Source organism: Corynebacterium occultum (assembly GCF_009734425.1).
GTDB classification, from domain to species: Bacteria; Actinomycetota; Actinomycetes; order Mycobacteriales; family Mycobacteriaceae; genus Corynebacterium; species Corynebacterium occultum.
This window is the reverse complement of record NZ_CP046455.1, coordinates 1083312-1140369: the sequence shown is the minus strand read 5'-3', so window position 1 is coordinate 1140369 and position 57058 is coordinate 1083312. Positions and strand designations below refer to the sequence as shown.

Annotated in this window: 57 protein-coding genes (2 of these 57 only partly in view); 20 read left to right on the top strand and 37 right to left on the bottom strand. The window is 63.6% G+C overall.

Going from position 1 to position 57058, the window contains the following annotated elements:
• The 4 genes from COCCU_RS05395 to COCCU_RS05380 form a co-directional block, all read right to left on the bottom strand.
• Positions 1-9, bottom strand: the start of a protein-coding gene (locus COCCU_RS05395; RefSeq protein ID WP_156230572.1) for a hypothetical protein. 798 nt of this gene lie to the left of the window's left edge; the window shows 9 of its 807 coding nt (coding positions 1-9); its start codon is at positions 7-9; its stop codon lies off the left edge, out of view.
• Between the two features lie 79 nt (positions 10-88).
• A complete protein-coding gene (locus tag COCCU_RS05390) occupies positions 89-820 on the bottom strand; it encodes a hypothetical protein (RefSeq protein WP_156230571.1) in 732 nt (243 codons plus the stop codon).
• 173 nt (positions 821-993) lie between these two features.
• On the bottom strand, positions 994-2376 hold the full coding sequence (locus COCCU_RS05385; RefSeq protein ID WP_231598880.1) for a DHA2 family efflux MFS transporter permease subunit: 1383 nt from the start codon (positions 2374-2376) through the stop codon (positions 994-996).
• A complete protein-coding gene (locus COCCU_RS05380) occupies positions 2377-3627 on the bottom strand; it encodes an MFS transporter (protein ID WP_156232614.1) in 1251 nt (416 codons plus the stop codon).
• 162 nt (positions 3628-3789) lie between these two features.
• Here COCCU_RS05380 and COCCU_RS05375 point away from each other — a divergent pair, with 162 nt between their 5' ends.
• On the top strand, positions 3790-4317 hold the full coding sequence (locus tag COCCU_RS05375) for a hypothetical protein (protein WP_231598879.1): 528 nt from the start codon (positions 3790-3792) through the stop codon (positions 4315-4317).
• A 24-nt stretch (positions 4318-4341) separates the two neighbouring features.
• Here COCCU_RS05375 and COCCU_RS05370 read toward each other — a convergent pair whose 3' ends face one another.
• From COCCU_RS05370 to COCCU_RS05360, 3 genes are all read right to left on the bottom strand, one after another.
• Positions 4342-5238, bottom strand: coding sequence for an NmrA family NAD(P)-binding protein (locus COCCU_RS05370; RefSeq protein WP_156230570.1), 897 nt, complete (start codon positions 5236-5238; stop codon positions 4342-4344).
• Positions 5239-5374: 136 nt separating this feature from the next.
• Complete coding sequence (locus COCCU_RS05365; RefSeq protein WP_156230569.1) at positions 5375-6223, bottom strand: hypothetical protein; 849 nt, start codon at positions 6221-6223, stop codon at positions 5375-5377.
• A 148-nt stretch (positions 6224-6371) separates the two neighbouring features.
• Entirely contained in the window at positions 6372-7949 is a 1578-nt protein-coding gene (locus COCCU_RS05360) for a carboxylesterase/lipase family protein (RefSeq protein ID WP_156230568.1), read from the bottom strand.
• Between the two features lie 33 nt (positions 7950-7982).
• On the opposite strand from COCCU_RS05360, the gene COCCU_RS05355 reads away from it, so the two are divergent.
• The 4 genes from COCCU_RS05355 to COCCU_RS05340 all read left to right on the top strand — a co-directional run bounded on the left by COCCU_RS05355 (position 7983) and on the right by COCCU_RS05340 (position 17078).
• Complete coding sequence (locus COCCU_RS05355) at positions 7983-8804, top strand: shikimate 5-dehydrogenase (RefSeq protein ID WP_156230567.1); 822 nt, start codon at positions 7983-7985, stop codon at positions 8802-8804.
• Positions 8805-8838: 34 nt separating this feature from the next.
• Complete coding sequence (locus COCCU_RS05350; RefSeq protein WP_231598878.1) at positions 8839-9636, top strand: hypothetical protein; 798 nt, start codon at positions 8839-8841, stop codon at positions 9634-9636.
• Between the two features lie 10 nt (positions 9637-9646).
• On the top strand, positions 9647-13261 hold the full coding sequence (locus COCCU_RS05345; RefSeq protein ID WP_156230566.1) for an ABC transporter ATP-binding protein: 3615 nt from the start codon (positions 9647-9649) through the stop codon (positions 13259-13261).
• A 142-nt stretch (positions 13262-13403) separates the two neighbouring features.
• Positions 13404-17078: a multifunctional oxoglutarate decarboxylase/oxoglutarate dehydrogenase thiamine pyrophosphate-binding subunit/dihydrolipoyllysine-residue succinyltransferase subunit gene (locus COCCU_RS05340; RefSeq protein WP_156230565.1), complete on the top strand. Its 3675-nt coding sequence runs from the start codon at positions 13404-13406 to the stop codon at positions 17076-17078.
• 116 nt (positions 17079-17194) lie between these two features.
• On the opposite strand, the gene COCCU_RS05335 is transcribed toward COCCU_RS05340, so the two are convergent.
• A complete protein-coding gene (locus tag COCCU_RS05335) occupies positions 17195-17893 on the bottom strand; it encodes a hypothetical protein (RefSeq protein ID WP_156230564.1) in 699 nt (232 codons plus the stop codon).
• A 44-nt stretch (positions 17894-17937) separates the two neighbouring features.
• Positions 17938-18438 carry a general stress protein gene (locus COCCU_RS05330; RefSeq protein ID WP_156230563.1) on the bottom strand — a complete coding sequence of 167 codons (501 nt, stop codon included), beginning with the start codon at positions 18436-18438 and terminating at the stop codon, positions 17938-17940.
• A 141-nt stretch (positions 18439-18579) separates the two neighbouring features.
• Here COCCU_RS05330 and COCCU_RS05325 point away from each other — a divergent pair, with 141 nt between their 5' ends.
• The 3 genes from COCCU_RS05325 to COCCU_RS05315 are packed head-to-tail and all read left to right on the top strand — an operon-like array spanning position 18580 to position 21576.
• Positions 18580-19863: a magnesium transporter MgtE N-terminal domain-containing protein gene (locus COCCU_RS05325; protein ID WP_156230562.1), complete on the top strand. Its 1284-nt coding sequence runs from the start codon at positions 18580-18582 to the stop codon at positions 19861-19863.
• On the top strand, positions 19856-20425 hold the full coding sequence (locus COCCU_RS05320) for a DUF1003 domain-containing protein (RefSeq protein WP_156230561.1): 570 nt from the start codon (positions 19856-19858) through the stop codon (positions 20423-20425). The genes COCCU_RS05325 and COCCU_RS05320 overlap by 8 nt, the downstream gene beginning before the upstream one ends.
• Positions 20426-20445: 20 nt before the next feature.
• The gene (locus tag COCCU_RS05315) at positions 20446-21576 is read left to right on the top strand and encodes an Mrp/NBP35 family ATP-binding protein (protein WP_156230560.1); all 1131 of its coding nucleotides are present in this window, start codon (positions 20446-20448) and stop codon (positions 21574-21576) included.
• Positions 21577-21656: 80 nt separating this feature from the next.
• Here the strand turns inward: COCCU_RS05315 and tatB are convergent, their stop codons facing one another.
• From tatB to sigE, 3 genes are all read right to left on the bottom strand, one after another.
• The gene (tatB, locus tag COCCU_RS05310; RefSeq protein ID WP_156230559.1) at positions 21657-22133 is read right to left on the bottom strand and encodes a Sec-independent protein translocase subunit TatB; all 477 of its coding nucleotides are present in this window, start codon (positions 22131-22133) and stop codon (positions 21657-21659) included.
• A 64-nt stretch (positions 22134-22197) separates the two neighbouring features.
• Positions 22198-22584 carry an anti-sigma factor family protein gene (locus COCCU_RS05305; RefSeq protein ID WP_231598877.1) on the bottom strand — a complete coding sequence of 129 codons (387 nt, stop codon included), beginning with the start codon at positions 22582-22584 and terminating at the stop codon, positions 22198-22200.
• 42 nt (positions 22585-22626) lie between these two features.
• On the bottom strand, positions 22627-23277 hold the full coding sequence (sigE, locus tag COCCU_RS05300) for an RNA polymerase sigma factor SigE (RefSeq protein ID WP_156230558.1): 651 nt from the start codon (positions 23275-23277) through the stop codon (positions 22627-22629).
• A gap of 199 nt (positions 23278-23476) precedes the next feature.
• Between sigE and COCCU_RS05295 the strand changes: the two genes are divergently transcribed.
• Entirely contained in the window at positions 23477-24124 is a 648-nt protein-coding gene (locus COCCU_RS05295) for an O-methyltransferase (RefSeq protein ID WP_156230557.1), read from the top strand.
• A 58-nt stretch (positions 24125-24182) separates the two neighbouring features.
• On the opposite strand, the gene glgC is transcribed toward COCCU_RS05295, so the two are convergent.
• Positions 24183-25406: a glucose-1-phosphate adenylyltransferase gene (gene glgC / locus COCCU_RS05290; protein WP_407924155.1), complete on the bottom strand. Its 1224-nt coding sequence runs from the start codon at positions 25404-25406 to the stop codon at positions 24183-24185.
• Between the two features lie 125 nt (positions 25407-25531).
• Here glgC and glgA point away from each other — a divergent pair, with 125 nt between their 5' ends.
• Together glgA and COCCU_RS05280 are read left to right on the top strand one after the other, a co-directional pair.
• Positions 25532-26704 (top strand): glycogen synthase, encoded by a 1173-nt coding sequence (glgA, locus tag COCCU_RS05285; RefSeq protein WP_156230555.1) that lies wholly within the window; start codon positions 25532-25534, stop codon positions 26702-26704.
• Positions 26705-26816: 112 nt separating this feature from the next.
• Positions 26817-28298, top strand: coding sequence for a GH32 C-terminal domain-containing protein (locus COCCU_RS05280; RefSeq protein ID WP_197088483.1), 1482 nt, complete (start codon positions 26817-26819; stop codon positions 28296-28298).
• On the opposite strand, the gene COCCU_RS05275 is transcribed toward COCCU_RS05280, so the two are convergent.
• The 7 genes from COCCU_RS05275 to dapE form a co-directional block, all read right to left on the bottom strand.
• The gene (locus tag COCCU_RS05275) at positions 28295-29161 is read right to left on the bottom strand and encodes a methyltransferase domain-containing protein (protein ID WP_156230553.1); all 867 of its coding nucleotides are present in this window, start codon (positions 29159-29161) and stop codon (positions 28295-28297) included. The genes COCCU_RS05280 and COCCU_RS05275 overlap by 4 nt on opposite strands.
• A 122-nt stretch (positions 29162-29283) precedes the next feature.
• Positions 29284-29451 (bottom strand): DUF3117 domain-containing protein, encoded by a 168-nt coding sequence (locus tag COCCU_RS05270; RefSeq protein WP_156230552.1) that lies wholly within the window; start codon positions 29449-29451, stop codon positions 29284-29286.
• Positions 29452-29515: 64 nt separating this feature from the next.
• Complete coding sequence (locus COCCU_RS05265; RefSeq protein WP_156230551.1) at positions 29516-29818, bottom strand: cell division protein DivIVA; 303 nt, start codon at positions 29816-29818, stop codon at positions 29516-29518.
• 19 nt (positions 29819-29837) lie between these two features.
• Positions 29838-30578 (bottom strand): glucosyl-3-phosphoglycerate synthase, encoded by a 741-nt coding sequence (locus COCCU_RS05260; RefSeq protein ID WP_156230550.1) that lies wholly within the window; start codon positions 30576-30578, stop codon positions 29838-29840.
• Entirely contained in the window at positions 30575-31387 is an 813-nt protein-coding gene (folP, locus tag COCCU_RS05255) for a dihydropteroate synthase (RefSeq protein ID WP_156232608.1), read from the bottom strand. Before folP ends, COCCU_RS05260 begins: the two co-directional genes overlap by 4 nt.
• 30 nt (positions 31388-31417) lie before the next feature.
• The gene (locus tag COCCU_RS05250; protein ID WP_156230549.1) at positions 31418-32197 is read right to left on the bottom strand and encodes an LOG family protein; all 780 of its coding nucleotides are present in this window, start codon (positions 32195-32197) and stop codon (positions 31418-31420) included.
• 62 nt (positions 32198-32259) lie between these two features.
• Positions 32260-33324, bottom strand: coding sequence for a succinyl-diaminopimelate desuccinylase (gene dapE, locus COCCU_RS05245; protein WP_156232606.1), 1065 nt, complete (start codon positions 33322-33324; stop codon positions 32260-32262).
• 67 nt (positions 33325-33391) lie between these two features.
• Between dapE and COCCU_RS05240 the strand changes: the two genes are divergently transcribed.
• The 5 genes from COCCU_RS05240 (at position 33392) to COCCU_RS05220 (ending at position 37673) form a co-directional block, all read left to right on the top strand.
• Positions 33392-34315 (top strand): DapH/DapD/GlmU-related protein, encoded by a 924-nt coding sequence (locus COCCU_RS05240; protein ID WP_156230548.1) that lies wholly within the window; start codon positions 33392-33394, stop codon positions 34313-34315.
• 56 nt (positions 34316-34371) lie between these two features.
• Positions 34372-35754: an amino acid permease gene (locus COCCU_RS05235; RefSeq protein ID WP_156230547.1), complete on the top strand. Its 1383-nt coding sequence runs from the start codon at positions 34372-34374 to the stop codon at positions 35752-35754.
• A gap of 10 nt (positions 35755-35764) precedes the next feature.
• Positions 35765-36730: a 2,3,4,5-tetrahydropyridine-2,6-dicarboxylate N-succinyltransferase gene (gene dapD, locus COCCU_RS05230; protein ID WP_156230546.1), complete on the top strand. Its 966-nt coding sequence runs from the start codon at positions 35765-35767 to the stop codon at positions 36728-36730.
• 273 nt (positions 36731-37003) lie between these two features.
• Positions 37004-37195 (top strand): helix-turn-helix transcriptional regulator, encoded by a 192-nt coding sequence (locus COCCU_RS05225; RefSeq protein WP_156232604.1) that lies wholly within the window; start codon positions 37004-37006, stop codon positions 37193-37195.
• 1 nt (position 37196) lies between these two features.
• A complete protein-coding gene (locus COCCU_RS05220) occupies positions 37197-37673 on the top strand; it encodes a DNA translocase FtsK 4TM domain-containing protein (protein WP_156230545.1) in 477 nt (158 codons plus the stop codon).
• Here the strand turns inward: COCCU_RS05220 and COCCU_RS05215 are convergent.
• A complete protein-coding gene (locus COCCU_RS05215) occupies positions 37670-38212 on the bottom strand; it encodes a GtrA family protein (protein ID WP_331457799.1) in 543 nt (180 codons plus the stop codon). The two genes, COCCU_RS05220 and COCCU_RS05215, sit on opposite strands and share 4 nt — an antisense overlap.
• 368 nt (positions 38213-38580) lie before the next feature.
• Here COCCU_RS05215 and COCCU_RS05210 point away from each other — a divergent pair, with 368 nt between their 5' ends.
• On the top strand, positions 38581-39924 hold the full coding sequence (locus COCCU_RS05210) for an HNH endonuclease signature motif containing protein (RefSeq protein WP_156230544.1): 1344 nt from the start codon (positions 38581-38583) through the stop codon (positions 39922-39924).
• A gap of 15 nt (positions 39925-39939) precedes the next feature.
• Here COCCU_RS05210 and dapC read toward each other — a convergent pair whose 3' ends face one another.
• From dapC to typA, 6 genes are all read right to left on the bottom strand, one after another.
• Entirely contained in the window at positions 39940-41043 is a 1104-nt protein-coding gene (gene dapC, locus COCCU_RS05205; RefSeq protein ID WP_156230543.1) for a succinyldiaminopimelate transaminase, read from the bottom strand.
• 30 nt (positions 41044-41073) lie between these two features.
• On the bottom strand, positions 41074-41397 hold the full coding sequence (gene fdxA, locus COCCU_RS05200; protein WP_156230542.1) for a ferredoxin: 324 nt from the start codon (positions 41395-41397) through the stop codon (positions 41074-41076).
• A gap of 59 nt (positions 41398-41456) precedes the next feature.
• The gene (locus tag COCCU_RS05195) at positions 41457-41852 is read right to left on the bottom strand and encodes a hypothetical protein (RefSeq protein WP_231598876.1); all 396 of its coding nucleotides are present in this window, start codon (positions 41850-41852) and stop codon (positions 41457-41459) included.
• Positions 41853-41857: 5 nt separating this feature from the next.
• Positions 41858-42742 carry an N-acetyl-1-D-myo-inositol-2-amino-2-deoxy-alpha-D-glucopyranoside deacetylase gene (gene mshB, locus COCCU_RS05190; RefSeq protein WP_231598875.1) on the bottom strand — a complete coding sequence of 295 codons (885 nt, stop codon included), beginning with the start codon at positions 42740-42742 and terminating at the stop codon, positions 41858-41860.
• Complete coding sequence (locus tag COCCU_RS05185; protein WP_231598874.1) at positions 42735-44309, bottom strand: ABC transporter family substrate-binding protein; 1575 nt, start codon at positions 44307-44309, stop codon at positions 42735-42737. The genes mshB and COCCU_RS05185 overlap by 8 nt, the downstream gene beginning before the upstream one ends.
• An 87-nt stretch (positions 44310-44396) precedes the next feature.
• On the bottom strand, positions 44397-46310 hold the full coding sequence (gene typA / locus COCCU_RS05180; RefSeq protein WP_156230540.1) for a translational GTPase TypA: 1914 nt from the start codon (positions 46308-46310) through the stop codon (positions 44397-44399).
• Positions 46311-46681: 371 nt separating this feature from the next.
• Between typA and COCCU_RS05175 the strand changes: the two genes are divergently transcribed.
• From COCCU_RS05175 to arsC, 3 genes are read left to right on the top strand one after another with little or no spacing between them, the layout of a single operon-like run.
• Complete coding sequence (locus COCCU_RS05175) at positions 46682-47332, top strand: Rv1157c family protein (protein ID WP_407924163.1); 651 nt, start codon at positions 46682-46684, stop codon at positions 47330-47332.
• Between the two features lie 7 nt (positions 47333-47339).
• Complete coding sequence (locus COCCU_RS05170) at positions 47340-47876, top strand: DUF402 domain-containing protein (protein ID WP_156230538.1); 537 nt, start codon at positions 47340-47342, stop codon at positions 47874-47876.
• A 37-nt stretch (positions 47877-47913) separates the two neighbouring features.
• Positions 47914-48261 carry an arsenate reductase (glutaredoxin) gene (arsC, locus tag COCCU_RS05165; RefSeq protein ID WP_156230537.1) on the top strand — a complete coding sequence of 116 codons (348 nt, stop codon included), beginning with the start codon at positions 47914-47916 and terminating at the stop codon, positions 48259-48261.
• Here the strand turns inward: arsC and COCCU_RS14530 are convergent.
• The 10 genes from COCCU_RS14530 to COCCU_RS05120 form a co-directional block, all read right to left on the bottom strand.
• Positions 48258-48422, bottom strand: coding sequence for a hypothetical protein (locus tag COCCU_RS14530; protein WP_197088443.1), 165 nt, complete (start codon positions 48420-48422; stop codon positions 48258-48260). The two genes, arsC and COCCU_RS14530, sit on opposite strands and share 4 nt — an antisense overlap.
• A 184-nt stretch (positions 48423-48606) precedes the next feature.
• A complete protein-coding gene (locus COCCU_RS05160) occupies positions 48607-49521 on the bottom strand; it encodes an AEC family transporter (protein WP_156230536.1) in 915 nt (304 codons plus the stop codon).
• Between the two features lie 19 nt (positions 49522-49540).
• Entirely contained in the window at positions 49541-51202 is a 1662-nt protein-coding gene (locus COCCU_RS05155; protein WP_156230535.1) for a dipeptide ABC transporter ATP-binding protein, read from the bottom strand.
• Positions 51199-52203 carry an ABC transporter permease gene (locus tag COCCU_RS05150; RefSeq protein ID WP_156230534.1) on the bottom strand — a complete coding sequence of 335 codons (1005 nt, stop codon included), beginning with the start codon at positions 52201-52203 and terminating at the stop codon, positions 51199-51201. Before COCCU_RS05150 ends, COCCU_RS05155 begins: the two co-directional genes overlap by 4 nt.
• Entirely contained in the window at positions 52196-53122 is a 927-nt protein-coding gene (locus COCCU_RS05145) for an ABC transporter permease (protein ID WP_156230533.1), read from the bottom strand. The genes COCCU_RS05150 and COCCU_RS05145 overlap by 8 nt, the downstream gene beginning before the upstream one ends.
• An 83-nt stretch (positions 53123-53205) precedes the next feature.
• Positions 53206-54795 carry a peptide ABC transporter substrate-binding protein gene (locus COCCU_RS05140; protein ID WP_156230532.1) on the bottom strand — a complete coding sequence of 530 codons (1590 nt, stop codon included), beginning with the start codon at positions 54793-54795 and terminating at the stop codon, positions 53206-53208.
• 230 nt (positions 54796-55025) lie between these two features.
• Positions 55026-55385: an NUDIX hydrolase gene (locus tag COCCU_RS05135; protein ID WP_231598921.1), complete on the bottom strand. Its 360-nt coding sequence runs from the start codon at positions 55383-55385 to the stop codon at positions 55026-55028.
• Between the two features lie 8 nt (positions 55386-55393).
• The gene (locus COCCU_RS05130; protein WP_156230531.1) at positions 55394-55870 is read right to left on the bottom strand and encodes a nucleoside/nucleotide kinase family protein; all 477 of its coding nucleotides are present in this window, start codon (positions 55868-55870) and stop codon (positions 55394-55396) included.
• The gene (locus COCCU_RS05125) at positions 55870-56622 is read right to left on the bottom strand and encodes an energy-coupling factor transporter transmembrane component T family protein (RefSeq protein WP_156230530.1); all 753 of its coding nucleotides are present in this window, start codon (positions 56620-56622) and stop codon (positions 55870-55872) included. The genes COCCU_RS05130 and COCCU_RS05125 overlap by 1 nt, the downstream gene beginning before the upstream one ends.
• Positions 56619-57058: the 3' end of an ABC transporter ATP-binding protein gene (locus tag COCCU_RS05120; protein WP_231598872.1), read on the bottom strand. Its footprint extends 925 nt past the window's final position; the window shows 440 of its 1365 coding nt (coding positions 926-1365); its start codon lies off the right edge, out of view; the stop codon is at positions 56619-56621. The genes COCCU_RS05125 and COCCU_RS05120 overlap by 4 nt, the downstream gene beginning before the upstream one ends.

Sequence of the window (57058 nt, the reverse complement as noted above, 5' to 3'; positions counted from 1 at the left end):
TGTGGGCATCCGGGGAGCTCCTCAGGGCCAGGGGATCAGGGGCGCAACGGGGCGCCTCATCACCAGTGAGCTTAGTCCCTGGCCTGAGTCATTTAGCCCAGGCGGCGTAGTAGATGGCGGCCAGGCCCATGGCGCTCGGGGGCGGGAACTGTTCCCCGACGGCCCCCAGTTCCCCGAGGGAGACGGTCCACTTCCCATTGGGATCCACGGTGAAGAGAACATCATGCTGACCGCCGGTGGAGAGCACAAATTCTTCCCCCGTATCGCAGCTGTAGGTACCGAAGTAACCGTCATCCCGGGTTCCCCAGGCCCCTCCCTGGCGGATGGTGCATTCGCGACCATCGTCAAGCTCCAGGCCCCAGGGATAGGGCTGGGTGAATTGGGTGCCATCGCTTTCGCCCATGATCTTCAGCAGACGGTACTGCCTGCCGAAAGGGCTGAGGGGGCAGAAGTAGGCCTCGGTGGGGTGATTGTAGAAGCAGGCCATTGCCGCCAGGGCGCTGGGGCCGCACTGGTAAATGCCGTCCTCCACCGCTACTGGGGAGCGGTTGCAATTATCCTCCAGGGAATGTGTCTCTCCGGCTTGCCGCCAGCCCGGCTGAATCTCTCCGTCGCGGCTGATGGGTGAAACATAGCGGATCACGGTGGTGTCAGAGCTGGGTTGCCCGGAGCCCTGGGCGGGCATGCTGAGGGTGGGACTGCTCTGCCCGAACTTCTCAGTCTCTCCCGGTTGGGCGCAACCGGCCATCAGGAACATGAGCACGGAGATGAGTGTCGCAATAGCGGTCCGCCGCGGCCCTGGGGCGGTAGGAGTGGGCATCCGGTACTCCTCAAAGGTGGATCAACGCAGCTCATAGCAACTTCCTGAGGGTTGATCCTAGACCTGGTCCGGGGTAGCGCAATAGACATCATCTCCCCTGCCCCGAGCCCCTGGGGCAGCACCTTTTGAGCGGATCGGTCCATCTGCCCGGTCGGGAGGGCGTCGGATAAGCGTTATTTGAAGCGGGAAACCGCGAGCAGGCCGGCGAGCAGGAAGACCACCGGCAGCAGCAGGGCGTTGCCCATGGCCGCACCGAAACTAAAGCTATCCACGCCCATCTGCATCACCGCGCCCAAGGCTGCCGCGCCCACCACCGCACCGACCTGGCGGGCGGTGTTGTAGACACCGGAACCTGCACCCACCAGCTCCGGGGGGAGGTCACGCATGGAGATCGTCGAGTTCGGGGACCAGCACATGGCGTTGGCCAGGCCGAGCAACACGATGGCGATCAGCAACCAGGCGGGGGTCACCTGGAGGTGCATGAGGATGCCGAAGAGTGTCATGGCGGCGATCATCGCGGAAAACCCGATTTTGGAGATCAGGCCCGGGGCGATCTTGTCGGTGAGCCGCCCCAGGACGGGGGCCATGATCACGGAGATCACCCCCATCGGCACCAGCATCAGGCCGGCGGTTTCCGCGCGCATCCCCTGCCCCACCTGGAGGTAGAGCATGATCGGCAGGTTCACGGAGTAGACGGTGAAACCCAGCATCCCCACGGCGAAGGCACCGAGGGAGAAGTTGCGGTATTTGAAGAGCCCGAGGGGAACTAGTGCCCTGGGGTTGTTGCGCTGCATCCTGATGAAGAGCAGGAGTGCCGCGACACCCAGGGCCAGCACCACCCAGACCCACCAGGTCCAGCCGAGTTCGGGGCCCTGCTGGAGGGAGAAGACCACGGCGAGCACCGCGATGAGTGAGACCAGCCCAGAAAGCAGGTCGATGCGGCTGGTGCCGGTGGGCAGTTTGGGCACATAGCGGGCGACCATGACCAGCGAGATCAGGCCCAGCGGAACATAGACGAAGAACACCCACCGCCAGCCGACTGTCCCCACCAGCACGCCGCCGATGACGGGGCCGAAAAGACCTGCTGAACTGGCGACCGCGCTCCACACCCCGGTGGCGGCACCCCGACGGTTGTGGGCGAAGATGCGGTGGATGATGCTCAAGGGCTGGGGGTTGATCAGGGAACCACCGAAACCCTGGACCGCCCGCAGCAGGATCAGCCATTCAATGGTGGGAGCCTGGGAACAGGCGAAGGCGGCCAGGGTGAAGATGGCCATGCCGATGAGGTAGATATTGCGCTGCCCATAACGGTCCCCCAACCGGCCGGTGATCAGCAGCGGCACCGCGAAGGTCAGCAGGTAGATGGCGGACACCCAGACCACCTGGTTGATGCTGGCGCCCAGCTCCTCGCGGATCCGGGGCAGAGAAACCGCCACCAGGGACTGGTCGAGCAGGGTGACGAAGAGTCCGATGCACAGTGCCGCCAGTGCCTTCCAGGCCTGCTTCTCGGGGATCGCGCCCCGTTGTCCGGCCTGGGGCAGGGTCTTCTCCCCCACCTACTTCACCTCTTCGGGAATGTGGATCTCTTCCTTCTCCAGGGTCTCCCGGCCGAAGCTCCAGGCGAGTGCCGCCAGCAGGCCGATCACCCCACAGAGCAGGAAGCCCCAGCGGAAGCCCAGGGCCTCCGCGATGACACCGACGATGATGGGGCCGGTGATGGCACCGAGGTCCTGGGCCATCTGGAAATTGGCCAGCACCTTACCGCCGGCACGCTTGGAGCCGATGACATCCGCCAGGGAGGCCTGCTGCGCCGGGTTGAGGAGTCCGGCGCCGGCACCCGCCACGGCGGAGATCAGCAGCAGCGGCCAGAAGGCGTCAGCGAAACCCATCATGCCGGTGAATACCGCGTTGACCAGCAGCCCGGAGATGATCAGCGGTTTGCGGCCGATCTGATCCGAGAGCCGTCCGGAGAACTGCAGGGCGATGGCGTTACCGGCGGCGAAGGTGGCCATGGCGAAACCCGCGGTGGCACCGCCATGCTCGAAGATGGCGGCGGCGAAAAGTGGCAGGGTGGCCACCCGCACACCGAAGTTGGACCAGCCATTGGCGAAGGCCCCGACCAGGGCGCTGCGGTAGGCGGAGTCCCGGAAAGCCTCGGCGAAGCGCAACGGTGGCTCGGTGTCCCTGCCCCGTTCCTCGGCCGCATCCATCTTGGGCATCTTCCACCAGACCACGAAGGCAGCCAGCGCCACTGAAGCACCGTAGATGGCGAAGGGGATGCGCATTCCCAGCATGGAGAGGGCGGCACCGATGACGGGACCGAAGATATTGCCGATGAGGAAGGCGGAGGCGTAGGCGCTGGAGGCCTTGCCACGGATAGCCGGTGGGGACATCCGCACGATCAGTCCCATCGCGGAGACGGTGAACATGGTCGAACCGATGCCGCCGATGCCACGGAGCAGGAGGATATGCCAGTACTCCTGGGCCAGTGCGACCAGGCCGGTGGTCACGGCCACCATCATCAGGCCGCTCAAATAGACCTTGCGGGAACCGAGTTTATCGATCAGCCGTCCGGAGACCGGGGCGAAGAGCAGGCGGCTCATCGCGAAGATGGAGACCACCGCACCGGCGGCGGCCATGCCCACATCGAAGGACTGGGCGAACTGCGGGATGATTGGGGCGATGAGGCCGTAGCCCACCGCAATAATGAAAGCAGCGGACACCAGTACCCAGATCTCGGTGGGGATGCGGGGCACGGCTTTGGCAGGGTTGTTGATTGCCTGCTGCGGAGTTTGTTGATCTTTCATCATGTCCTCTTCAGGCTAGCCTTTCCCCTGAAAAGTGGCCATTAAGGTGCGTTGGAGTCCCATAACCGCGGCGTGGGGGAAGATGCCGAACTTTCCATATTCGAATCTATGTTCTATCATTTTCTCGCATACATGTTCGCACCGAGTTCTAGGATTCAGGTCATGTTGAAAGTACCGAACTCCCGCAAGCGTCCCTTCTCCCTCTTCTCCGCCGGCAGCACCGCAGTCCCGGATCCGCTCACCGCAGCTGAGCAGATCCGCAGCCGGGAACCGGACACCCTCCACGCACTCACCTCGATCCTGCATCATCCCCGTTCCCTGGCCCGACCCCTGCCAACCTGGCGGCCGCCATCTAAACAACTACCCGCCGTACTCGGTGGCCGGGAACTCAACGCCACTCTGACACGGCACCGCGTGGGGCCGAAGGCCAAGGCCAGGGTGCGGGGATTCGGGGAGACCCGGGAACCGGCCTATGTCATCTCGGTCCGGCTGACCGACCCGCAGGGACGTACCCCCACCCCGGGTCTCGCGGAAGCCTGGATCCGGGCGCTGGTACCTGCAGAACTCATCGACGCTGTGCATGAGATCGGCAGCGGACGTGCCCCCACCTACTGCTGGCTGGTGGATGGGCACCACCTTCCGGTGCGCTCCCCGTCCTCACTCTTCAGCGGGATGGAGAACGCAGCCTAGTTCTCCATTTCCCCTGGGGAGGATTCAGAGCAGAGGGCGGAGCACCTCATGGGCCCATGCCCGGAGTGTGGTGGGAGTGGTGCTGAGGTAGCTCCGGGGGTTCTCCGGAACATAGGCGGGATCAAGCTGTCCCCGGGACATACCCAGAATCGCCTGGATCTGTTTCTCCCCCAACCCCACCGTGTGGAGGTTTGCGGCGACGATTTCCTCCGGGATCTGCTGCGCCTCAATCTTGCGGCCGAGGGTACTGCTCAGGATCTGGGCCACCTCCCGGAAGGAGAGGTCCTCAGGCCCCTGCACCCCCTGGGTGTGCCGACCGTGCCATTCGGTGGACAGCAGCCGGGTGGCCGCCACCTCAGCGATATCGCGGGGAGCCACCCAGGGCATCCGATGGTCGACGGGCAGGGTCGATCCGACCTTCCCCTCCCGTATCGAGTCCAGGTCCATCAGGAGGTTGGTGAAGAAATAACCGCAGCGGAGGTGGGTGATGTTGGTGCCGGTGGCATCGAGAAGTTCTTCCGTGTAGCCGAGCCCGTCGATGTCCCCGAACCCGGCGCGGGCCTCTGCTCCCCCGCTGCTCTGGAAAACCACCCGTGGGATCTGGTTCTCGCGTACTGCGGCAGCTGCGGAACGTCCCATCCGGATATGTCCGGCCACCGGATCATCGTCGAGGGTGGGTGGGTTGACCCAGTGCAGGGCGGTGGCTCCGGCGGTGGCGCGCACCACCGCATTGGTGTCACCCTGGTCTAGTTCGTGGATATCGCAGCGTTCCCGCAACGCAGGGTCGAGTTTGGCGGCATTCCGCAGCAGGAGGGTGGGGCGGATTCCGGCCTGCACCAGCAACTGCGCTACCCGGGAGCCGACATTTCCGGTTGGGGTACTCAGGACGATCTTGGAGGTTGGCTCCTTAATATCCTTCATGCCCGCCCAGGGTACCCCCTGAACCCCGCTCCGGAAGTCCTGGCAGATCCGCACTTCCCCGGCACGGAAAGGCGGACAGCGAAAAAGAGCTGCCGCACAAAGGTGCGGCAGCTCTTTGAGGCAGGCTCAGCGGCGACTACTTGCTGGCCTCCACAGACTCAGGCAGGACATCCTCCGGGTCCTCGGACTCATCATCGAAGTCCTCATCATCGTCTTCGTCTTCATCGTCTTCCTCGTCGAAGTCATCTTCGCCGAAGATGTCGTAGACCTCGGGCTCGTCGAACTCCTCATCATCGAAGGGGACGAGCTGCTCCTCCCAGTCTTCGGCGTGGTCCGCGGCCAGGGAGAGGACGTCGAAGAGGCGGTCGAAGTCGGTGAAGGTGCCCAGGTCGAGCATTTCATCGGTCTCAAGTTCGATGTCGCTGGAAAGCTCAGCGAACATCTTCTGGCGGTCCTCATCGGAGAGCATGTCCTCGCCATCGGCTTCCCAGAGTTCGGAGATGGCCTGGTCGACCAAGTCCTCGAAGCTCTCACCGATGGCGACGAAGGTGACCTCGGCGGTGGGCACACCGTCCAGGACCTCGACCAGGACCTGGAGTTCAGAGTTGGACCCGACTTCGGCCCGGACCAGGTTGGCATTGAGGGCGTCCTGGTAGAACTCCAGCTCCCCGATGCGCTCGTCAGTACCTTCCAGCAGGTCACGCAGGACGGTGATCACCTGGTCGGTGGCCACGTGGCGGGCGACGGTCTCCACTGCTCCCTCGACGCTGAAGACCACCGAGACCAGAACCGCCTCGAAGTCCTCATCATCCTCATCCACATCCGCTGCGGCGATGTAGACATTTGCAGCCGGAAGAAGCGCATCGATTTCAACGAACTGGATTTCCAGGTCGGAGGTGATCGGAACAAACATGGTGTCGTCATTGACGCGGGACTCGATGCCTTCGGCATCCAGGGCCGCCGCGATGTCCTCGAAAAAGCTCATGTCCGGCAAACCTTCCAACGAAACGTGATGAGTGACCGCCACCGGTCGTGACGATCCGTCCCAAGCCTAGCCGGGTCCCTGAGCAAACGCCCACCTATTCCCCGGGTTTGTCTCCCCGAAGTCACCACACCGCCCCGGGCCGGGAAGATCACTCCCAGGGGGACTGATCCACCAGGCCAAGTTCCTCCAGCAGTTCGGGCCGACCATTGCCCCATTCGAGCATGTCGTAGTCCCGCCAGGCGCGGCGCTGAGTGGCCTTCGGGTCGTATTCCACCTGGGATTCCATGTCGAAGACCTTGGTGGCCCGCCCCGGATCCTCCTCCGGGTCGGTGTGGTAGCCCGGCCACCCTTCCCCGGGGTTGCCGTGGTGGATGAAGTTGGCCCAGTGATCCTGCATCTCCTCGGTCAGCTCCTCCAGGCCATCCAGCCCACCCCAGCGGGAAAGACCACGGATGCGGGAGGAGTCAGGATCGCCGAAGATGGCACCGAGCTCCAGGGAGTGCATGGCCCCCAGCCCCAGCCAGCGCAGGGCGGGTGGGGCGTAGTCGAAGCGGTACATCCAGGTCTGGTTGGCCTGGGAGTGGTCCCCGGCGACCCGGACGGTGGGGGCCCAGAAGATGGCGTCGGCAAGCAGTTCCGCGAAGTCGGCGCGGGCCACGGCACCGCCATAGGAGTCCAGCACGGTGGCGGCGTTCTCGGGGTCGAAGGCGGAGAGCAGTCTCCGGGCGGCCCGACCGCGGGCGGAACCCCGGAGGTAGAAGAATTTGCCGAAGCTGGTTTCATCATGGTTGGTGCCGATCAACAGCGGCACCTGCGCCTGCCTGCCCTCCGCGAAGGTGGTCAGGGGATGTTCCGGGAGGGTCCGGCCGTCGACAGTCGGGCCGAAGCAGGGGTTGAGGTGGATCAGTTCCCCGGCACCCCACATCATGGACTGCCCGGCGCGCACCAGGTCCGCCGCTGAGTCCTGCCGGAGGGTGTCGAGGGTGGTTTGTCGGGGATGGGCCATGGTGAAGACGAGTTCGCGGGCCCAGAGGGTGGATTGGGCGCTGGAGTGGAGCATGGCGATCGGTGGGGACTGGGAGATCGCCTGGCGGTAGAGACCGTGGGAGGAGGGGACGCACATCATGGTCAGGACGGAGGCGCCGCCGGCGGATTCCCCCATGATGGTGACATTGTCGGGGTCACCGCCGAAGCTGTCGATATTGTCGTGCACCCATTTCAGGGCGAGCAGCTGGTCCTCGAGGGCGGGGTTGGCCACGCAGTCCTCCCCGAGGCTGCGGAGATCGAGGAATCCGAGGGTGCCCAGCCGGAAGTTCACCGACACATAGACCACGTTCATTCTGGTGGCGAGGTGGTGGCCGCGCAGCATCTGTTCATGGGAGGCCCCCATGATGAAGGATCCGCCGTGGTAGTAGACCACCACGGGTAGTTCCTCATCGGTGTCGGGGCGGACAATGTCGAGGTGGAGGCAGTCTTCGCTGCCGATGATCCGGTCGGTCCAGGAGTAGACGGGTTGGGGGGCATGTGGGCCGTATTCATAGCAGTCCCGGACGCCGTACCAGCCGGGGGCGGGTCGGGGTGCGCGGAAGCGGTTGGGGCCGGAGGTGTCTGCCCCGAAGGGCACGCCTTTCCAGGTGCGGATTCCCAGGTCCGGGTCAACAGCCCCGCGTACATATCCGGAGGTCGTTGCGGCGACCGGGCCGGGGGAAAAGGAACTGTCGTTCATACCTCCACGGTAGTTGCGTTTAGGGTGGGAGTCATGGTCAATCAAGTCGATCGCGAAACCACCCTCTGTATTTCCCTGGCGGCACGCCCCGGAAACCACGGTGTGCGCTTCCACAACTGGCTCTATGACAGGTACCAGCTGAATTTCCTCTACAAGGCCTTCGCCCCGGAGGACATCACCGCCGCAGTCGCCGGCATCCGGGGCCTGGGCATCCGTGGGGCGGGGGTGTCCATGCCCTACAAGGAGCAGGTGATCCCCCTGCTCGATGCCCTGGATCCCTCCGCGGAGCGGATCCGCTCGGTCAACACCATCCTCAACGAGGGGGGTGACCTCATCGGCTACAACACCGACTATCTGGCGGTGGCGCAGTTGATCCGCGAGGTGGACCCGACCCTGCCGGTCACGGTCCGGGGTTCGGGTGGGATGGCTAATGCGGTGGTCGCCGCCCTGAGCGATCACGGCATGTCCGGCACCGTGGTGGCCCGCAACCATGTCACCGGGGCTTCCCTGGCCCGTCGTTTCGGCTGGGAGTTCTCCACCGAGACCCCCGCGGAGGCGAAGATGCTGGTCAATGTCACCCCACTGGGCATGGCCGGCGGCAATGAGGGCGGCACTGCTTTCAGCGAGGCGGAAATTTCCCGGGCCACCCTGGTGTTTGATGTGGTGGCGGATCCGGTACGCACTCCCCTGATCACCACCGCCGAGGAGTGGAACATCCCGTACATCACCGGCGGGGAGGTACTCGCACTGCAGGCCGCGGAGCAGTTCACCCTCTACACCGGGGTGCGCCCCTCCGCCGAGGACATCGCCACCGCAGAGGCCTATGCCACCGAGGCACTCCCGATCAGCAACTGAAACAGTTCCCCACCACAGCGAAGAGAGGTCGATCATGCCACCCAAAGCAGATTCGTACATCACCGATGGGATGGGTTCTGATCCCCAGTCCCTGGAACGCAGCGCCGGCCCCGCCGGACGCATGCTGATCAAGGCCATGGACCGCGCGGTGAGCATGCAGACCTCAACGATCTCCCGCTACGTGGATTTCCTGCGTTCCCAGCACCCGGATCATTCCCCCGCCCAGATCCAGGAGCTGCTGAACAAGCACTTCCGCACCCTGGCCACCGGCAGCGGTGCCGGGGTGGGCGCCTCCGCCATGATCCCCGGCATCGGTTTCCTCACCGGCGCCGCGGCGATCAGCGCGGAGTCGGTGCTCTTCCTCGACGCCGCCGCCTTCTACACCGTCGCCTCCGCCTACCTGCGCGGGGTGGACATCTCCGAACCGGAACGCCGCCGCGCCCTGATCCTGGTGGTGCTGCTGGGCTCCAAGGGTAATGCCCTGACCGACATCCTCGCCGGCGACCTGAAGGAGGGATCCCGGACCCTGCCCCCGGTCAGCACCATCTCCCGCTTCTCCGTGGCCCGCCTGGGTGAGGTGAACAACCGGATGATGCGGATGGCACTGAAACAGGTCACCAAAAAGATGGGTGCCTCCTGGGTGGGCAAAATCATGCCCTTCGGCATCGGCGCGGTCATCGGCAGCGTGGCCAACCGGCGGCTCGCCACCAAGGTCATCGCCAATGCGGCGGAGTCCCTGGGCCCCCTACCTGCACAATTCACCACCCCGGCACCGGCCAAAGGTTCAGTGAAGGAACCGAAGGCAGGTTTCCTCAAACGTTTCCGACGCTAAAGTCGGATATGTGAACAAGGGACTGAAGCAGCTGGGACAGGCGTTGCAACGCAAACGGGCCATCACTCTGCTGGCACTGCTGACCACCCTCGGGGTGGTGGCCTTCGAACTGGCTATCCCACTGCTCACCCGCGATGCCGTGGACGTGGCCGTCGGTGATTCCGACGGCGGTCTCGCCGCCACCCTGCTGCCGGAACTCGCCCCGCTGAGTGCAATCATCACCGTCCTGGCCATCGTCGCCCTGGCCCGCTTCGTGGCCCAGTTCGGACGCCGTTTCACCGCCGGAAAACTCTCCATCGACATCCAGCACCTGCTGCGCATGGATGTCCTCGACTCCCTGCAGAGCCTCGACGGCCCCGCCCAGGACCGGCTCAGCACCGGCCAGGTGGTTTCCCGCTCCATCAGCGACCTCGGCCAGGTCCAACGCCTGCTCGCCATGCTGCCCCTGGCGGTCGGCAGCCTCGCCAAACTGGTGTTCATCGTCATCATCATGGCCACCATCAGCCCCTGGCTGACCCTGATGGCCCTCGCCTTCCTCCCGGTCATCGGGGTGGTTGCCGCCCGCGCCCGCGGCCAGCTCTACGCCGCCTCCTGGGACGCCCAACAATCCGCCAGCGACCTGGCCACCCACGTCGAACAAAACGTCGCCGGTGTCCGCGTGGTCAAGGCTTTCGCCCAGGAGGAACGCGAAACCGACACCCTGGAAGAACACTCCCGCAGCCTCTACGCCCGCCGGATGCGTTCCGCCCGACTCAACGCCCGCTTCCAACCCCTGCTCGAGGAACTGCCCCAGATCGCCATGGTGGTCAACGTCATCCTGGGCGGCTGGCTGGCCATCCAGGGACAGATCACGGTGGGCACCTTCTTCGCCTTCTCCATCTACCTCACCCAGCTCACCGCCATCACCCGCATGCTCTCCGGCATGGTGGTCCGCTTCCAGATCGGCCTGGCCTCCGTCGACCGCATCGCCGAACTCATCGAGGCCGAACCCTCCCACCACGAACCGGACCACCCCACGGCCATACCCGAAGGACCCCTCGGCCTCCGCCTGGAAAAGGTCGAGTTCACCACCCCGGAACGACGGGTGATCCAGGGCCTGGACCTTGAGGTCGCGCCGGGTGAAACCCTGGGTGTGGTGGGTCCGGCCGGTTCCGGTAAATCCCTGGCGGTGCAGCTGATCGGTGGTTTCCATGAGCCGGATGCCGGCCGGATCCTGCTCACCTCGGCGGTGGGCAGCGTGGACTATGAGGAGATCACCCGGGATGAGCTACGCCGCGCGTTGATCTGTGTCTTTGATGAACCCTTCCTCTACTCGACGAGCATCCGGGACAATATCGCGATGGGTGCCCAGGTCAGTGATGAGGAGGTCGTGGCGGCCGCCCGCCTGGCCTGCGCCGCAGAATTCATCGATGAGCTGGAGGAGGGCTATGACACCGTCATCGGTGAGCGGGGGTTGACCCTGTCCGGTGGGCAGCGTCAGCGCATCGCCCTGGCCCGCGCCCTGCTGGTCCGACCCCGGATCCTCATTCTCGATGACGCCACCTCCGCCATCGACGCCCGGACCGAGGCCCTGATCAACGCCAACCTGCGGCGCACCCTGGCCGATGTCACCGTCATCGCCATCGCCCACCGCAGTTCCACCCTCCGGCTGGCGGACCGGGTCATGGTTCTGGAGGAGGGCCGCGCCGTGGCGGCGGGCACCCTGGCCGAGGTGGAGGACAATCCCCGTTTCGCCCGTCTCTTTGACCCCGCCACCCGTACCACTTCGCAGGCCCCGGAACGGGATCTCTTCCCCGAGGTGGAGTGGGTGGATCCGGATGCCCCCACCGGGCAGCTGGCCAAGCGTATCGACGCCCTGCCCGGCGCCACCGAGCAGCCCCATCTCGATGCCGCCCGCGTCCGTTCCGACACCAGCCCCTTCCGCGTCGGGGTCCTCTTCAAACGGGTGAAGTGGCTGCTGGCCGGGGTGGTCGTCCTGCTGGCCCTGGGAGTGGCCACCGGCCTGGCCTTCCCCACCCTGATGCGCCTGGCGGTGGACCGCGGCGTGAATGAACAGGACGCCGGCGCACTGTGGGTGGTGGCCGGGGTCGGCCTGATGGTGGTTGCGGTGGGATGGGTGTCAGCCTGGCTGCGTACCCTGCTGACCGCACGCACCGGTGAGCGTCTCCTCTTCGGGTTGCGGCTGCGCAGCTTCGCACACCTGCAACGCCTGTCCATGAGCTATTACGAGTCGACCATGTCGGGACGCATCCTCACCCGGATGACCACCGACATCGACAACCTGAGTTCCTTCCTGCAGACCGGCCTGGCGGAGGCCATCGTGGCGCTGGCCACCTTGGCCGGCATCATCGCCATGCTGCTCTACACCGACGCTCCCCTGGCCCTGGTGGCCTTCGCGGCGATCCCGGTGATCCTGGTGGCCACCCTGATTTTCCGGCGGATCTCCTCCCGCCTCTACCGCCGGGCCCGGGAACAGGTCAGCCAGGTCAACTCCTCCTTCGCAGAGGCCATAAACGGGTTGCGCACCTCCCAGATGCACAACATGACCGCGGTGACCCGGGATCGCCTGGAGACGGAGTCCGGGGAGTACCGGCGCCTGCGGGTGCGTTCCCAGACCGCCGTGTCGATCTACTTCCCCGGCATCGGCGCGGTCTCTGAACTGGCACAGGCTGCGGTACTGGGGGTCGGTGCCCTGCACGTTGCCCGGGGTGAGATCAGCACCGGTGTGCTCATCGCCTTCGTGATGTACCTCAGCCAGCTCTTCGGTCCGCTGCAGCAGCTGGGCCAGATCTTCGACAGTTACCAGCAGGCCAGCGTCGGTCTGCAACGCATCCAGGAGCTGCTCGCCGAGGAGCCCGCCGTCGCCGATGACGGCACCACCCCGGGGGCGGATCGGGCCGCCGGGAAGGAGATCGGTTTCGAGAATGTCTCCTTCGCCTACACCGAGGGCGGCACCGAAGTGGCCCGGGAGCTGAACACCCGTCTCGCCCCCGGCAGCACCGTCGCGCTGGTGGGGCCCACCGGGGCCGGTAAATCGACCGTCGTCAAGCTGCTGTCCCGCTTCTATGACCCACAGGAGGGCTCCGTGACGGCCGGGGGCACCGACCTGCGTGGCTTCCCCCTGCAGCAGTGGCGGGCCGCGATCGGCTCCGTGCCGCAGGAGTCCCACCTCTTCCCCGGCACCGTCGCCGAGAACATCGCCTACGGCAGACCCGGGGCCAGCCGGGAGGAGATCATCGCTGCGGTCCGCCGGGTCGGTGCGCTGGAGGCGCTCTCCCTGCTTCCCGATGCCCTGAACCACCGCGTCGGGGAAAGAGGGCAGGGACTGTCCTCCGGCCAACGCCAGCTGATCGCCCTGGCCCGGGCCGAACTGATCGAACCCAGACTGCTGCTGCTCGATGAGGCCACCGCCACCCTTGACCCGGCGACCGAGGCCACCGTGTTGGATGCCTCCGCCGCGGTTACCCGGGGGCGAACCTCGGTGATCGTGGCGCACCGCCTGGCGACCGCAGCGCGGGCCGATCGAATCCTGGTTATCGACCATGGGCGTATCATCGAAGACGGTTCTCACCTGACATTGCTCAGCTACGGTGGAATGTACGCCGCAATGTGGAATTCCCAATAAGTAGGATTCGCTACAGTCGGGGGTGGGAAATACACCCCTAGCTGTGTTCGCTGTCAGGTGCAGACGGGTTACCCTGTATGGGAACACGATAAAAAATAGATCTATCAGAAGATTCACCAAGGAAATGAGGCGAGATCCTGCCGTGAGCAGCGCTAGTACTTTCGGCCAGAACCAATGGCTGGTAGACGAGATGTTCCAGCGGTTCCAGAAGGACCCGAATTCGGTAGACCAGGAATGGCGGGAGCTCTTTGAAACCAAGGGCGCGCCGGCAACGGCCACCCCGGAGAGTGCACCTCAGAAGGCCGCAGCCCCCGCTGCGGTGAAGGAGCCGGTCAAGACTGCTCCGAAGAAGACCACTGAGAAGCCGGCCTCGGCTAAGAAGGCCACCAAACCGAAGTCTCCCCTGGACAATGTCAAGGAGGCTCCGGAGGCAGGTGCCACCCCTCTGAAGGGCATGTTCAAGGCCATCGCCAAGAACATGGACATCTCCCTTGAGGTCCCCACCGCAACCTCGGTGCGCGACATGCCTGTCCGCCTGATGTTCGAGAACCGCGCCATGGTCAATGACCAGCTGAAGCGGACCCGTGGCGGCAAGATCTCCTTCACCCACATCATCGGTTACGCCCTGGTCAAGGCCGTCATGGCCCATCCGGACATGAACAACTCCTATGACATCATCGACGGCAAGCCGTCCATGGTCGTCCCGGAGAACATTAACCTGGGCCTGGCCATCGACCTCCCGCAGAAGGACGGTTCCCGCGCCCTGGTCGTGGCAGCCATCAAGGAAACCGAGAAGATGAGCTTCTCGCAGTTCCTGGATGCCTACGAGGACATCGTCGCCCGCTCCCGCGTCGGCAAGCTGACCATGGATGACTACTCCGGTGTCACCGTCTCGCTGACCAACCCGGGCGGCATCGGCACCCGTCACTCCGTCCCGCGTCTGACCAAGGGCCAGGGCACCATCATCGGTGTCGGTTCCATGGATTACCCGGCCGAGTTCGCCGGTGCTTCCGCGGACCGCCTGGCAGACCTGGGCGTGGGCAAGCTCGTCACCATCACCTCCACCTACGATCACCGCGTGATCCAGGGTGCCGAGTCCGGCGAGTTCCTGCGCACCATGTCCCAGCTGCTGATCGACGACGCCTTCTGGGACCACATCTTCGATGAGATGGGTGTCCCCTACACCCCGATGCGTTGGGGCCAGGATGTCCCGAACACCGGTGTGGACAAGAGCACCCGGGTCATGCAGCTGATCGAGGCCTACCGCTCCCGCGGTCACCTCATCGCCGACACCAACCCGCTGAAGTGGCAGCAGCCCGGCATGCCGATCCCGGATCACCGCGACCTGGACATCGAGACCCACGGCCTGACCCTCTGGGACCTCGACCGCACCTTCCACGTCGGTGGTTTCGGCGGCAAGGAGACCATGACCCTGCGCGAGGTGCTTTCCCGCCTGCGCTCGGCATACACCCTCAAGGTCGGTTCCGAGTACACCCACATCCTCGACCGCGATGAGCGTCTCTGGCTGCAGGACCGCATCGAGGCCGGCATCCCCAAGCCGACCGGTGCCGAGCAGAAGTACATCCTGCAGAAGCTGAACGCCGCCGAGGCATTCGAGAACTTCCTGCAGACCAAGTACGTCGGCCAGAAGCGCTTCTCCCTCGAGGGTGCTGAGGCACTGATCCCGATGATGGACGCCGTCATCGACACCGCCGCCGGCCAGGGTCTGGACGAGGTCGTCATCGGCATGCCGCACCGCGGCCGCCTGAACGTGCTCTTCAACATCGTCGGTAAGCCGCTCGCGAATATCTTCAACGAGTTCGAGGGCAACATGGAGCAGGGCCAGATCGGTGGCTCCGGTGACGTGAAGTACCACCTCGGTTCCGAGGGCACCCACATCCAGATGTTCGGCGACGGCGAGATCAAGGTCTCCCTGACCGCCAACCCCTCCCACCTCGAGGCCGTCAACCCGGTCATGGAGGGCATCGCCCGCGCCAAGCAGGACCTGCTGGACAAGGGCGAGGACGGCTACACCGTCGTCCCGCTGCTGCTCCACGGTGATGCCGCCTTCGCTGGCCTGGGCATCGTCCCGGAGACCATCAACCTGGCGAAGCTGCGTGGCTATGACGTGGGTGGCACCATCCACATCGTCGTCAACAACCAGATCGGTTTCACCACCACCCCGGACTCCAGCCGGTCCATGCACTACTCGACCGACTACGCCAAGGCTTTCGGCTGCCCGGTCTTCCACGTCAACGGTGATGACCCGGAGGCCGTGGTCTGGGTTGCCCAGCTGGCCACCGACTACCGTCGTCGCTTCGGCAAGGACGTCTTCCTCGACCTCATCTGCTACCGCCGTCGCGGTCACAACGAGGCCGATGACCCCTCGATGACCCAGCCGAAGATGTACGAGATCATCGATGAGCGCGAGACCGTCCGCGCCCACTACACCGAGGATCTCATCGGCCGTGGCGACCTCTCCGTCGAGGACGCCGAGAAGGTCGCACTCGACTTCCACGACCAGATGGAGTCCGTCTTCAACGAGGTCAAGGACGCCGAGAAGAAGGACATCCAGGAGCAGACCGGTATCACCGGCTCCCAGGAACTGCCCTACGGCCTGGAGACCAACATCACCCGCGCAGAGCTGGTGGAGATCGGTCAGGCCTACGCCAACGTCCCTGAGGGCTTCGAGCTGCACTCCCGTGTCGCCCCGGTGGCCAAGAAGCGTGTCGACGCCGTCTCCCAGGGTGGCATCGACTGGGGTTGGGGCGAGCTCATCGCCTTCTCCTCCCTGGCCAACGCCGGCCAGCTGGTCCGTCTCGCCGGTGAGGATTCCCGCCGCGGCACCTTCACCCAGCGTCACGCCGTGGTCTTCGACCCGAAGACCGGTGATGAGTACAACGGCCTGAACGAGCTCGCCGCCCAGAAGGGCAACGGCGGCAAGTTCCTGGTCTACAACTCCGCACTGACCGAGTACGCCGGCATGGGCTTCGAGTACGGCTACTCCGTGGGCAACCAGGATGCCCTGGTCGCCTGGGAGGCACAGTTCGGTGACTTCGCCAACGGTGCGCAGACCATCATCGACGAGTACGTCTCCTCCGGTGAGGCCAAGTGGGGCCAGACCTCCAAGCTCGTGCTGCTGTTGCCGCACGGCTACGAGGGACAGGGCCCGGACCACTCCTCCGCCCGCATCGAGCGTTTCCTGCAGCTCTGTGCCGAGGGTTCCATGACCGTGGCCCAGCCCTCCACCCCGGCCAATTACTTCCACCTGCTGCGTCGTCACGCACTCTCGGACCTGAAGCGACCCCTGATCGTCTTCACCCCGAAGTCGATGCTGCGCATGAAGGCCGCCGCCTCCCCGGTGGAGGACTTCACCGAGGTCAAGAAGTTCCAGTCCGTGATCAACGATCCGCGTCTGGTTGACAATGACGGCAAGGTCATCGGAGATGCCGACAAGGTCAAGACCATCATGCTGGTCTCCGGCAAGCTCTACTACGAGCTGGAGAAGCGTCGCGAGAAGGACGGCCGTGACGATGTCGCCATCGTCCGCATCGAGATGCTGCACCCGATCCCCTTCAACCGTCTGCGTGAGGCCTTCGAGTCCTTCCCGAACGCCACCCAGATCCGGTTTGTCCAGGATGAGCCCGCCAACCAGGGCCCGTGGCCGTTCTACAACGAGCACCTGCGTACCCTCGTCCCGAACATGCCCGAGATGGTCCGCATCTCCCGCCGTGCCCAGTCCTCCACCGCCACCGGTGTGTCGAAGGTTCACCAGGCCGAGCAGAAGAAGTTGATCGACGAAGCCTTCCACGTCTAGTCGTTGAAGCTTCATGTGAAGTGAGGACGGCCCCCGTAATTTGCGGGGGCCGTCCTTTGCCTTCTATAGAAAAAACCCGCAGCAGTGGTTCTCTGCTGCGGGGGTGTCGATGAAGGTTAGGCGTCCTGGGTGCCCTGGCGCTGGTCTCCCCCGCCCTCGAAGACACCGGAGCCGGAGTAGTAGTCTTCCACGGCACCAGCCACGGAACCACGCTTGCGGGCCTCCTGCACGATCTCCTGGATGCTTTCCGTGCTCAGCGAACGACCCAGCCCGTGCAGGGCCTCCAGGGCATCCCGGGAGACGGAGGACTTCTGGTAGATCGGCACAATATTCTGCGGCAACCCGTCATTGCGCTCCGGACCACCACAGCCTTCCGCCGGGGAGGGATCCGGGGCATCCAGGTAGGTGGGCAGGGCGCCGATCATGGCCTCATAAGTGACCTGGTGGAGATCAGCCTCCGGGTCCTCGGCAATCTCGTTCACCAGTTCCGCGGCCCGATCCGGGTAGATGGCCTTGAGCACATCGCCGGTGCAGCCGATTGTCAGATCCAGGTAACTGTCCGACATCCGGTGGAGGGCCGATTCGTCCTCCTCAACCCCCATGATCTCGATGGTGCTGTCCTGGCCCGCCTCAACCAGGGCACGTTCATAAAGCTCGCCGAGCACCATCTGTTCCGTGGAGTCCGGGGTATCGCTGATGACCGCAATGACCAGGGTTTCCTTGGTGGTCATGCTATTGCTTTTTGGTTCAGCGGTGCTGCAACCCCCCAGCAGTACTGCGGTGGCGACAACGCCCAGCATCCGGCGTTTCGACATGATGGCCCTCCTGGCAGGCAGCGGTGAGTTCTTCAGCGCTTAGACTACCCACCCTGAGGGGTGGAGCGCTGGACCGGCCCGGCGATACCGGACTGGGCGATCGCATCGCGGGCTTCCGGCGCGTTGGCCGGGGCACAGAGCACATCATAACGGCCGGCGACGATCTGGGTGCGGGAGGTGAAGTCACGACGCCCACCGCTGGCGGCATAGGGCACCACCGCCAGGACGATGCCGAAGACGGCACCGAGCACCACACCTGCAACCATGGGGACCAGGAAACCACCCCCCAGAATGCCGAAGAGCAGGCCGAAGAAAAGTCCCATCCAGGCACCGCTGGCAGCCCCGTTGAAGAGCACCCGCCCCCAGGTCAGCCTTCCGGTGACACGTTCCACCTCCATCAGATTCACACCGACGATGGTCAGGTCACCTACGGGGAAGTTCCGGTCGCTGAGCAGATCCACCGCCTGTTGTGCCTGCTCGTAGGTCTCGAAACTTCCCACCGGCCAGCCTTCCGGTTTCAGCCTCATCGACTGCTGGTTCGCCATTTCTCTTGGTTTCCCTTTCCCCACGTTCTGGAACCGGTGTTCTCACACCGGTGCGTTACAATCCCGGTTTTTGAAATTTCTGATTCATGATGACAACGTGCCAGGTGGTCGGATAGTTCCGGCGGGGTAGAATACGACTTCATGAGTACCGTCACACGTGTCTACGCTGGCCGACTCCGCGGCATGCAGGTCCGCGGCCCCGACACCGATGTGATCGGCCGGGTCCGCGACATCGTGGTCAGCATCCGTCCCGACGGCCGTTCCTCCCGCGCCCTGGGCCTGGTGGTGGAGCTGGTCAACAACCGGCGGATCTTCCTGCCCATGCTGCGCGTCGCCGCCATTGAGCCGGGTGACATCACCCTGGTGTCCGGTTCGGTCTCGCTGCGCGCCTTCCAGTCCCGGGCCGGTGAACTCACCATCATGGGAGACATGGTCGGATCCAGGGTCCACACCGATGATCCGGAGTTCCCCCAGCTGCATGAACGTTCCCTGGAGATCGCCGATGTGGAGCTGGAACGCACCCGCACCCGGGACTGGGTGATCAGCCGGGTGGCGGTTTTCGGGGAGCGCCCCAAATTCGGCCGCAGCCCCCAGTTGTTCATCATCCCCTGGGCCAATATCCACGGGGTGACCGCCGGTGGTGTCGGTGTCTCCGACAGCACTGCCGAGATCATCGCCGAGTTCGCTGATATGCGCCCCGCCGATGTGGCCAATGCTCTGGCTGACCTGCCCCGCCGCCAGCGGGAGCAGGTGGCCGCGGAACTCAATGATGAACGCCTGGCCGATATTCTCCAGGAACTGCCCGATGATGATCAGGCGGAGCTGATTGAGGCACTCGGCATTGAGCGGGCCGCCGATGTGCTGGAGGAGATGGATCCGGATGATGCCGCCGACCTGCTGGGTGAACTACCGGACACCAAGGCTGAGGTGCTGCTGGATCTGATGGACCCTGAGGAGTCCGCCCCGGTGCGCCGCCTGATGAGCTTCTCCCCCGACACGGTGGGTGCCCTGATGACCCCGGAGCCGCTGATCCTCTCCCCCCAGACCACGGTGGCGGAAGCCCTGGCGCATGCCCGCAACCCGGATCTGCCGACTTCCCTGGCCTCCCTGATCTTCGTGGTCCGCCCGCCCACCTCCACACCGACGGGCCGATACCTGGGTTGTGTGCACCTCCAAAAACTCCTGCGGGAACCCCCCTCCACCCTGATCGCCGGCATCCTGGACCCGGATCTGCCCCCGCTCTACGCCGATGATGACCAGGAGACCGCGGCCCGCTACTTCGCCACCTATAACCTGGTGTGCGGCCCCGTGCTCGATGAGGACAAGCACCTCATCGGCGCGGTCGCCGTGGATGACCTACTCGACCACATGTTGCCGGAGGACTGGCGTGAGACGGGTTTCCGTCAGGAAGGGAACAATGGCTGATTACAACCGCTCGGACCTGGACACCCCGGTCGCCGCGAAACGTAAGCGACTCTTTTCCTTTGACGACGACGCGGTGGGCGCGGCCGCCGAGAAGGTCGCCCGTTTCTTCGGTACCGGTCAGTACCTGATGTGGCAGAGCCTGCTGGTGATCGTCTGGATCTGCCTGAACATCGGTGGCTTCTGGTGGAATTGGGACCCCTACCCCTTCATCCTGCTCAACCTGGCCTTCTCCACCCAGGCGGCCTACGCCGCCCCCCTGATCCTGCTGGCCCAGAACCGGCAGGAGGACCGCGACAAGGTCACCATCTCCGCGGACCGTCGCCGCGCCGAGGAAACCAAGGCCGACACCGAGTTCCTCGCCCGGGAGCTGGCGGGGGTGCGCCTGGCCATCGGTGACACCGTCTCCCGCGATTATCTCCGCCGCGAGCTGGATGACCTGCGCAGCCTGATGGAACGGATCGAGGCGAAGCTGGATGATGAGTCTGCGGACCGCATCGACAGCCACGCTGAGCTACGTGAACCCACCCAGGGTGATGTAGCTGACGATGACTTCAGAAAATGAAGTACTAGTATGAATTGGTGATGTCTCAAGTAACTGAATCCGCTGTCCGCAGCGCGCTGTCCCGCGTAGAGGATCCAGAGATCGGTAAGCCCATCACTGAACTCGGCATGGTCAAGTCCATTGCCGTGGACGGCGATGATGTCGCGGTGGAGATTTACCTCACCATCGCCGCTTGTCCGATGAAGAACACCCTGACCACCAATACCCAGGCCGCGGTCGAGGAACTCGAGGGCGTCGGCAAGGTCAGCGTGACCACCGACGTGATGAGTGATCAGCAGCGTCGTGAGCTGCGCACCTCCCTGCGCGGTGATGCCGCCCAGCCGGAGATCCCCTTCGCGCAGCCCGGCTCCACCACCCGGGTCTATGCCGTGGCCTCCGGTAAGGGCGGCGTCGGCAAGTCCTCCATGACCGTCAACCTGGCCACCGCCCTGGCTGCCCGCGGCCTGCGGGTCGGCATTCTCGACGCCGACATCTACGGCCACAGTGTGCCGGGCATGCTCGGCAATGAGGATAACCCCCACCAGGTCGACGACATGATCATGCCGCCGATCGCCCACAATGTGAAGGTCATCTCCATCGCCCACTTCGTGGAGGGCAACGCCCCCGTCGTGTGGCGTGGCCCGATGCTGCACCGCGCCATCCAGCAGTTCCTCTCCGATGTCTTCTGGGGCGACCTGGACTTCCTCTTCCTGGACCTGCCCCCGGGCACCGGTGATGTCGCCATCTCCGTGGCCCAGCTGGTTCCCAATGCCGAGCTGTTGATCGTGACCACTCCGCAGGCTGCGGCCGCCCAGGTGGCGGAGCGTGCCGGCACCATCAGCCAGCAGACCCGCCAGCGGGTGGCCGGCGTGATCGAGAACATGGGTGCCATGGTCATGCCCGATGGCTCCACCATGGAGATCTTCGGCAGCGGTGGCGGCGAGATCGTCGCGGAGCGGCTGTCCACCCTGACCGGCAGCGAGGTACCGCTGCTGGGCCAGGTCCCGCTGGATCCGAAGCTGCGGGAGCACGGCGACGATGGCTCCCCGATCGTCATCTCCGAGCCGGGCTCCCCCACTGCCCAGGCCATCAACACCATCGTCGACAAGCTGATGGTGCGCCGCAGCTCCATCGCCGGCAAACCCCTGGGGCTGGGCGTCACCCGCCACTGATACAACAGCCAGGAAAAAGAACGGGCTCCCCTGAGGGAGTCCGTTCTTTTTATCGCGGTGTCAGCTAGGTGATGTCTGTCTTAGGTGATGTCCGCCCAGGAGAAGCCGCCGCGGGGTTCTTCCCTACCCTCCTTCTTGGAGGTGTTCTCGGCGATGGTCTGGGCGCTGCGATCCTGACTGGGTGGGCGGGGTACCTGCTCCACCTGGGGCTGCTGGGCGGCACGCGCGGCTTTGCCTGCGGTGTCACCCTCCATGATCTTCTTCGGGTCGAAGGAGTCCATGAACTCCTGGTCATCATCGAAGAGCGCCTTGGTGATGGCTGCCTTGGGGCCCATGCGCCCATAGTGGGCGACCTTGTTGATCGGCTCCCGGAATTGGTTGAATTCCTCACCGAACTCGCCGTCGAGTTCGGCACGGGCATTGGAGATGGCACGGCGGGCCGCGAAAATGGCCGCGCGGACATCCTTGATCACGTCGGGAAGCTTCTCCGGGCCGATGATGATCAAACCAATGACCACAATGGTGAAGATCTCGACCCAACCAATATTGTCAAACACACATTCACCTTAGTATCAGGCGGGCCGGAACGCCCGCCCAGCGACTGGAACTGTGAGCAAAGCGTCAGCCCTGACGGCGACGCACCAGCCGAACCATGATGTCGATCTTATCCAGGAGACTCTCCGGTTCGCAGACGCCACCCTCTGCCCCCGGCCCCTCCGGGCAGGACTTCTCGATTCCGGCGAGCTTGGCCATCAAATCACTGGGAGCGCGTAGCTGGTGGAAACCGTTGGATTCCCGGATGGCCTCAGCAGCCCCCTGCTGGCGCCTGACCTCGGCACGGCATTCAGGACAGTGCACCAGGTGGACCCTGGCACGGTGGGTGGCTCCCGCCGACAGCTCTTCATCCACATACGCGGCGAGAGCTTCCGGGCCCAGATGATCCACCGAAGCGAACCTCTTGCCCTTCGCTTTAACCCGTTGCTTCGACTCCATCACTTTGGAAGCCAACCTCCTTCTTTCTCTCTCCCCGCTAGGATACGCCCACTTTCTTTAACGGGTCGGGAGCAGGATCTGGACATCCTCATTGGTTTCGGCGGCAGCTTCCAGGGCGGAACGCAGCTGGCTGCGGCCGCGGTGGATGCGACTGCGCACCGTTCCCATCTTCACGCCCACGGTGTCGGCGATCTCGTCATAACTCATACCGACCACATCACAGAGCACGACTGCGACGCGGAAGTCCGGGCTGAGCTGGTCCAGCGCGGACTGCAGCACCGGGTCCAGGTTCGCGATGGTGAAGGCCTGCTCCGGGGTGGCCTCATTGCCCGGGACCCGTTCATAATCCTCCGGGAGGGCCTCCATGCGGATCTTGTTGCGGTGTCGGACCATGTCAAGGAAGAGGTTCGTGGTGATGCGGTGCAGCCAACCCTCGAAAGTGCCGGCCTGGTAGCTCTTGAGGGAGCGGAAGACCCGCATGAAGGTTTCCTGGGTGAGATCCTCGGCATCATGCTGGTTTCCGGAGAGTCGGAAGGCGAGACGGTAGACGCTGTCGGCGTGCTCCTGCACCAGCGCTGACCAGGAGGGCATGTCACCTTGTCCGGCGTCGAAGGCGGCGGTTCCGCTCAGCTGTTCCTCACCATCCCCGTGGGGAACGGCGGGGGGCTGGACTTCGGCGGCCTCAGCGGTGCGTGCCTTCTTCTTCATGAACTCCATTCAACACGGCCATGCTGGAGAACTCCATATTATGGTCTGAAAATTCGCTGTGAGCTTGGGGGTTCAGCTCGATTCGGGGAGCTTTTATGAAGTCTTTATCCCAAACCTCAGTTTTCACACCAGTCACAACCGGGACTTTTGGGGCGAGCCCCTGCTCACAGCCCTGCCGACCCTGGCTAGACTCTTAATTGTGACTGACACGGCATTTGACGCACTGCTTACCTACATCGAATCGACCATCCCCGGTGATGAGGTCCTCGACGCCGCCCGCCGCGACGCCGAGGAATTCGGGCTGACGACTCCTGATGAGGTCACCGGGCAACTCCTGAGCACCCTCACCGCGGCCGCTGCCTCCGAGAAGTCGGCCGGGGCCATTGCGGTGACCCCGGCGGCCAGCGTGGTCGGCCTTTACCTGCTCAAGGGGCTCGGCAGCAATGGCATGCTGACCTGCATCGACCCTGAGGTGGAACATCAGCGCCAGGCGAAGCAGATCTTCCGGGCGGCTGGCTTCTCCCCCTCCCGGGTCCGTTTCCTGCCTTCCCGCCCCCTGGATGTGATGGGCCGGCTGGCGCATGGGTCCTACCAGCTGGTCTACGGCGAGGTTTCCCCGCTGGATCTGAACGCCCTGGTCAAGACCGCCTGGCCGCTGCTCTCCCCCGGGGGCGTGCTGGTGCTTCCCGATGTCCTGCTCGACGGCACCCTGGCCGATGAGTCCCGCAAGGACCGGGCCACCGTAGCGGTCCGTGAGGCCCTGGAATACGTTGACACCCTCGAGGATGCCCTGATCACCCGGCTCCCCCTCGGTGCCGGCATGATGCTGATCAGCCGCCGCCCATAAAAAATTCCCCCTGGATAACCCAGGGGGAATTTTTCTGATCCATCGTAGGGCGGGGTTACTACTCCCCGACCACGCTGTTCTTGGCTACGACAACGACGCCGCCGGCACTGATCTTGAAACGGGACTCATCGCGGACGCGATCGACACCGATGATCTCGCCTTCCCGGACCACTACGTTCTTGTCGAGGATGGCGTGGCGGACCACCGCGCCACGGCCGACGCGCACGCCCGGCAGCAGGACCGAACCCTCAACAGTGGCGCCCTCTTCGATGTAGACGTCCGAGGAGAGCACCGAGTTGCGGACGGTGCCACCGGAGATGATCGAACCAGCCGACACCATGGAGGATTGTGCGATGCCACCCTGGACGAACTTCGCCGGGGGCAGGTTATTCGTGTCGGTGGAGTGGATCGGCCACTTCGCGTTGTAGAGGTTGAAGATCGGGTGGACGCTGATCAGGTCCATGTGAGCTTCGTAGTAGGAGTCGATGGTGCCCACGTCACGCCAGTAACCGCGGTCCCGGTCGGTATCGCCCGGGACGGTGTTGGCGGAGAAGTCATAGACGTTGGCCTCCCCACGGTCGACGAACCAGGGGATGATGTCACCGCCCATGTCATGGTCAGAATCCGGATTCTCCTCATCGGCCTTCAACGCCTCGATCAGCGCTTCGGTGGTGAAGATGTAGTTGCCCATGGAGGCGAAGGTGACCTCCGGGTCATCCGGGGTGCTCGGCGGGTCGGCCGGCTTCTCCAGGAACTCGGTGATGGTGCCGTCCGCCTCGGACTGGATGCAACCGAAGGCGGTCGCCTCTGCGCGGGGGACACGGATACCGGCCACGGTGGCGGTCTTGCCGGAGGCGATGTGATCATCGAGCATCTGGCCCGGATCCATGCGGTACACATGGTCGGCGCCGAAGACGATCACATACTCGGGCTTTTCATCATAGATGAGGTTGAGGGACTGCAGCAGGGCGTCAGCGGAACCCATGTACCAGCGCTTGCCCAGGCGCTGCTGCGCCGGAACCGAGGCAATGTACTGACTGGTGGGACCGGAGAGCTGCCACGACTGCGAAATGTGCCGGTCAAGAGAGTGTGACTTGTACTGCGTCAACACCGCAATCTTGAGGAATCCGGCATTCGCCAGATTCGACAGCACGAAATCGATGAGCCGGTAGGCACCGCCGAAGGGAACGGCCGGTTTGGCACGATCCGCAGTCAACGGGAAGAGTCGTTTACCTTCTCCACCGGCAAGAACAATGGCTAAAACATTCGCATGGCTTCTCACACCCCACAACCTATTAGGTTTGAGCGAGTTCTGCCGTGGAAAGTCACAGATTCGACCCCTGAAGAGACCCCCCTCACCCCCGAAAACCTCGGCGACACCCCTCACCAAGGGTTAATCTCGTTCACATGAGAGTCGCGATGATGAGCAGAGAATACCCGCCGGAGGTTTACGGTGGCGCCGGCGTCCATGTCACCGAACTGACCCGCTTCATGCGGGAGATCACCCAGGTTGACGTCCACTGCATGGGTGCCCCCCGGGATGCTGAGGGGGTGTACGTCCACGGTGTCGATCCGGCCCTGGAGAACGCAAACCCCGCGATCAAGACCCTTTCCACCGGCCTGCGCATGGCGGAGGCCGCTGCTGAGGCAGAGGTCGTCCACTCCCATACCTGGTACGCCGGGCTGGGTGGCCACCTGGCGGGCAAGCTGCACGGCATCCCCCATATCGCCACTGCCCACTCCCTGGAGCCGCACCGCCCCTGGAAGCGCGAGCAGCTCGGTGGCGGCTATGAGGTCTCCTCCTGGTCGGAGCGCAATGCCATGGAGTATGCGGACGCGGTCATCGCGGTTTCTGCCCGGATGAAGGACTCCATTCTCGAGGCCTACCCCCGGATCGACGCGGATCGCGTGCATGTGGTCCTCAACGGCATCGACACCGAGCTCTGGGCCCCTCGCCCCACTTTCGAGGCTGCCGAGGACTCCGTCCTCAGCAAGTTGGGTGTGGATCCGAACCGCCCGATCGTCGCCTTCGTCGGCCGCATCACCCGCCAGAAGGGTGTGGAGCACCTGATCAAGGCCGCCGCACACTTCGATGAGGGTGTGCAGCTGGTGCTCTGCGCCGGCGCCCCGGACACCCCGGAGATCGCCGCCCACACCAAGGCCCTGGTGGAAGAGCTGCAGGCTCAGCGTGAGGGTATCTTCTGGGTGCAGGAGATGCTGGACAAACAGGGCATCCAGGAGATCCTCACCGCGGCCGACACCTTCGTCTGCCCCTCCATCTATGAACCGCTGGGCATCGTGAACCTTGAGGCCATGGCCTGCGGCACCGCTGTCGTCGCCTCTGATGTGGGTGGCATCCCAGAGGTCGTCCTGGACGGCAAGACCGGCACCCTGGTCCACTATGAGGAGTCGGACCCGGAGGGCTTCGAACGTGATATCGCCGCCGGGGTCAACGCCATGGTCGCCGATAAGGAGCGTGCCAGGACTTTCGGTGAGGCTGGTCGGCAACGTGCGGTGAATGATTTCTCCTGGGCCACCATCGCCCAGCAGACGGTGGACATCTACCGTTCTCTGCTCTAGATCCAGACCTTCCACCCCGGGGTTCGCAGCTTTCTGCAGCCCCGGGGTTTTCTCATTACGCTCGGAGTTAAATGTCGAAAACGCAAAGGATGCAGAAGTAACAATGGCAATAATCTCTCACCGGCCGGAACTTCATGTCACCCCCGAGAACGGGATTCTGGATGCCCCCGCCGGGGCGCTGCTCGACGGAGACACCTGGCACCTCTTCCACCAGTACCGACCAACCCCGGATGCCCCGGCCCGCTGGGCCCACCAAATGTCCGAGGGTTCCCCTTTCGAGTGGGAGGTCTGTGAGGATGTCATCGCCCCGGAAGGTGAGGAGACTCTGGTGCGGGCCGGTGCGGTGCTGGCGGTTGATGGCGGGGTCAACCTCTACTTCACCTCCGTCACCGAGGACGGCACCGCGGTGCATCTGGCGCGGATCGACGACTTGGAGGCCACCATGGAGGAGGTCTCTGATGATCTGCGCGTGGACCCCCATGTCCGCCGGATCGGTGAGGTCCTCGGTGACCGCGATGGTTTCACCAGCTTCCGTTCTCCCTGTGTGGTGCCGGACTGGGTCGCTGAACATGACCGCACGGACGGACACCGTGGCTGGCTGATGCTGGCGGTCAGTGGTTCCCAGACTGCCCCGCAGCTGGTCATGCTGACCTCCACCGATGCTCAGGAATGGGAGATCCTGGGCCCGTTGACCTTCCAGGGAGACACCGGCCTGGCCGCGGATCTACCGCTGGTCAGCCCCCGCCTGATCCGCCTGCAGGATGAGGTCGACGGTGAGATCTACGACATCCTCATGGTCACCATCGAACATGAGGGCATCGACATCTCCGGTTATCTGGTGGGTCGTCTGCAGGGCGCGGAGTTCGAGGTACACACCCCCTTCAGCCGCATTGACTTCGGCCATGACTTCACCAGGCCGCGCATCACCAACTACACCCCGGGCACCGTCCCCGAAGATCAGCTCTACCTCAGCGGTTCCCTCTTCGGCCTGATGAATGGGGTGGGCCGTTTCGATGATGAGTCCGGGCATCTGAGCCTGCGGGAGGAAGGCTGGGTGAACTGTCTTTCCTTCCCCCGTATCCTGACCTTGCAGAATGGCCTGATCTACCAGACTCCGCCCCAGGGGCTGCCCGATCAGATCCCGCAGTCCATTTCCGCGGCCTCCTGGACCGGGCTCTGCGAGATTCCCACCGGGAGCTCGCTGCGGGTGGAGCTTATCGACGCCGCGGGCAAGGTCGCTGCAGTAGTCACCCACCAGGGTGATCTGCTTACCCTGGACCGCTCCATGAACCCCCACCACGAGGGTGATCACCTGGCCCAGGCCCCACTGGCCGAGGGGGACACCGACTCGCTCTCAATCTTCGTGGACGGCTCCACGGTGGAGGTCTTCGCGGATGGTGGGGCGATCGCCATGTCCAGCCGAGTCTATATTCCGGGTGGCTGCCGGGAGTTCAACGCCCTCGCCGAAGACGGAAGCGAGATCATCCGCTGCTATGAGCGTTTCCCCCGCTCCTATGACTCCTCCGAGCTTCCCGACTATGAGACGGAGAACAACTTCGGTGAGGATGACACCTATGAGGGTGTGGTCCGTTAGACCTTTGCCAGGCGGGTGATCATCGCGCGCGCCGTGACCTTCATACTCGGCGGCAGCGCGAGGATCCGCTCCTTCAGGTCCGCCGGATCAATATGGCGGGCCGAGGGGCTCATGCCGATCTGGGTGGTGATGGAATCCTGGTCCAGATTCATCTCGAACTCCACCGGCCAGGACTCCCCCACCGGCACCAAGTGGCCTTCCGCCTGCGCGATCATCCGCTTCACCTTGCCCTCCTCGACATCGATGATGCCGAGGGGTTCGCGTAGTTCAGCCAGGTGACCGGCATCGGCGGTCAGCACGATCACCTCACCGCCGGGCTTGAGCACCCTGGCGAACTCGGCGGGGTTGCGGGGGGCGAAGATGACGGTGATGGCATCTACGGACTCATCCCGCAGGGGCAGGCGGGCCCAGGCGTCAGCCACCACGGCACCGACCTTGGGGTGGCACTTGGCGAGGTGCTTGGCAGCTGCCACGGAGACGTCGATGCCCACCCCGCGGGCACCATGCACATCATCGAGGGTGTGGGCGAGGTAGTAGCCGGTGCCGGCTCCGATCTCACAGATCACCGGATGGGCGTTATCCGGGACACCGGCATCTTCGAGCACATCATTGACCGCCATGGAGACCGCTTCCACAAAGGGAGCGAAATGACCCCGGGAAAGAAAGACCTCACGGGAGTTGACCATCGCGGTATCATCCCCGGTGTAGCGCAGTCCGGCACCCCCGGCGAGCGTGATATAGCCCTGTTTGGCCACGTCATAGCTGTGTCCGGATTCGGAGACCAGGCGGGAGAAGTCATCGGCGCCGGACAGCGGGGTGCCGTCGATCGGGTCGGCGAGGACGTCAATGATGTCGGAGAGCATTCAAGCACCACTTCCTTAACGGGTGGGGGCAATAACCTCCCCATGGTAGCGCAGATGGCGCCGAACCCGGATTCGGGTTCGGCGCCATCTGATTCTTATTAATTTGCCTGATTATGCCTTGATTATGCGGAAACCTCGCTGAGCAGGGAACCCAGTTCAGCGGCCTCTTCCTTGGTCAGTTCGACGACGAGTCGTCCACCACCGTCGGAAGGGATCCGCATGACAATCTTGCGGCTTTCCACTACCGCTTCCATCGGGCCACTACCGGTCCGGGGCTTCATCGCTGCCATAAGATCCTAGCTCCTTACCTAAAACTGAATGACTACTCTATCCAGTTTAGTCTTTTTTCTGAAACTAAAGGTCGTTTCTTTCTTCGACAAGGATTTCGGGGTGATTTCCACCCTGGTTGGCGAGCTGCTTTTTCAGGTCCCTGATCAGCGCCTCCACCTGATCCGGGCGGTAACCACGCGGCACCACATCAAAACTCAGACCATCGAGATCCCGCACCGCCAAGCACTCCCGGTTGCGCTGGATCACGTCCTCGCCTTCATCTGCCGGCGGCAGAATCTCCCCGCGCCCGAAGAGGGTGCCGAAGATCCAAGTGAAGAGCACTGTCAGCACGATCAGCGCCAGAATAAGAAAAATCCAGGTGAGCACTAGGAAGCCTTTCAGGACTTTAGATCAATGGATCGAGAATAGCGGAGAGGGCGGGACGCTCCCTGATCTCCCCCTGACCGGCACGGGCCAGGATGGTGGCGGCCACGACCTCGGCCATGGGTCCCAGTTCCGCCAAGGGGCGGTTGCGGTGGTGCCGCAACCCCAGGTCCACCTGGGCGATGGCGGCGGGGCCGTGGCGCTGCATGACGTCGATAAGCAGCCCTGCCTCCACCCCGTAACCGTGGACGAAAGGCAGGTCGAGGGCGGTGGAACGTCGTAGGGCGTACTCCCCCGCCAGGGGTTGATTGACGCCACCCAACGCCGGGAAGAGCAGTCGCAGCAGAGGTTTGGCGGTCAGCTCAGTGACCCGCCCCCCGCCATTGGGTTGCCCCTGGTAGCTACGTCGATAATCAGCCTTGACCAGGTGGATAGCCGGGTCCTGAAAGGGTGCTGCCAGGGCATTGACCATCCCGGGCACCGGGCGGGTCAGGTCCGCATCGATGAAGACCACCACCTCCCCACGTGCGGCGGCCACCCCCCGCCAGAGGGATTCCCCCTTACCCGGCCAGGGTTCCAACGGGAGGATCTCACGCCAATTGAGAACCCGGGCCCCGGCTGCTTCAGCTTCCGCTGCGGTCCCGTCGACGGAGTCAGCGTCAATCACCAGAACCTCGGCGGGGGCATCGGCCAACATCGCCTCCACCACCGCGGCGACGGTGGCTTCCTCGTTGAGGGCGGGGATGATGACGGAAATACTCATGCCATGCCCCGGACGGTGTGCAGCGGGGCGGCCTTACCCTGAATCGCAGCGGTCATCCGCAGCACATCGATGGTGTCGGCGACATTGTGCACCCGGAAGGCGGCAACCCCCCGGGCGGCGGCCCAGGCGGTGGCCGCCAGGGTTCCGGCGACCCGCTCCCGGACGGGGCGCCCCACGGTCTCCCCCACGAAATCCTTATTCGACAGGGCCATCAGCACCGGCCAACCGGTGGCCACCAGCTCATCAATGCGGCGCAGCAACTCCAGACCATGAAAGGTATTCTTCCCGAAATCATGGGTGGGGTCAATGAAGATCAATTCCTCGGGGACCCCACAGTCCACCGCTCTTTCAGCCAGCGCGGTGGTTTCCCGGATGACATCGGCGACAACATCATCGAAATGGGCGCGATGGGGACGGGAACGGGGGGTGATACCCCCGGTGTGTGAACAGACATAGCCCACGTGGTACTGACCGGCGACCTCCATGAGCTCCGGATCATATCCGGCCCAGGTGTCATTGATCAGCCCGGCACCGGCCTTGATCGCCTCCGCCGCAACATCGGCCCGCCAGGTGTCCACCGAGATCCGCACCCCGGGGTGACGCTCATGGACGGCGGCGATGATCGGCACCACCCGGTCAATCTCCTCCGCGGCATCAACCTCAGAGCCGGGGCCGGCCTTGACACCCCCGATATCAATGATGCTGGCACCCTCGGCAATGATCTCATCGACACGCTGGAGTGCAGCGGTGTCGGCGAAGGTGGCACCCTGGTCGTAGAAGGAATCCGGGGTTCGGTTGAGGATGCCCATCACCGCCGGAAGGCAGATATCTGACAAGAGCTAGTACTGCCCCTTCTTAAGGTTTTCCCGGAGATTCTTGTGGTGCTCCACGATATGCTCAACAGCCTCGTCCACCGAGTCGGTGAGCAGGAAGAGATCCGTGTCCCCAGGAGAAATCATCCCGTCATCGACCAGGCGGCCGCGGATCCAGTCCACCAGGCCCGCCCAGAACTCGGTGCCCAGGAGCACGATCGGGAAATTGTTGACCTTCTTGGTCTGCACCATGACCAGCATCTCGAAGAGCTCATCGAGAGTGCCGAAACCACCGGGGAGACAGACGAAGGCCTCCGAATACTTCAGGAACATGGTCTTGCGGGCAAAGAAATAACGGAAGTTCAGACCGAGATCCACCCAGTCATTCAGACCCTGCTCATGAGGCAGCTCAATACCCAGACCGACGGAAAGACCATCCGCCTCATAGGCACCCCGGTTCGGGGCCTCCATCAGCCCCGGGCCACCACCGGTGATGACGGCGTAGTCGGCCGCAACCAGCTTGCGTCCGACCTCCACACCCGCCTCATACCAGGGCTCACCCTCCTTGATACGGGCGGAACCAAAGACACAGACTGCCTTGGGCAGACCAGCCAGCGCATCGAAACCAGCCACGAATTCACCCTGGATACGCAGGATGCGCCAGGGATCGGCATGCAACCAGTCATGGTCACTACCGAGTTCGAAGAGCCGCTGATCATAGGTCGATTCCTGGTCGCCCTCGGTACGCAGCAGCATCGGGCCGCGGAGTTTGCGCTTATCGGGCGAGGGGGTGATATTAGGAGCCATGTGTCGAAGTTAACCCTTTTCCCCGGATTCCGCTGAAGAGAGGTTGGTACGGGTGTACCAGATCAGGTGAGCCATGCCCGCAAGGTCTGCACCACCCCGGTGATCATCCACACCGGACACTGCTCATCCTTCTTATGCGCGAAATTGGGGTCACCCGGGCCAAAATTCAGGGCCGGTATCCCGCGGGCAGCGAAGCGTGCCACATCCGTCCACCCGTATTTGGCGCGGAAACGACCCCCGACGGCGGAAAGCAGTTCCTGGGCAGGGGGTGAGCCCAGCCCAGGGAGGGCCCCCGGCGCGGCGTCGTCAATCTCAACCTCCAGACCCGCGAAATCGAGCACCTCCCGAAGATGCGCCTCCGCCCCCGCCACACTGCGGTCCGGGGCGAAACGGAAGTTGAGGAAGAGCCAGGCCTCATCCGGGATGGTGTTGGTGGTCACCCCGGATTCCAGGTGCACCACATTCAACCCCTCGCGGTACTCACACTCATCGATCTTCACACTGCGGGGCTGGTAGGCGGCGATGCGGGTGAGCACGGGGGCGAGTTTATGGGCGGCATTCTCCCCCAGCCAGGCGCGGGCGGAGTGGGCCCTTTCCCCCCGGGCGGTGATGCGCAACCGGAGGGTTCCCTGGCAACCTGCCTCAATGATCGCCCCACTGGGCTCACCGAGCAAGGCAATATCACCCACCAACCATTCCGGCAGATCCGCTTCAATGTGGCCGAGCCCATTGAACTCGGTGGAGACCTCCTCCCCCTCATAGGCGATCAATGTCAGATCCCGGTTGAGCCCCGGATCATTGGCCAGGAGCCAGAAGGTGTGGAGGTAGACCGCCAGGCCGGATTTCATGTCCACACTGCCGCAGCCGTGGAGCACCCCATCCACCAGGCGGTGCGGCAGGTTGTCGACGATGGGCACGGTGTCGATGTGCCCCGCCAGGATCACCCGCTCCCCCAGGCCGCGCCGGGTGCGGGCAAGGAGGGTGTTGCCGTGGCGGTGGACCTGCACGCCGGGGATGGCCCGGAGGGCAGGTTCCAGGGCGTCGGCAAGCTCAGTTTCGTGGTGGGAGGGGCTGGGGATATCGACCAGTGCCGCCGCCAGTGTGACGGGGTCGCTGAAATCCAGGATTGTTGATTCGCTCACCTGCCCAGACTACAAAATGACCTGGGCACGGGACCACCGTAGAATGAAAATTATGAGCACACAGGGCGCCCAGGGCATCGGTATCGCAAATATCTCCATTGACGGCACAGTGTTGGACACCTGGTTCCCGGCACCCGAGCTGGTTGACGGTTCCGGACTCACCAGCGGCACTGAACGGCTCGGGGCCCAGCACCTGAGCCACCAGATGCTCTCGTTGATCACCTTGGATGAGGACCGCATGGTGGAGCAGGTTGCGGTGCGCACCACCATCGCTGATGTCCACCAGCCGCCGAGCAGCGCCCATGATGTCTACCTTCGGCTGCATCTGCTCAGTCACCGGATCGTAAGGCCGCAGTCCATCAACATGGATGGTGCGGTCAAGCATCTGGCGAATGTGGTGTGGACGAACAAGGGTCCGGCCACCCCGGAGAACTTCGAGTTTGTGCGCACCTCCCTGCGTTCCCGCGGCCTGATCCACGTCTACGGCATTGATCACCTGCCCCGCATGGTCGATTACGCCCTCCCCGACGGGATCCGGATCGCGGAGGCGGAGCGGGTGCGGCTCGGCGCCTACCTGGCTCCCGGCACCACGGTGCTCCGCGAGGGTTTCGTCTCCTATAACGCCGGTTCCCTCGGCCCCGCCCGCATCGAGGGGAGACTCTCCTCCGGGGTGACCGTGGGGGCTGGGTGCAATGTGGGGCTCTCCGCCACCCTGATGGCCAACCGCAGCCCGGAGGGGGCCCGGATTCCCATCAGCATCGGAGAGAACTGTCACTTCGGGGTCTCCTCGGGACTGATCGGCCTGAATATCGGCGATAACTGCCGGATCGGTTCCAATATCGTCATTGAGCAGGACACCCCGATCTTTGATGCCGCCAGCCGCACCCTGATCACCGGTGCAGACCTGGAGTGGCGTTCGAATTGGAGTGTGCGCACTGAGGCGGGCCACCCGGAACCTGTGCTGCGCACCCACTAGCTTCGGCGGTGTGGTCAGTTTATAACCTGTCCTGACCTCAGGATAAGGTTTCAGGCATGACAACACAGGAGACCTCCCAAGCCGGTAACCCCGGGCTCGGTAAGGGACTTAAGCCTAGACACTTGACCATGATGGGGTTGGGGTCCGCTATCGGCGCGGGCCTCTTCCTCGGAACCGGCGTGGGTATCCGCGCGGCAGGTCCAGCCATCCTGATCGCCTACATGATCGCCGGTGCCATCGTGGTGTTGGTGATGCAGATGCTCGGCGAGCTGGCGGCGGCCCGGCCCTCCTCCGGTTCCTTCTCCACCTATGCCCGCCAGGCTTATGGCCATTGGGCCGGTTTCACCCTCGGCTGGTTGTACTGGTTCATGCTGATCATGGTGCTCGGCGCGGAGATGACCGGAGCCGCGGCGATCATGGGCAGCTGGTTCGGGGTGGATCCCTGGATTCCGGCGCTGGTGGCCGTGATCTTCTTCGTGGTGGTCAACCTGGCGAAGGTCAGTGGTTTCGGTGAGTTCGAGTACTGGTTCGCCTTCATCAAGGTGGCGGTGATCATCGGTTTCCTGATCATCGGTGCACTGCTGATCTTCGGTCTGCTGCCCGGTTCCACCTTCGTGGGTACCCAGAACTTCCTCGGCGAGGCCGGTTTCATGCCCAATGGCATTGCCGGTGTGGCTGCTGGCCTGTTGGCCGTGGCCTTCGCTTTCGGTGGTATCGAGATCGTCACCATCGCCGCCGCGGAATCTTCCGAGCCGGAGCGTTCCATCGCCACCGCGGTGCGTGCCGTGATCTGGCGCATCGCAGTCTTCTACCTGGGTTCGGTGCTGGTGATGACCTTCCTGCTGCCTTATTCCCAGATCGACAACGCCGAGACCGCCGCCGAGTCCCCCTTCACCGCGGTGCTGAGCCTGGCCAACCTGCCGGGTGTGGTCGGTTTCATGGAGGCCGTCATCGTCCTGGCGTTGCTCTCCGCCTTCAACGCCCAGATCTTCGCCACCTCCCGACTGGTCCATGACCTCGCCCTGGAAGGTGACGCCCCGGCATTGTTCAAGACGTTGAGTTCCGCCAAGGTGCCCATCAACGCGGTGGTTCTCTCCATGGTCTTCGCCTTCGTTTCCGTGGGTCTGCAGTGGTGGAACCCAACGGGTCTACTGGACTTCCTGCTCAATGCCGTGGGTGGCTGCCTGTTGGTGGTCTGGGTGATGATCGTCCTCAGCTACCTCAAGCTGCACCCCGAGCTGGAACACAACAAGGAGATCACCACCGTCCGGATGTGGGGGTGGCCCTGGTTGGCCTGGGCCACCCTGATCTCTCTGGTGGGTCTGATCGTCCTGATGCTCTTCGATGCCGGAGCCCGCGGCCAGATCTACTCCGTGGTCGTGGTCGTTGTGCTTCTCATTGCACTTTCCTTCACCACACGCGGCAAGAAGGTCAGGTAACTTCTAAGCCATGACCGCTGCACTTGCCCAAGGCCTCGCAACCATCCACCAGGACGGCACTGTCCTGGATGTGTGGTTCCCCTCCCCGACGCTTATCGACGACCCCGTCGAGGCCGGCACGGTGCGAATCACCGCGCCGGAGCAGCTCGCTCCCTTGGAGCTCGTCGATGAGGACCGTCACGTCGAGCGTATCGCCGTCGAGACGCGTATCGCTTCTCTCGACGACGCTCCCCTGGGCACCTACGACGCCTACCTGCGACTGCACCTGCTCTCCCACCGGCTGGTCAAGCCCCATGGTCTGAACCTGGATGGTATCTATCACCAGTTGGCCAATGTGGTGTGGACCAACTGGGGCCCCTGCTCCCTGGATAGGTTCGAGTTCGTCCGTGGCAAGCTCGCTGAGCGTGGCCCGGTGTCCATCCAGTCCGTGGACAAGTTCCCCCGCATGGTCGACTATGTCATCCCCAGTGGGGTGCGTATCGCCGATGCTGACCGCGTCCGCCTGGGCGCCTACCTCTCCCCCGGCACCACCGTCATGCACGAGGGCTTCGTCAACTTCAATGCGGGCACCCTGGGCACCTCCATGGTTGAGGGCCGGATCTCCTCTGGTGTGGTCATCGGTGACGGCACCGACATCGGTGGCGGCGCCTCCATCATGGGTACTCTCTCCGGTGGCGGCAGCGAGGTGATCTCCCTGGGTAAGCGATGCCTGCTCGGCGCGAACGCAGGTGTCGGTTTCCCCCTCGGTGATGACTGCACCATCGAGGCCGGTCTCTATGTCACCGCGGGCACCCGGGTCACCATCTTCGATGAGCTGGCCAAGAAGGTCGGGGTCTTCCACGGCAGTTCCATCCGTGCCTCCAAGCTCTCCGGTTTCTCCCGGCTGCTCTTTCGCCGCAATTCGGTCTCCGGTTCGGTAGAGGCCAGTGAGCGGGAGGTTTCAGTCGCCCTGAACCGGGATCTGCACCAGAACTAGTCTCCTGAGGGGTCTTTCCCGGGAATCTTGAGAGCCCGGTCCACGTTTACGGTGGGCCGGGTTTTTTATTGCTTAAAACCATTGACCGAATGTCAAGTTTACTTTACATTGTGAATATAGGGAAAATGTGACATCACGATAAGGAGCTTCGGACATGGAACCCCGCCACAGCCTGCCGATCATTCTCCTGACATTGCCGCTCTGCACTCTCGGGGGCACCACGACGCTGGGACGGGACGTGTCGCGCGCTTGAGTGAACAGAACCTCAGCAACATGGTCCGCAAATTCCGCCGTTGGAATGAGCTCTCACAGGGCGAACTCGCGGAACGGGTTTCAGTGTCCCGGCAGACCATCGCAAATATCGAGAAGGGCAACTACTCCCCCTCGGTGCACCTGGCTCTGGCGATCTGCCGGGAGCTGGGAAAAACCGTGGAGGAGATATTCGGAGAGGAACAGGAGAACTGACATGGGATATGCCGACACCACCCTGCAGAAATACGATGAAGCGGTAGACGATGAATTCGAGCGGCAGTTACTGCATCGCTCTTCGACCGTGACAGCCCAGTCCCCCATGTGGCTCTGCTTCCTGGTGGGTGCAATTCTTGCCTGGACACTGCCGGGCGATCACTCCCTATGGTCCGCCCTACTGCTGCTGATCCCCGCCGCCTCCCAGGTGCTGGGACAGAATTGGCTGAAGCGTCAGACCGCGCGCGCCCGCTTCATCGAATTGAGCAGGACAGACTGGTTCCTAATGACCGCCCTTATTCTCGCCTGGCTTGCCGGACTAGCTTTCAACTACTGGGATGGTTCCATCGCCGCCGCCACCGGGGGTCTGGTCGGAAGTCTGGCCGGAGGTGGCCTGGCACTGTGGCTGGGCCCGAAGGCTCAGCGGAAGCGCCGCATGCAGGACATTGCCCGGATCAATGCTGGGCTGGATGACTAACTCTCCTGGGTGACAGGTTCCCTGACCTCGACGATCTTCACCTTCGGGCGACGGAAGGCCCAGAATTTGTTGATCAGGAAGTTCACCGGCATGGCAACCACAATGGAGATCACGGTGGCCCAGTAGAACTTGGTCCGGAAGCCGGTGGAGCCATCGAATACCGCCTCGGAGAGAGCGATCGGCGAAGTCGGGTTCATCAACAGGGTGGCCACCACCTGACTCACCAGGAAAGCCCCGATACCGGTCAGCAGGAAGGGGAAGAATCCCCGGAACCAGCTTCGGGTACTGATTCCCTTGAAGGTCCACATCCGGTTGAGCTGGTAGTTCCAGGTGTTGGCAACCAGGAAGGCAATCGTCAAAAAGACGTTGAACCAACGAATATTAAACTCGGTGCCGAACAGATTCAGGAAGACATCACTCTCGTGGATGCCCCCGGTCCAGCCGGCGATCTTCTTGGAGAGCGCAGCGATGAGCAGATTCACCACGGTTCCGGAACCACCGACGATTCCGAATTTGATGAACTGGCTCAGCCCTGACATCAACCTGCCGGGCCGCATTTTTTCCGTGGAGCCCACATCGCCTCTTCCTGATGCACTGATCACTTTAAAGATTGAACTTTAGTCTCCGGCCATTTGAATCAGTGAATCCACACGCTCTTTACCGTGGCTTGAGCAGAGCTCCCATCTCATCACGACTATGCAGCCTCGTTTCCCAACCATGAAAAGAACTGCCCTGAACTGCACTTTTCAGGAAATCACCCCCGCGGGGGTAGCCATGTCCGGGGCGTGCCCTAAGGTCCATATCGAACACCTGAGCTATAGGCGTCATCACTACTGCACCCCTCAACCACTGCGACCCTTCACCTTCAAGGAGGTGACCTGTCCCCGTGCCCTTCCACTCCGATACCATGGCGTTCCATTCGCTGAGTTCCCCGGACGATCCCCTGGCGGTGGCCTTCCAACAGGCCCGAGAAGCCGAATACCTGGCCTGGCGCCGGGCCATGCCCACCGGATCCCAGCAGGAGCGGGATTTCACTGAACTGGCGGCAACCATCACCCGATCCACGGGTATCCGCTCCGGAGTCATCGCCAGCAATCTCTACGCCCTGCTCACCCTCGACAAACTACCCCAACTCAAGACCCTGATCGAGGAACACTTCCACGTCGACATGTCCCGGCTGCGCACCATCGACCACCAGCTCACCGGTATCTGTGTGGAGCTGCTGGAGGATCCAGGGTTCTGGGAGGCCGTCGACGAGCGGTTGAGCTCCCTGCTCTCCCCCACCCGGGCAAACCAGCTGATGCCCACCAGTGCCACCATCACCCGGGCCCTCAAAGAACTCATCCGGGTGCTGACCCCACCCGAGGAAGAAGCACCCCAGCACCCCAGTGCCCAGGAAGAAACAGAACACCCGGAAGGCGAGCCCGGGAATACGGAGCCGGCTCCAGAACCCGAGCTCCCGGTCATGAACAGGTACCACAGCACCCCACAGCCCGATGGCAGCGTGCTCTTCGAGATCCGGGTGGATCAGGTCACCGCCACCAAGATCGAGGAGGCGGTGCGGGCCCGCGCCAAGGAGCAGGGCATCCCCTACCATCAGGCTTTTGTGGAGATCTTCCTGATGGATGTGTCGGTGAAGGTCAACCTGAACCTCTACCAGGCCAGGGACCTGCCCGGGAGTCCGGGCTTTCTCCAGCCCTACGGCCCCCTTGACCCCAAGGACGCTGAAGCCCTCGCGGCAGCTGCCCAACGGATCCGGGATGCTGATGCGGCTGCCGAGAAGGAATCCCCGGCCTACCAGACACCACCGGATATCAGGGCTGCGGTGGAGGGAAGGGACTGGCTCTGCCGCTGGCCTGGCTGCATCCGGCCCGCCAGCCGCTGTCAGATGGACCACCGGATCAACCATGCTGATGGTGGCCCCACCACCGCCGCCAATCTCCTGGCGCTCTGCGACCACCACCATGCCCGCAAAACCGATGAGCAGGTCCACTACCTGCTTGACCCCTATACCGGTGATGTCTACTGGCTCTTCCAGGACGGTACCTGGGCAATTGACCGTGCGGAAGGGCCGTTGGCCCCGAAGCAGAGACATTGGGTGCAGACCCTGGCCCAACGTCAGGACAGGCGCCGGGAACGGGCCCGCCTGCGCGAAGAGGAGAAAGCGGAGCAGGAGAGAACACAGCGACTCAAGCAAAAGAGGGAGCGGCCCCTCCCCTCGCAATACGAGGATGAGGAGCCGCCCTTCTAGAACAGGAACAGAGGGTCAGCCGTGCAGCCGGGCCACCGCAGCGTCGATACGCTCATCGGTGCCGGTCAGGGCAACCCGCACGAAGTTGGCGCCGGCAGGACCGTAGAAGTCACCGGGTGCGACGAGAATGCCACGTTCGGCAAGCCAGTTCACGGTGTCACGGCAGTTCTCTCCACGGGTGGCCCAGATGTAGAGCCCCGCCTCGGAGTTCTCCACCTGGAAACCGGCTTCGATCAGCGCCCGCATCAGTTTGGCCCGCCGGGCGGCGTAGCGCAGCTTCTGCAGTGCCTCCTGGTCATCATCACCCAGGGCGGCAACCATGGCCGCCTGGATCGGACCGGGAACCATCAGACCGGAATGCTTCCGCACTTCGGTCAGTTCAGCGATCAAGGAAGGATCACCAGCTAGGAAACCTGCGCGGTAGCTGGCCAGATTGGAGGACTTGGACAGGGAGTGGATGGCGATCAGGTTGGTGTGGTCACCATCGCAGACCGCCGGATCCAGGATCGAGAGGGGCTGATTCTCATCATCCCAACCCAGACCGATATAGCACTCATCAGCAGCGAGAATCACCCCGCGTTCCTGCGCCCAGTGGACCACCTTGCGCAGGTGCTCAATGCCGAGCACCTTGCCCGTCGGATTGGAGGGGGAATTGATGAACATCAGGTCCGGGGTGGCCGGGCCGACCTTGAACAGCGAATCTGCCCGCAGCGGCGTGGCCCCGGCCATCAGGGCACCCACCTCATAAGTCGGGTAGGCAACCTCCGGGATGACCACCGTCCCCCGCACCCCGAGCAGGCTCGGCAGCAGGGCGATGGCCTCCTTGGTGCCCACCACCGGCAGCACCGCATTCTCGCTGAGGCCGCTCATGTTGTAGCGCCGGGCCAGGGCCTCAATGATCGCCTGGCGTAGTTCCGGGGTGCCGACGGTCTGCGGGTAGCCCGGCTCCGCCGCCGCCTCAGAGAGTGCGATCTGGATGCCAGGGGCAACCTGATCCACCGGGGTGCCCACCGAAAGGTCGACGATGCCCTCCGGATGGGCGTTGGCCTTCGCCTTCGCCTGGGCAAGAGAGTCCCAGGGAAAATCGGGAAGGGTGGTTCCCAGCGGGGTGCGGGTCATGGTTCTCCTCTTGGCGGGGCTGTGTGCTTTCTAGTCCTGGTTCTGCGGCGGCAGTGCGGAGACCAGCGGGTGATCAAAGTCCTGGGGGCCGAGCTTCGCGGCACCACCGGGGGATCCGAGGTCGTCGAAGAAGGCGGAGTTGGCGTCGTTGTAATCAAGCCACTCGTCCGGGACGTCATCCTCGTAGAAGATGGCTTCGACCGGGCAGGCTGGTTCACAGGCGCCGCAGTCGACGCACTCGTCGGGGTGGATGTACAGCATGCGTTTGCCCTCGTAGATGCAGTCCACGGGGCATTCTTCAACGCAGGAACGATCCAAGACGTCAACGCATGGCTGTGCGATTGTGTATGTCATGGGAACTCGATACTCCAATATAAAGTTGCGGATTTTGGGTGAGATGCTCACCCATTATGTCACTTGACCTTGATAAGTGGCCAAATGCCACCTATCACTCCAGCCCCCAGCAGAAGTACGCTGCGGATGTTGGATCCGAGCAACTGGGCATCGCCGAAAACAGGCCACATCATCATCACGGTATAGCCTGCCACCCAGACATAGAGCGGGATGGCGGCGATCACCGCCCGATTGCTCCAGAGCGCTGCAGTCCTGCTCAGCACCATGGTGAAGAAGAAGGCGATGAGGATTGTGTAGGGAAAGGCGATCGAGGAGCCGCCCGGAAGGGCGATCCAGGTGCCCAGATACATCACTTCCAAAAAGACTGAAATAAGGGCTCCGAGGGAGAGCCAGAACAATCCGCCGATGGCTTCGGCGCGACTGAAATCCTGGTGAATAAAACCCTGCTGCGGCAACTGTCTCACCCCCGTGACAGTCCGTCAAGGAGCCCGGTGGCACCCTCCGGAAGTGCCACCCCGGCCCCGAATTGATAGTGCTCGCGACGCAGCAGAGGCTGGGCGATCAGGTTCGACAGTGCCCAGAGCACCAGCCCATCGCAGGACCCGATGGCGGCCACCGGATTAACCTCGGAGATACTGCCATCGGCGATCCACACCTGGGTGGCATGAGCCTGCATCGAGGCTCGTTTGGCATGGTAGGCGTGGTCATCCAGGGTGATCGCCAGGTCACTGCTGTCCACCGAGGCCAGTTCTTCGGGTTTCGCTGCCCGCCAGCCGGCCGGAACAGTGCTTATCGACGCCAGTCCCGCCTGGAGGTCAGCGGTGTCCGTCACCGCCCACAGCACCCTGGGCACCCCGGTCTGGGCTGCGGCGAGATGGGTGATCTCATGGGCCCGGATATGATCCGGGTGGCCATAACCGCCGTCCGGGCCGTAGGTGATCACCAGATGAGGGCGCAGCCGCTCGAACTCAGCTGCCAGCAGCTCCACCGCCGCAGCCCCGGAATTGACGAAGGCGCGCGGGTTGTCCTGTGCCGGGTCACCGACCATGCCGGAATCCCGGAAACGGCCGGGGGCACCGAGGAAACTGCCCTGCGCACCGAGGATCCTTAAGGAACGACGCAACTCCCCGATGCGGAAACCACCGAGCTGGTCGGAGTGATCGGCCACCAGGTGCTGATAGGGATCCCCGATCACCTCGCCCTGCTCGCCGAGGGTGCAGGTGATCACGGTGACCTCAGCACCCCGCCGGGCCAGATCCGCCAGCGCGCCGCCGGTGGAGATCGCCTCATCGTCGGGGTGTGCGTGCACGGCCACCACGCGGTAGCCGTTCAGGTCCTCAGTCACTGATCCTCCAGGATGCTGCCGATGAAATTCCGCTGGGCCAATTATCCAGCAGAGGGTCAACCCCAACGATACCGGTACCCAGAACCTGCACCCGCGTCTCCCGCAGCAAGGGCACCGTCAGGTGCTCCAGCGCCTCCAGACGACGGACAAAATCAGGGATCCCGGCCGGATTATCCCCCGCCAGGAAACCCTCCAGCACCTCATCAGTGGCCGGGACACAGTAGCCGCTCAAGTTACTGGTGCCCGGAGAGCCGGGGGTGGACGGGCACTGGTAAGCGCTGGCCACATCCACTGGGGTGCCTAGGGAATTACGCCACGTGACCACGGCATCGATCTCTCCCTCCGGCAGGCCGGTGGTGGTGATATCCGCCAGTTCCGCGGGCACCAGCTCCGCCTCGATCCCCTGCCTGCCCAGGAGGTCGATCAGGGTGCGTACCGCCGCGGAAGCCGTGTCATCGGCCGGGTCCGCGGCAATCCGCAGGGGTTGAGCCTGGCTCAGCTCCCGCAGCTGCGCGACATCTGCTTCGGGCACCTGAAAATCAGGGACGGCGAGAGTACGGTCCCGCCCGGCGGCGAGCCGGGCGACCAGCGGGACGTCGATAAGCGAGGCCAACTGGGCGCGCTGGGATGCCGTCGTCAGGGAAGGCGAAGCGGTGTTGAAGGTGATCTGTAGTTCGCGGGGGGTTTCCAGGGTGCGGACCTGGTTCTCCGCCATCAGCCCATAAGCCTCGACGGAGGTCTCCTGCGGAGTTACATCAAGGAAGGAGACTTGACCGGAACGAAGTTGATCACTACCGCTGGCGACCGAACGCATCTCCCGGAACTGCAGGACATCAGTCAGCGCCGGATCCACCCCCCAGAAACGATCATTGCGGTGCAGGGTCACCACCCCGCGGGAGCGATCCACGGACTGGACCATGTAGCGTCCCGCCGAAGCGGGGACATCATTGAGCAGTGCCTGGTCAAAGGCCTGGCCGGACACCAGATGACTGGGCAGCAGATGGGCGAAGAGTCCCTGCCAGGAGGAAAGCCGGCGGTGCAGATCCACCTCCACGATCTTGCCGGCCGAGGAGGTGCGGACCGCGCTGATGGAGTTATAGGCAGCAGCGTCAATGACCCCGGAGGTATTGTTCATCGAGGTCCAGAGATAGCGGAAGTCAGCGCCGGTGATCGGGGTGCCATCACTCCACTGCGCCTCGGGGCTGATCTCATAACGCAAGGTCTGCACCGCCTCCCCCACCGCCTCAACCTCCGCTGCCGAGACGAGCACATCCCGGTCGATCTCCCCGTTACGGAAGGCACTGGGCAGCACCAGGCTCGCCAGGGAGGCCACGAAGGCGGAGTCATCGGCCAACAGGTGCGGGTTGAGACCGTTGCGCAGGGGGTCGATACCCACCGCAATGGTTTCCCGCACGACATCCGCGGGAGGACTCGTCGTCGTGGTTGCGGCAGTGGTCTGAGTCGTGCTCGGGGTGACCTCCTCCACCGGCGGTGGGCCGGGGTTGGCGGAGCAGGCCACCAGGGAGACCGCGAGCGTCAGCGTGCTCAGTGCTATTCGACTTCTCACAATTGCTTTCCAGTGATATATGAGGGGATATATGAAGGTGAAGGCCTGCCGTCCGGGGACGACAGGCCTTCACTCAGGTGGGGAATCCTACTTGTTCATCTGCTTGGCCTTGGAGCGGGCACGGCCGCGCTCGGTGGCGTTGAGGATGAGCTTGCGCACCCGGAGGATGTCCGGGGTGACCTCGACGCACTCGTCGGTGCCACAGAACTCCAGGGCCTCATCCAGGGAGAGGACACGTGCCTTGGCCAGGGTCACGGTGGTGTCCGCGGAAGCTGCACGCATATTGGTCAGCTTCTTCTCCTTGGTCGGGTTAATGTCCATGTCCTCTTCGCGGCTGTTCAGACCGACGACCTGACCCTCATAGGTCTCGGCGCCCGGCTCGACGAAGAAGTCACCGCGGTCAGCCAGCTGGGTCAGCGCGAAAGCGGTGATCTTGCCGGTACGGTCGGCGACCAGGGAACCGTGGGCACGGCCCTTGATCTCGCCGGCCCAGACATCCATGCCATCCGAGTAGGAGTTGGCGATACCGGTGCCGCGGGTCTCAGTCATGAAGGTGGTGCGGAAACCGATCAGACCACGGGCCGGGATGCGGAACTCCATGCGGATCCAGTCAGAACCCGGGGCGGCGTCCATGGCCTGCATGAGGCCCTTGCGGCCGGCCATCAGCTGGGTTACGGCACCCTGGTGCTCGGCGGGGACGTCGATGACCATGATCTCGTAGGGCTCGTGGATCTGGCCGTCGATGACCTGGGTGACCACCTGCGGCTTACCGACGGTCAGCTCAAAGCCTTCACGACGCATGGTCTCCACCAGCACGGAGAGAGCCATCTCGCCACGACCCTGAACCTCCCAGGTGTCGGGGCGTTCCGTCGGCTTGACCTTCAGGGAGACGTTACCGATCAGCTCCTGCTCAAGGCGGGCCTTGACCACACGGGCGGTGAGCTTGTCGCCGCCGCCACGGCCAGCCATCGGGGAGGTGTTCACACCGATGGTCATGGACAGGGCGGGCTCATCGACGGTGATCCGCGGCAGTGCGACGGGGTTCGCCGGGTCAGCCAGGGTGTCACCGATCATGATCTCGTCGATGCCGGAGATGGCGGCGATGTCACCTGCGATGACCTCATCGGCCGGGACGCGGGAGACACCGACGGTGCGCAGCAGCTCAGCGATCTTGGCGGTCTTGGTGTGCTGGTTGCCCTCTTCGTCATAGTGGATCCAGGCGACCTGCTGGCCCTTCTTGATGGAACCGGCGAAGATGCGGATCAGGCCGATGCGGCCCAGGAAGGAAGAGGAGTCCAGGTTGGCGACATGCGCCTGGAACGGAGCTTCCAGGTTTGCGGTCGGCTCCGGCATCACCTCATAGAGGGTGTCGAAGAGGGGCTGCAAGTCCTCGGCGTCCGGCAGGTTGCCGCTGCCGGGGTTCTCGGTGGAGGCGCGGCCCGCACGTCCGGAGGTGTAGAGCACCGGCAGGTCGAGCAGCTGCTCGGCGGCAGCGGCGGCGTCCTCATCGTCCAGACTGGAGGCCAGCTCCAGGAGCAGGTCCTGGGCTTCCTCGACGACCTCGTCGATGCGGGCATCTGCACGGTCGGTCTTATTGACACAGATGATGACCGGCATCTTCGCTGCCAGGGCCTTGCCCAGCACGAAGCGGGTCTGCGGCAGCGGACCTTCGGAAGCGTCGACCAGCAGAACCACGCCGTCAACCATGGACAGGGCACGCTCGACCTCGCCACCGAAGTCGGCGTGGCCCGGGGTGTCAATGACGTTGATGATCAGGTCATTGCCGTCCTTGCCGGCGCCCTTTCGGCGGATGGCCGTGTTCTTGGCCAGAATGGTGATGCCCTTTTCCCTCTCAAGGTCACCAGAGTCCATCACGCGATCGGCAACTTCACCGTGATCACTGAAAACACCGGACTGCTCCAGCATTGCATTGACGAGGGTGGTCTTGCCGTGATCGACGTGCGCGACAATGGCGACGTTACGAAACTCAGGATGGGTCACTAGCGGGGTACTCCTACCGATATTGGTCGCGCAACAGGCGCGATGGTGAACGGCAAATATGTTACTCCCTCGACCCGCTAATTGCACTGTTGCGGCAATCGGGTGCCCACCCGGAGCACTTCCAAGGGCCCCGCAGGAGCTTTTCAGCAAGGTCTCGGGGGTGGCCCTGAGCTCTTCAGTTGAGACCTTCGGTAACGAAAGACCCGCCCCTCCCGAATCACTGGGTAGAAGGTGATCCACCTAACCTCCTGAGCTGGTGGATCGCATTCCCACGTTGACCGTGAGGCAGAAGTGAATATTGTTATGGAAGATACCAATGTGAACTCACCTGGCTCACAAAAACGAACTCTGGGAAGGCCACCGTGCGAAGCATCAGAAGAATCTGCACCATCTTAGGGACCGCCACGCTCCTGTTCATGGCAGGCGCCGGTTCCGCCTCGGCCAACCCGCTCTCCTCCCTCCCCCTCGATGACCTCGGCCGCCCCAACGCCCAGGTGCTGCAACAGGCACGAGATTTCGTGTCCCAGCCCTGGATGCCGAGGGAGCTGCGGGGCCCCGTGCTCGCAGCGGTCGAGTTCTTCGAGGGTGGTGGCGAGGGCGGCCCGGAGCTGCCGGAGAATGCACCCCCCTTCACACAGTTCGCCTGGCCCAGCGTGGCCGGCGACTGTATCGGCGGCCAATCAGATGCCGTAGGTTCCGCCATCGCGGTACCCGGCCCGGTGGAGATACCTTTCCCCGGTGCCGAGGCTGGTCAAACCGCCTTCGTCTTCACCGCACTGGGCACCGCCCCTGCAACCCCGGAACAGGGCGGCATGTTCGTGCACTGGATCAACATCAACACCCTGCAGACCGGAGCGGTCGAGTTGGGCAACAACGGCATCAACCCCGATGGCCCCGCCACCCTCTCCGGCACCGCAGACACCGGCTACGGCACCATCCTCGCTATGGCCACCGGCGATGTCCGAACCGAAGACGCCACCTGTTCCTTTGTTCCGACCGGGGCCATCGTGGAAGTGAGATAACATAATCATGACTGAGCTGCACCCGGTCAAGTCGGAGACCTTCGACATTGAATCCCGCATCAATGTCGACCCCAAGGGATACCTACGAAAGGTCGACGTCTTCCGTCGCACCGACTTCGGTCTCTACATGGCCAGGGGCGCAAATCACCCCAGGTTCGGTTACCTGGAGAGCTGGCTGCTGCCTGAGCTAGGTCTGCGCGCCAATATCTTCCACTTCCGGGAAGGCATCAATGAGCGGCAGAACTACTACTTTGATGTCGCCGAGATCGAGGTCAAGGGCGAGGTATGGGCCACCCGGGATCTCTACGTGGACCTGGTGTGCACCACCGGCGAGCCCATCGACGTCCGCGACATCGACGAGCTGGCCGCCGCCACCTCCGCCGGCCTGATCACCGCCGCAGAGGCGGAGAGCGCCATCGACACCACCCTCTCCGCGGTGGAGGGAATCACCCGCCACAATGATGACGCCATGGCATGGTTACGCTCCAAGGGCATTGAACTGACCTGGGCGGAGCAGGTTGAACTGGCTCCCGCCGCGGAATAAGTCCCTGGGGGCACAATCCTGGGGCACAATGGGATGCATGTCTGAAGCAACCATCTTCCATAACCCACAATGCTCCACCTCCCGCCGGGGCAAAGCCCTCCTGGAGGAACGCGGCCTCGACATCGAGGTGGTGAAATACCTGGTGGACACACCCACCGCCGCTGAACTCAAGGCCCTCTATGAACGGGCCGGCATTTCAGTCCATGATGGTGTGCGCACCAAGGAAGCCGTATATAAGGAGCTGGGACTCTCCCCGGAAACCCCGGAGGAGGAACTGCTCCGGGCCATGGTTGAGAATCCGCGCCTGATTGAACGTCCCATCGTCGCCACCGCCAAGGGTGTGCGGATCGGCCGCCCCGTGGAAGTGATAGAGGAAATCCTCTAGATCCCCATGAGTTCGGAGGCGATCACATCGGAGAGGCAGATCGTGCCCTGCCCACCCCGGGCAGCAATGAGATCATCCGCGTTGATCATGACCTCCAGCTGACGTTCGAGGGTGAAGGTCTTCCAGACCTTCATTTCACTATCACGAATATGCAGACCCATGACACTCCCCTTTTCCCTCAGCGCCCACCACCATTGTGGTTAAGGTCACTTCAAATGAGTTTATGTGTTGCACATCATTGTAGGGCTATCGTGGGCCTGTGCGGAAACTATGAGAAAAACCACCCCCGAACAGGCAAAACGCGAGGAAACACTCATGTTTTCCCCAGGGGTGCTTCATCACCCCTCAGCGCCCGAAAAGTAGCGCAATCCCCAGCATCACCGGTAGCGCCGCGAAAGTCGTGATGAAGACCGTGTCGCGGGCCACAATTTCACCCCGGCCATAAGTGGCGGCGAAATTATAGACATTCTGGGCGCTCGGCAGCGTCGCCAGAATCACCACCGCATAGAGCTGTTCAGCGGCCAGCCCGAAAGCCAGACCCAGACCATAAGCGATCAGAGGCATCCCGATCAGCTTCACCGCGGAGGCGGTGAGCACCGAGGGTCGGTCCACCTTGGACTCCAGCACGCGGGTGGAGCTCAGCGAGGCCCCGAAGGCCATCAGCACCAACGGCACCGCCGCCCCGCCGAGGATGTTGAAGGGCTCCAGGATGGGCTGCGGCACCTCCCAGGGGCTCAGTGCCACCAGGATGCCCGCACCAGAGGCCAGCACGATGGGACTGAGCAGGGAGCGTTTGAGCAGCTGCGGCAGACTCACCCCACCGGCTGCCAGACCGGCCAACAGGATCGGGGTGAAGAAAACAATCTGGATCACCATGATGGGAGCCATATAAGTGGAGTTGCCGATCACATAAACCATCACCGGCAGGCCGATATTGACCGTATTGGTGTAGACGGAGGCGCCAGCACCGGCCGCAGTGGTCGGGATATCGCGCCGCAGAAATAACAGTGAGAGCAGGATGTAGAGGACCGCGGTCACCACCATCGCCAAAAAGCTCACCCCCACCACCGGGGAGATGAGCTCTTCAAGTTCCGTGTCCGCCACAGCGGAGAACACCAGGGCGGGGACCGCGGCGTAGAAGGCGACGCGATTGATCACGTCGCGCTCTTTTTCGCCGGCGATCACACCGACCCGGGAAAGTAGATATCCGGCACCGATCACCACGAAGATGATCGCAAAGGCCGTGATGATGCCGAACATGCTGCGAGACTATCAGGGATCAGCCGGTGCCGAGCTCGATTCCCAGCCCCGGTACCGAATCAATCAGATCCCGGGTGTAGTCCTCCTGAGGGTTGGCGAAGATCTCATCCGCGGTCCCCTGTTCCATGATCCTGCCCTGGCGCATCACCACCACATCATCAGCGGTCTGGCGCACCACCGCCAGGTCGTGGGTGATGAAGAGATAGGACAGGTCCAGCTCCTCCTGCAGACCGGCCAGCAGTTTCAGGATCTGGTTCTGCACCAGCACATCCAGGGCGGAGACCGCCTCATCCAGCACCAGCACCTCCGGATCCAGAGCCAGGGCCCGGGCAATGGCGATACGTTGACGCTGACCACCGGAAAGCTCATTGGGGTAGCGGCGCATGGCGGAACGTGGCATGGACACCATGTCCAGTAGTTCCGCGACCCGGGCTTCCCGCGCCTTTCGGTTACCCACGCGGTGCAGGGCCAGAGGTTCCTCAATGCACTTGTAGATCGAGTACATCGGATCCAGGGAGCCGAAGGGGTTCTGGAAGACGACCTGCAGGTTACGGCGCATCTCAAAAAGTGCCTGCCCGCCGAGCACCGAGATATCCTCCCCCTTGTAGTACACATGGCCCTCATCAGCGTCGAGCAGGTTGAGCACCATATTCGCCACCGTGGACTTACCGGAACCGGACTCCCCCACCAGCGCCAGGGTGGTTCCCTTGCGCAGCGTGAAACTCACATCATCGACGGCCTTGAACTTCTCGCCGCGCTTGCCCCGGACATCGAACTCCTTGCCCAGGTTGCGCACCTCGATCACCGGTTCCTGCTTATCGACGGCCCCGGCCAGCAGCTCATCCGACTCCACCCCCTGTTCCTGGGCGGCGCGGATCCGCGCCGAGGCCAGGCTCGGGGCGGCATGGACCAGCCGCTTGGTGTAGGGGTGCTGTGGGTTGCGCAGGATCTGCAGACTGGGCCCCGACTCCACGATCCGGCCGCGGTGCATCACCACCAGGTGTTCGGCACGTTCCGCGGCCAACCCCAGGTCATGGGTGATGAAGAGGATCGCCGCTCCCAGATCCCGGGTCAGGTCCTCCAGGTGGTCGAGGATCCGTTTCTGCACCGTCACATCCAGGGCGGAGGTCGGCTCATCCGCGATCAACAGTTTGGGGCGGGCCGCCAACCCCATGGCGATCAGGGAACGTTGGCGCATACCCCCGGAGAACTCATGGGGGTACTGCCGGGCACGGTTTTCGGCATCGGGCAGGCCGGCCTCTCCCAGCAGTTCCGCCACCCGGGCTTTCTCCCCGGAACGCGGCACCATCTTATTGGCCCGCAGGGATTCCGCGATCTGGGTACCGATCCGCCACACCGGGTTGAGGTTGGACATCGGGTCCTGGGGGACCAGGCCGATGCCGGAGCCCCGGTAGCGGCGGCGTTCCTTCTCACTGAGGTGGGTGATGTCCTCACCATCGAAGAAGATCTGGCCATCGGTGATCTTGCCGGTGCCGGGCAGCAGGCCCAGCACCGACATGGCGGCGGTGGACTTGCCGGAACCGGACTCCCCCACAATCGCCACGGACTGTCCGGGGTAGACCGTCAGGTTCGCACCCCGGACGGCCTCGACCACACCGGTGGAGGTGGTGAAGGAGATGTGGAGGTCCTTCAGCTCGAGCAGGGGTTGTTGCTTGTTCATCGCTTCCTTGCCTTCGGGTCCAGGGCGTCACGGACCACATCGCCCATCATGATGAAGCTCAGCACGGTCAGTGCCAGAGCCATAGCCGGGTAAAAGAGCACCATGGGTCGGGTGCGCAGGGAGGACTGGGCGGCAGAGATGTCCCCGCCCCAGGAAACCACCGTGCTCGGGAGTCCGATGCCCAGGAAGGACAACGTCGCCTCAGCCACGATGAAGGTGCCCAGCGCCACGGTCGCGTAGACGATGATCGGGGCGGCGGCATTGGGGAGAATATGACCACCCAGGATCTTCCACCGGGAGGCCCCCAGCGCGCGGGCGGCGGTGACATATTCCTCATTTTTCACACCCATCACCGCACCACGGGTGATGCGGGCAATGGAGGTCCAGCCGAAGAGGCCCAGCACCAGCACCACGGTGATGATGGTGCGGTGTTCCTTGAACACCTGCATGACGACGATCGCGGCCAGCACCAGCGGGATAGCGAAGAAAATATCGGTCAGGCGGGAGAGCAGCGCATCCAGGATGCCACCGAAGAAACCAGCGAAAGCACCGATGGTGGTGCCAATGAGGACCACCAGGGCGGTGGTGAGGATACCCACCGCCACTGAGGCCCGGGCACCGTAGATGGTGCGGGCGAAGATATCACAGCCCTGCCGGTCAAAGCCGAAGGGATGACCCGGTTCGGGCGAACCCAGGGAATTCGACAGCACACACAGCCGGGGGTCGGTGCTGGTGAACAGACCTGGAACCAGGGCCATGGCCACCGCCAGCAGAATCATGGCGGCAGCCACCCAGAACAGTGGGCGGCGCCTCAGACTCCGCCAGGCCTGCCCCCACTGGGAGGCGGGGGCGGACTCATCGGAGACCGCATCCACGGCGCCCAGACCGGTTTCGTCGGTCTCGGCGATATAGCGGTCCTGGCCGCGACGGTGCAGATCGGAGCCGGTGAGGATCTCCTCCCCACCCTCGGGGTTACTCAGATTTCGATTGGCATCAGGCATAACGGATCCTCGGGTCGAGCACGGCGTAGATCAGGTCCACGAGTAGGTTGGCGATGATATAGACGATCACCAGCACGGTGGTGAAGGAGACAACGGTGGTCGGTTCCCCCTTGAGGATGGCCTGGTAGATCGCGCCACCGACACCGTTGATACCGAAGATTCCCTCGGTGACGATGGCCCCGCCCATCAGGGCACCCAGGTCAGCACCCAGGAAGGTGGCCACCGGGATCAGGGAATTGCGCAGCACGTGGCGGGTCATCACGGTGCCCTCAACCAGGCCCTTGGCCCGGGCGGTGCGGACATAGTCGGCGCGCAGGTTCTCACTCACCGACTGCCGGGTCAGGCGCAGCACATAGGCGAAGGACACCGCGCCCAGCACCACCGCCGGCATCAGCAGCGCCTCCACACTGTGGTTGGAGCCGACCGTCACCGGCAGCAGCCCCCATTTCACACCGATCAGGTACTGGAACACGAAACCGATGACGAAGGAGGGGACGGCGATGACGAAGAGCGAGACCACCAGGACGGTGGAGTCGAAGATGCCGCCGCGGCGCACACCTGCGACCACACCGAAGATGATGCCGAATACCGCCTCGAAGATCAGGGCCATCACGGCGAGCTTGATGGTCACCGGGAAAGCGTTGGCCATGGCCTGGGCCACCGGCTGACCGGAGAAGGTAGTGCCGAAGTCCAGGGTGAAGATGCCCTTGATGTAGAGCAGGTACTGGATGATGAAGGGCTGGTCCAGGTTATATTCGGCTTCGATCCGGGCCCGGGCGGCCTCGGTGAGTCCACGCTCACCACCGAGGGCTTCCACGGGGTCGCCGGGCATCAGGAAGACGAGGGCGTAGATCAGCAGCGTGGCCCCGAAGAACACGGGGATGATCTGCAGTAGTCTTCGCCCGATATAGCGCAGCATTTATTGTTCCTTTCCGCTGGCAGGACACAGGCCCCGCGTCAACTGCTCACACGGGGCCCGCATCACAATCCGGTCCTGGGAATCTAGCTCTTGGTGATCTCGTAGTAGACCGGGACGTCCTTCCAGGAGAAGGTCACATCGGCGACGCTCTCACCGGAGCCACCCACGGTGTTCTGGTACCACAGCGGGATGACCGGCAGGTCCTGGAAGAGGACCTCCTGGGCCTCGTTGTAGATCGACATCGCCGTCTCCGGGTCCTCGGCGCCGGCGGCCTCAGCCAGCTTGGCGTCGAAGTCCGGATTGGAGTAGTCGCCGTCATTGGAACCTGCACCGGTGCCGTAGAGCGGACCGAGGAAGTTACCCAGGGAGGGGTAGTCTGCCTGCCAGCCGGTACGGAAGGCACCGTCGATGGTGCGGTTGGTCACGTCATCGCGCAGGGACTTGAAGTCCGGGTAGGGGTTACCGATGGCCTCGATGCCCAGGGTGTTGCGGATGGAGTTGGCCACCGCATCCACCCAGGCCTGGTGGCCACCGTCAGCGTTGTAGGAGATGGTGAACTCGCCACTGAAGGGAGCGATCTCGTCGGCCTCGGCCCACAGTTCCTTGGCCCGCTCCGGGTCATAGTCCAAGACCTCATTGCCCGGGATCTCACCGCTGTAACCGGGAAGAACCGGGGTGGTGAAGTCAGAGGCCGGGGTGCGGGTGCCCTGGAAGATGGCCTGGGTGATCTCCTCACGGTTGATGGCATGGGAGAGTGCCTCGCGGCGCAGCTTGCCCTCGTCACCGGAGAAGTGCTCGATCCGCTCCGGGATGGTGAAGGTCTGGTTCAGGGCGGAGGGCTGGTTGACCGCCCGATCCCCGAGCTCATCCTCGAAGGTGCCGAAGGAGGTGTCCGGGATCTCATCGAGCACATCGAGGTTGCCGGCCAGGAGGTCATTGTAGGCGGCGTCGAAGTTGGCGTAGAAGACGAACTTCACACCATCATTCCGGGGGGCGCGGTCACCCTGGTACTCCTCATTGGGCACCAGCGTCGCATCCTGGTTGTGGTTCCATTCGGCCAGCTTGTAGGGGCCGTTGCCGTTGGGGTTCTCGCCGAAGGCGGCCATGTCATCGAAGGCCTCATCCGGCAGCGGGTAGAAGGCGGAGTAGCCCAGTCGCAGCGGGAAGTCGGCCTCAGGCTGGGTCAGCTCGATGGTGAAGGTGCGGTCATCGACGACCTGCAGTCCCTCCATCTCCGAGGCACCTTCCTCATAGCCGAGGATCGGCTCGAAGAAATAGGCGGAGAGCTGGGAGTTCTCCACCGCATAGTTCCAGGCCCGGATGAAGTTCTCGGAGGTGATCGGGGAACCGTCGGCGAAGGTGATGTCCTCCTTGAGGGTGACCCGGAAACTCTTCTCCCCCTCCGGCTCGATGGATTCCGCCATATCGTTGTGCACTTCGCCCTCGGCGTCGTAATACACCAGGCCGGAGTAGATCAGGTCGACCAGACGGCCACCGCCCACCTCATTGGTGTTCGCCGGGATCAGCGGGTTCTGCGGTTCGGTGCCATTGGCGGTGATGTAGTTGGCATCACCCTCACCACCACCGCCGGTGGAGTCACTTCCGGAGCAGGCCGCCAAGCTAAGTGCCAGGGTGGTGGCGGAAATCACACCTAGGGTTTTCTTCAGAGTCATGTTATGACCTCTCAATACGGAGCTGTGCAAACGATTGAGTAGAATCCTAGATGGTGATCTGCCCCACAAGAAATATTGGGAGGACACAAAGTCACAACATTCATCCGGAAATGACACATGCCCGAGCGGGCAGCGCGTGACCTGCGGGTCTCTGAAAATAATTTTCCTGCAGGAATGGAACTAAGGTGTCCCAGATCACCCCCTTAAGAGGGGGAAGATCACATCACAGCTCAGTGGGGCCAGCACCTTGTCCCGTGAATCCACCGGGAAGAAGCGTGCCTCCTCGATTTCCTCGAAGACCTCCGGCAATTCCCCCCCAGCGGTTCCGGGGCGAGGAAAACATCGCAGTCCACACCCATCTCGGCCTCATTCGCGGCCGGAGCATGGAATCTTCCGAGGTGATGGAGCTGCACCGGATCCAGATCAAGGCGCAGCTCCTCAGCGACCTCCCGTACCGCCGCACTCAAGGCAGATTCCCCCGGATCAAGTTTCCCGCCGACCAGCATGAAACTGCTGGTTCCACGCTTGCGCACACTGAGAATCTCACCCTGCCAATTGCGCAGCACCACCGCTGCGATTCTGATGTCCATCACGCCCCTCAGGGTAGACAGAGTTCAAGATCCACCCGGACTTGGCCCGGCCCCGCAAAGTGGCGGTCCTCCTGCTGCGCCCACATCTCCCACCAGGGCCGGTAGTCAGGATCGCGGCGCAAGGCGCGCTCCCGGCGCAGGGTGGCGGGGGCGTCGATACGCAGGGTGAGCAGGCCCCCCAGGTGTCGGGCCGCGCTTATCGACGCCGCGTTCACCGCACCCGCGCCCTCGACGATCAGGGACTGGCCCGGCATCAGGGGAACCCACTCCCCCGGCTGGTCCTGTGCCCAGTTCCAACGCCGGAAACCGGGTGCACGGGGATCCAGCACCTGGGTGGCGACCATCTCGCTGGCCGCCGCCAGACCACCCCACCCGGGATAGAAATCATCCAGATGCACCAGCTGGAAAGCAGTGTCCTCAGCCAGTTTCCGGGCCAGGGTGGTCTTGCCCGATCCGGAACGACCGTCGATGAGGATGGTGAACATCAGGCGCCGAGGAAACGGAAGGAACCGCTCCACACCGCAATACCGATGGCCAGGGTGGAGATCAGTGCACAGACCAGCAGCAGCACCGCGTCGCGGGCCCCGACGGTGGATTCCCGGGCCCAGGTGCGTCGACCGGAACCGAAACCGCGGGCCTCCATGGCAGTGGCCAGTTTTGCCCCGCGGCGCAGGGAAAGCACCAGCAGGCCGAAGGCCATGGTGAAGAAATGCCGGATCCGGCCCTGGTCCGCCACCCCACGGGAGCGCCTCGCCCGGGCCAGGGAATGCCAGTCAGAGCGGAAGAGTGAGGTCAAGCGGGCGCCAGCCACCGCACCGATGACGAAACGCTCCGGCAGTCGGGCCACCTGAGCCAGACCATCACCCAGGTCGGTGGGATCAACCTTGGCGGCCAGCACCATCACCGGCAGCCCCACCGCGAGGACCCGGACCATGATGGCGGCAGCCAGCTGAAGGGAGTTCTCGGTGACCTGGGCGAAAGCGAACTCAAAGAATACCTGCCCCTCGGGCCGGCCGTAGAGAGCCATGGAGATGCCGGCAATCGGGGCCGCCAGCAGAATCGGCCAGGAACGTTTGAGCAGGGTGGTCCAGCTGACCCCGGCCAGGGGCGCCAGCAGCAGAGTGAAACCCAGGGACACCGCCGCCGAGACCAGGTCCACGCTGAGCAACAGCGGGGTGGCCAGCAGGATCAGCGCTGCGATCCGGGTCACCGGGTTAATGTCGTGCAGCAGATTCATGAAACCTCCACACGGTGATCGCCCAGGGTGGCGATGAACGCCGGATCATGGGTGACCGAGAGGATCGTGGTGCCCTGATCGCTGAGTTCACGCAGCAGGGACACCAGTTCCCGGAAAGTCTCCGGATCCTGACCGAAAGTCGGCTCATCCAGAACCAGCAGCTTCGGTGCCGCCACCAGGGCGGTGGCCACCGAGAGTCGCCGCTTCTCCCCACCGGAGAGGGTGAAGGGATTGGCCTGGGCCAGGTGACTCAGGCGTAGACGGTGCAGAAGCTCTGCACTGCGCCCGGAGGCATCTCCCAACTTCATCACCTTCGGGCCGATCGCCAATTCTTCGGCGACGGTACGAGCCAGAAACTGGTGCTCCGGGTCCTGGAAAACCAGCCCGATCCGTTGCGCCAGGGCAGCCGAACGCCACTTATGCGGTGGAGTCCGCA

Coding starts and splice junctions, on each gene's coding strand:
- COCCU_RS05150 (WP_156230534.1), bottom strand. CDS start 52,203: ATGCCTGATGCCAATCGAAATCTGAGTAACCCCGAGGGTGGGGAGGAG.
- COCCU_RS05370 (WP_156230570.1), bottom strand. CDS start 5,238: ATGAAGGATATTAAGGAGCCAACCTCCAAGATCGTCCTGAGTACCCCA.
- dapC (WP_156230543.1), bottom strand. CDS start 41,043: ATGACCCGCACCCCGCTGGGAACCACCCTTCCCGATTTTCCCTGGGAC.
- COCCU_RS05140 (WP_156230532.1), bottom strand. CDS start 54,795: ATGACTCTGAAGAAAACCCTAGGTGTGATTTCCGCCACCACCCTGGCA.
- dapD (WP_156230546.1), top strand. CDS start 35,765: ATGACCGCTGCACTTGCCCAAGGCCTCGCAACCATCCACCAGGACGGC.
- fdxA (WP_156230542.1), bottom strand. CDS start 41,397: ATGACATACACAATCGCACAGCCATGCGTTGACGTCTTGGATCGTTCC.
- COCCU_RS05355 (WP_156230567.1), top strand. CDS start 7,983: ATGGTCAATCAAGTCGATCGCGAAACCACCCTCTGTATTTCCCTGGCG.
- COCCU_RS05260 (WP_156230550.1), bottom strand. CDS start 30,578: ATGAGTATTTCCGTCATCATCCCCGCCCTCAACGAGGAAGCCACCGTC.
- COCCU_RS05145 (WP_156230533.1), bottom strand. CDS start 53,122: ATGCTGCGCTATATCGGGCGAAGACTACTGCAGATCATCCCCGTGTTC.
- COCCU_RS05275 (WP_156230553.1), bottom strand. CDS start 29,161: ATGCTCTCCGACATCATTGACGTCCTCGCCGACCCGATCGACGGCACC.
- COCCU_RS05135 (WP_231598921.1), bottom strand. CDS start 55,385: ATGGACATCAGAATCGCAGCGGTGGTGCTGCGCAATTGGCAGGGTGAG.
- COCCU_RS05270 (WP_156230552.1), bottom strand. CDS start 29,451: ATGGCAGCGATGAAGCCCCGGACCGGTAGTGGCCCGATGGAAGCGGTA.
- COCCU_RS05240 (WP_156230548.1), top strand. CDS start 33,392: ATGAGCACACAGGGCGCCCAGGGCATCGGTATCGCAAATATCTCCATT.
- COCCU_RS05215 (WP_331457799.1), bottom strand. CDS start 38,212: ATGTCAGGGCTGAGCCAGTTCATCAAATTCGGAATCGTCGGTGGTTCC.
- sigE (WP_156230558.1), bottom strand. CDS start 23,277: ATGAAGAAGAAGGCACGCACCGCTGAGGCCGCCGAAGTCCAGCCCCCC.
- COCCU_RS14530 (WP_197088443.1), bottom strand. CDS start 48,422: ATGGGTCTGCATATTCGTGATAGTGAAATGAAGGTCTGGAAGACCTTC.
- arsC (WP_156230537.1), top strand. CDS start 47,914: ATGTCTGAAGCAACCATCTTCCATAACCCACAATGCTCCACCTCCCGC.
- glgA (WP_156230555.1), top strand. CDS start 25,532: ATGAGAGTCGCGATGATGAGCAGAGAATACCCGCCGGAGGTTTACGGT.
- COCCU_RS05330 (WP_156230563.1), bottom strand. CDS start 18,438: ATGGCGAACCAGCAGTCGATGAGGCTGAAACCGGAAGGCTGGCCGGTG.
- COCCU_RS05160 (WP_156230536.1), bottom strand. CDS start 49,521: ATGTTCGGCATCATCACGGCCTTTGCGATCATCTTCGTGGTGATCGGT.
- COCCU_RS05390 (WP_156230571.1), bottom strand. CDS start 820: ATGCCCACTCCTACCGCCCCAGGGCCGCGGCGGACCGCTATTGCGACA.
- COCCU_RS05360 (WP_156230568.1), bottom strand. CDS start 7,949: ATGAACGACAGTTCCTTTTCCCCCGGCCCGGTCGCCGCAACGACCTCC.
- COCCU_RS05315 (WP_156230560.1), top strand. CDS start 20,446: ATGTCTCAAGTAACTGAATCCGCTGTCCGCAGCGCGCTGTCCCGCGTA.
- COCCU_RS05220 (WP_156230545.1), top strand. CDS start 37,197: ATGGGATATGCCGACACCACCCTGCAGAAATACGATGAAGCGGTAGAC.
- COCCU_RS05130 (WP_156230531.1), bottom strand. CDS start 55,870: ATGTTCACCATCCTCATCGACGGTCGTTCCGGATCGGGCAAGACCACC.
- COCCU_RS05350 (WP_231598878.1), top strand. CDS start 8,839: ATGCCACCCAAAGCAGATTCGTACATCACCGATGGGATGGGTTCTGAT.
- folP (WP_156232608.1), bottom strand. CDS start 31,387: ATGGGCATCCTCAACCGAACCCCGGATTCCTTCTACGACCAGGGTGCC.
- COCCU_RS05125 (WP_156230530.1), bottom strand. CDS start 56,622: ATGAATCTGCTGCACGACATTAACCCGGTGACCCGGATCGCAGCGCTG.
- COCCU_RS05170 (WP_156230538.1), top strand. CDS start 47,340: ATGACTGAGCTGCACCCGGTCAAGTCGGAGACCTTCGACATTGAATCC.
- COCCU_RS05325 (WP_156230562.1), top strand. CDS start 18,580: ATGAGTACCGTCACACGTGTCTACGCTGGCCGACTCCGCGGCATGCAG.
- COCCU_RS05335 (WP_156230564.1), bottom strand. CDS start 17,893: ATGTCGAAACGCCGGATGCTGGGCGTTGTCGCCACCGCAGTACTGCTG.
- COCCU_RS05225 (WP_156232604.1), top strand. CDS start 37,004: ATGGTCCGCAAATTCCGCCGTTGGAATGAGCTCTCACAGGGCGAACTC.
- COCCU_RS05320 (WP_156230561.1), top strand. CDS start 19,856: ATGGCTGATTACAACCGCTCGGACCTGGACACCCCGGTCGCCGCGAAA.
- COCCU_RS05380 (WP_156232614.1), bottom strand. CDS start 3,627: ATGAAAGATCAACAAACTCCGCAGCAGGCAATCAACAACCCTGCCAAA.
- COCCU_RS05365 (WP_156230569.1), bottom strand. CDS start 6,223: ATGAGCTTTTTCGAGGACATCGCGGCGGCCCTGGATGCCGAAGGCATC.
- COCCU_RS05210 (WP_156230544.1), top strand. CDS start 38,581: ATGGCGTTCCATTCGCTGAGTTCCCCGGACGATCCCCTGGCGGTGGCC.
- COCCU_RS05155 (WP_156230535.1), bottom strand. CDS start 51,202: ATGAACAAGCAACAACCCCTGCTCGAGCTGAAGGACCTCCACATCTCC.
- COCCU_RS05375 (WP_231598879.1), top strand. CDS start 3,790: ATGTTGAAAGTACCGAACTCCCGCAAGCGTCCCTTCTCCCTCTTCTCC.
- COCCU_RS05235 (WP_156230547.1), top strand. CDS start 34,372: ATGACAACACAGGAGACCTCCCAAGCCGGTAACCCCGGGCTCGGTAAG.
- COCCU_RS05250 (WP_156230549.1), bottom strand. CDS start 32,197: ATGGCTCCTAATATCACCCCCTCGCCCGATAAGCGCAAACTCCGCGGC.